Source organism: Microbacterium sp. bgisy203 (assembly GCF_057706945.1).
In genome coordinates, this window is the sequence record NZ_JBYIPF010000008.1 from 56,353 (window position 1) to 110,534 (window position 54,182).

The 54,182-nt window shown below is 70.8% G+C and carries 56 protein-coding genes (2 of these 56 only partly in view); 26 read left to right on the forward strand and 30 right to left on the reverse strand.

The annotated features are described in order from the left end of the window. Positions 1–666 carry the 5' portion of a metal ABC transporter ATP-binding protein gene (locus AC3ENQ_RS11825; protein WP_431804823.1) on the reverse strand. It extends 207 nt beyond the left edge of the window, so the window shows 666 of its 873 coding nt (coding positions 1–666); its start codon is at positions 664–666; its stop codon lies beyond the left edge, outside the window. Further along, positions 663–1,655: a metal ABC transporter solute-binding protein, Zn/Mn family gene (locus tag AC3ENQ_RS11830; RefSeq protein WP_431804825.1), complete on the reverse strand. Its 993-nt coding sequence runs from the start codon at positions 1,653–1,655 to the stop codon at positions 663–665. Before AC3ENQ_RS11830 ends, AC3ENQ_RS11825 begins: the two co-directional genes overlap by 4 nt. Positions 1,656–1,792: 137 nt before the next feature. Here AC3ENQ_RS11830 and AC3ENQ_RS11835 point away from each other — a divergent pair, with 137 nt between their 5' ends. The 3 genes from AC3ENQ_RS11835 (at position 1,793) to AC3ENQ_RS11845 (ending at position 5,463) form a co-directional block, all read left to right on the forward strand. After that, a complete protein-coding gene (locus AC3ENQ_RS11835; RefSeq protein WP_431804827.1) occupies positions 1,793–4,027 on the forward strand; it encodes a heavy metal translocating P-type ATPase in 2,235 nt (744 codons plus the stop codon). 103 nt (positions 4,028–4,130) lie between these two features. Beyond that, on the forward strand, positions 4,131–5,072 hold the full coding sequence (locus tag AC3ENQ_RS11840; RefSeq protein ID WP_431804829.1) for an Ltp family lipoprotein: 942 nt from the start codon (positions 4,131–4,133) through the stop codon (positions 5,070–5,072). Positions 5,073–5,091: 19 nt separating this feature from the next. Then, the gene (locus tag AC3ENQ_RS11845; protein ID WP_431804831.1) at positions 5,092–5,463 is read left to right on the forward strand and encodes a PH domain-containing protein; all 372 of its coding nucleotides are present in this window, start codon (positions 5,092–5,094) and stop codon (positions 5,461–5,463) included. A 74-nt stretch (positions 5,464–5,537) separates the two neighbouring features. Here AC3ENQ_RS11845 and AC3ENQ_RS11850 read toward each other — a convergent pair whose 3' ends face one another. The 4 genes from AC3ENQ_RS11850 to AC3ENQ_RS11865 all read right to left on the reverse strand — a co-directional run bounded on the left by AC3ENQ_RS11850 (position 5,538) and on the right by AC3ENQ_RS11865 (position 9,550). Beyond that, the gene (locus tag AC3ENQ_RS11850) at positions 5,538–5,786 is read right to left on the reverse strand and encodes a DUF4287 domain-containing protein (protein ID WP_431804833.1); all 249 of its coding nucleotides are present in this window, start codon (positions 5,784–5,786) and stop codon (positions 5,538–5,540) included. Positions 5,787–5,887: 101 nt separating this feature from the next. After that, positions 5,888–7,240: a dihydrolipoamide acetyltransferase family protein gene (locus tag AC3ENQ_RS11855; protein ID WP_431804835.1), complete on the reverse strand. Its 1,353-nt coding sequence runs from the start codon at positions 7,238–7,240 to the stop codon at positions 5,888–5,890. Between the two features lie 157 nt (positions 7,241–7,397). Continuing rightward, positions 7,398–8,423, reverse strand: coding sequence for an alpha-ketoacid dehydrogenase subunit beta (locus AC3ENQ_RS11860; RefSeq protein WP_431804837.1), 1,026 nt, complete (start codon positions 8,421–8,423; stop codon positions 7,398–7,400). Beyond that, positions 8,420–9,550 carry a thiamine pyrophosphate-dependent enzyme gene (locus AC3ENQ_RS11865; RefSeq protein ID WP_431804839.1) on the reverse strand — a complete coding sequence of 377 codons (1,131 nt, stop codon included), beginning with the start codon at positions 9,548–9,550 and terminating at the stop codon, positions 8,420–8,422. Before AC3ENQ_RS11865 ends, AC3ENQ_RS11860 begins: the two co-directional genes overlap by 4 nt. Positions 9,551–9,697: 147 nt before the next feature. On the opposite strand from AC3ENQ_RS11865, the gene AC3ENQ_RS11870 reads away from it, so the two are divergent. Together AC3ENQ_RS11870 and AC3ENQ_RS11875 are read left to right on the forward strand one after the other, a co-directional pair. Continuing rightward, positions 9,698–10,384 (forward strand): ATP-binding cassette domain-containing protein, encoded by a 687-nt coding sequence (locus AC3ENQ_RS11870; protein WP_431804841.1) that lies wholly within the window; start codon positions 9,698–9,700, stop codon positions 10,382–10,384. Beyond that, on the forward strand, positions 10,381–11,658 hold the full coding sequence (locus AC3ENQ_RS11875; RefSeq protein ID WP_431804843.1) for a glucoamylase family protein: 1,278 nt from the start codon (positions 10,381–10,383) through the stop codon (positions 11,656–11,658). Before AC3ENQ_RS11870 ends, AC3ENQ_RS11875 begins: the two co-directional genes overlap by 4 nt. Before the next feature lie 17 nt (positions 11,659–11,675). On the opposite strand, the gene AC3ENQ_RS11880 is transcribed toward AC3ENQ_RS11875, so the two are convergent. Continuing rightward, on the reverse strand, positions 11,676–11,936 hold the full coding sequence (locus tag AC3ENQ_RS11880; RefSeq protein WP_431804845.1) for a hypothetical protein: 261 nt from the start codon (positions 11,934–11,936) through the stop codon (positions 11,676–11,678). A 58-nt stretch (positions 11,937–11,994) separates the two neighbouring features. Further along, positions 11,995–13,083, reverse strand: a complete 1,089-nt coding sequence (locus AC3ENQ_RS11885; protein WP_431804847.1) for a histidinol-phosphate transaminase — start codon at positions 13,081–13,083, stop codon at positions 11,995–11,997. Positions 13,084–13,145: 62 nt separating this feature from the next. Between AC3ENQ_RS11885 and AC3ENQ_RS11890 the strand changes: the two genes are divergently transcribed. Next, a complete protein-coding gene (locus AC3ENQ_RS11890; protein ID WP_431804849.1) occupies positions 13,146–13,541 on the forward strand; it encodes a phage holin family protein in 396 nt (131 codons plus the stop codon). Here the strand turns inward: AC3ENQ_RS11890 and AC3ENQ_RS11895 are convergent. After that, the gene (locus AC3ENQ_RS11895; RefSeq protein WP_431804851.1) at positions 13,510–14,970 is read right to left on the reverse strand and encodes a hypothetical protein; all 1,461 of its coding nucleotides are present in this window, start codon (positions 14,968–14,970) and stop codon (positions 13,510–13,512) included. The two genes, AC3ENQ_RS11890 and AC3ENQ_RS11895, sit on opposite strands and share 32 nt — an antisense overlap. Positions 14,971–14,972: 2 nt before the next feature. Continuing rightward, on the reverse strand, positions 14,973–15,248 hold the full coding sequence (locus AC3ENQ_RS11900) for a hypothetical protein (protein WP_431804853.1): 276 nt from the start codon (positions 15,246–15,248) through the stop codon (positions 14,973–14,975). Between the two features lie 183 nt (positions 15,249–15,431). Here AC3ENQ_RS11900 and AC3ENQ_RS11905 point away from each other — a divergent pair, with 183 nt between their 5' ends. The 3 genes from AC3ENQ_RS11905 (at position 15,432) to phoA (ending at position 19,394) form a co-directional block, all read left to right on the forward strand. Beyond that, complete coding sequence (locus tag AC3ENQ_RS11905; protein WP_431804855.1) at positions 15,432–15,938, forward strand: low molecular weight protein-tyrosine-phosphatase; 507 nt, start codon at positions 15,432–15,434, stop codon at positions 15,936–15,938. 30 nt (positions 15,939–15,968) lie between these two features. Continuing rightward, on the forward strand, positions 15,969–17,351 hold the full coding sequence (gene purB / locus AC3ENQ_RS11910; RefSeq protein WP_431804857.1) for an adenylosuccinate lyase: 1,383 nt from the start codon (positions 15,969–15,971) through the stop codon (positions 17,349–17,351). A gap of 126 nt (positions 17,352–17,477) precedes the next feature. Continuing rightward, positions 17,478–19,394, forward strand: coding sequence for an alkaline phosphatase (gene phoA / locus AC3ENQ_RS11915; protein ID WP_431804859.1), 1,917 nt, complete (start codon positions 17,478–17,480; stop codon positions 19,392–19,394). 14 nt (positions 19,395–19,408) lie between these two features. Here the strand turns inward: phoA and AC3ENQ_RS11920 are convergent, their stop codons facing one another. The 9 genes from AC3ENQ_RS11920 to AC3ENQ_RS11960 all read right to left on the reverse strand — a co-directional run bounded on the left by AC3ENQ_RS11920 (position 19,409) and on the right by AC3ENQ_RS11960 (position 27,575). Continuing rightward, positions 19,409–19,780, reverse strand: coding sequence for an amino acid transporter (locus AC3ENQ_RS11920; protein WP_431804861.1), 372 nt, complete (start codon positions 19,778–19,780; stop codon positions 19,409–19,411). After that, on the reverse strand, positions 19,777–20,454 hold the full coding sequence (locus tag AC3ENQ_RS11925; protein WP_431804863.1) for an acyl-CoA synthetase: 678 nt from the start codon (positions 20,452–20,454) through the stop codon (positions 19,777–19,779). The genes AC3ENQ_RS11920 and AC3ENQ_RS11925 overlap by 4 nt, the downstream gene beginning before the upstream one ends. A gap of 76 nt (positions 20,455–20,530) precedes the next feature. Further along, positions 20,531–20,971, reverse strand: coding sequence for a hypothetical protein (locus AC3ENQ_RS11930; RefSeq protein WP_431804865.1), 441 nt, complete (start codon positions 20,969–20,971; stop codon positions 20,531–20,533). 1 nt (position 20,972) lies between these two features. Further along, positions 20,973–21,950, reverse strand: a complete 978-nt coding sequence (locus tag AC3ENQ_RS11935) for a Gfo/Idh/MocA family protein (protein ID WP_431804867.1) — start codon at positions 21,948–21,950, stop codon at positions 20,973–20,975. A 10-nt stretch (positions 21,951–21,960) separates the two neighbouring features. Then, positions 21,961–23,508: an LssY C-terminal domain-containing protein gene (locus tag AC3ENQ_RS11940; protein ID WP_431804869.1), complete on the reverse strand. Its 1,548-nt coding sequence runs from the start codon at positions 23,506–23,508 to the stop codon at positions 21,961–21,963. 5 nt (positions 23,509–23,513) lie between these two features. Continuing rightward, positions 23,514–24,284 (reverse strand): alpha/beta fold hydrolase, encoded by a 771-nt coding sequence (locus tag AC3ENQ_RS11945; protein ID WP_431804948.1) that lies wholly within the window; start codon positions 24,282–24,284, stop codon positions 23,514–23,516. Between the two features lie 34 nt (positions 24,285–24,318). Continuing rightward, positions 24,319–24,621 (reverse strand): DUF427 domain-containing protein, encoded by a 303-nt coding sequence (locus tag AC3ENQ_RS11950; RefSeq protein WP_431804870.1) that lies wholly within the window; start codon positions 24,619–24,621, stop codon positions 24,319–24,321. Between the two features lie 48 nt (positions 24,622–24,669). Next, positions 24,670–26,184 carry an MATE family efflux transporter gene (locus tag AC3ENQ_RS11955; RefSeq protein WP_431804872.1) on the reverse strand — a complete coding sequence of 505 codons (1,515 nt, stop codon included), beginning with the start codon at positions 26,182–26,184 and terminating at the stop codon, positions 24,670–24,672. A 173-nt stretch (positions 26,185–26,357) separates the two neighbouring features. Further along, entirely contained in the window at positions 26,358–27,575 is a 1,218-nt protein-coding gene (locus AC3ENQ_RS11960; RefSeq protein WP_431804874.1) for a mechanosensitive ion channel family protein, read from the reverse strand. Between the two features lie 114 nt (positions 27,576–27,689). Between AC3ENQ_RS11960 and AC3ENQ_RS11965 the strand changes: the two genes are divergently transcribed. Beyond that, positions 27,690–28,616 carry a DUF808 domain-containing protein gene (locus AC3ENQ_RS11965; RefSeq protein WP_431804876.1) on the forward strand — a complete coding sequence of 309 codons (927 nt, stop codon included), beginning with the start codon at positions 27,690–27,692 and terminating at the stop codon, positions 28,614–28,616. Positions 28,617–28,625: 9 nt separating this feature from the next. On the opposite strand, the gene AC3ENQ_RS11970 is transcribed toward AC3ENQ_RS11965, so the two are convergent. Beyond that, positions 28,626–30,779 carry an HAD-IA family hydrolase gene (locus tag AC3ENQ_RS11970; protein ID WP_431804878.1) on the reverse strand — a complete coding sequence of 718 codons (2,154 nt, stop codon included), beginning with the start codon at positions 30,777–30,779 and terminating at the stop codon, positions 28,626–28,628. A 69-nt stretch (positions 30,780–30,848) separates the two neighbouring features. On the opposite strand from AC3ENQ_RS11970, the gene AC3ENQ_RS11975 reads away from it, so the two are divergent. Further along, positions 30,849–31,439 (forward strand): DUF1349 domain-containing protein, encoded by a 591-nt coding sequence (locus AC3ENQ_RS11975; RefSeq protein WP_431804880.1) that lies wholly within the window; start codon positions 30,849–30,851, stop codon positions 31,437–31,439. Further along, positions 31,423–31,845 carry an NUDIX hydrolase gene (locus tag AC3ENQ_RS11980; protein ID WP_431804882.1) on the forward strand — a complete coding sequence of 141 codons (423 nt, stop codon included), beginning with the start codon at positions 31,423–31,425 and terminating at the stop codon, positions 31,843–31,845. The genes AC3ENQ_RS11975 and AC3ENQ_RS11980 overlap by 17 nt, the downstream gene beginning before the upstream one ends. A gap of 16 nt (positions 31,846–31,861) precedes the next feature. On the opposite strand, the gene AC3ENQ_RS11985 is transcribed toward AC3ENQ_RS11980, so the two are convergent. Continuing rightward, positions 31,862–33,382: an SDR family NAD(P)-dependent oxidoreductase gene (locus AC3ENQ_RS11985; RefSeq protein WP_431804884.1), complete on the reverse strand. Its 1,521-nt coding sequence runs from the start codon at positions 33,380–33,382 to the stop codon at positions 31,862–31,864. A 41-nt stretch (positions 33,383–33,423) separates the two neighbouring features. Between AC3ENQ_RS11985 and AC3ENQ_RS11990 the strand changes: the two genes are divergently transcribed. From AC3ENQ_RS11990 to AC3ENQ_RS12000, 3 genes are read left to right on the forward strand one after another with little or no spacing between them, the layout of a single operon-like run. Continuing rightward, positions 33,424–33,822: a barstar family protein gene (locus AC3ENQ_RS11990; protein WP_431804885.1), complete on the forward strand. Its 399-nt coding sequence runs from the start codon at positions 33,424–33,426 to the stop codon at positions 33,820–33,822. Positions 33,823–33,849: 27 nt separating this feature from the next. Then, on the forward strand, positions 33,850–34,896 hold the full coding sequence (locus AC3ENQ_RS11995; protein ID WP_431804887.1) for a zinc-binding dehydrogenase: 1,047 nt from the start codon (positions 33,850–33,852) through the stop codon (positions 34,894–34,896). Beyond that, positions 34,893–36,119: a low temperature requirement protein A gene (locus AC3ENQ_RS12000; RefSeq protein WP_431804889.1), complete on the forward strand. Its 1,227-nt coding sequence runs from the start codon at positions 34,893–34,895 to the stop codon at positions 36,117–36,119. The genes AC3ENQ_RS11995 and AC3ENQ_RS12000 overlap by 4 nt, the downstream gene beginning before the upstream one ends. Here the strand turns inward: AC3ENQ_RS12000 and AC3ENQ_RS12005 are convergent. Next, the gene (locus tag AC3ENQ_RS12005) at positions 36,068–36,328 is read right to left on the reverse strand and encodes a LysR substrate-binding domain-containing protein (protein ID WP_431804891.1); all 261 of its coding nucleotides are present in this window, start codon (positions 36,326–36,328) and stop codon (positions 36,068–36,070) included. The genes AC3ENQ_RS12000 and AC3ENQ_RS12005 overlap by 52 nt on opposite strands. Next, positions 36,289–36,960 carry a LysR family transcriptional regulator gene (locus AC3ENQ_RS12010; protein WP_431804893.1) on the reverse strand — a complete coding sequence of 224 codons (672 nt, stop codon included), beginning with the start codon at positions 36,958–36,960 and terminating at the stop codon, positions 36,289–36,291. The genes AC3ENQ_RS12005 and AC3ENQ_RS12010 overlap by 40 nt, the downstream gene beginning before the upstream one ends. Before the next feature lie 83 nt (positions 36,961–37,043). On the opposite strand from AC3ENQ_RS12010, the gene AC3ENQ_RS12015 reads away from it, so the two are divergent. After that, positions 37,044–38,288 (forward strand): MFS transporter, encoded by a 1,245-nt coding sequence (locus AC3ENQ_RS12015; RefSeq protein WP_431804895.1) that lies wholly within the window; start codon positions 37,044–37,046, stop codon positions 38,286–38,288. Here AC3ENQ_RS12015 and AC3ENQ_RS12020 read toward each other — a convergent pair. Both AC3ENQ_RS12020 and AC3ENQ_RS12025 read right to left on the reverse strand, forming a co-directional pair. Beyond that, positions 38,285–38,971, reverse strand: coding sequence for a Type 1 glutamine amidotransferase-like domain-containing protein (locus tag AC3ENQ_RS12020; RefSeq protein WP_431804896.1), 687 nt, complete (start codon positions 38,969–38,971; stop codon positions 38,285–38,287). The two genes, AC3ENQ_RS12015 and AC3ENQ_RS12020, sit on opposite strands and share 4 nt — an antisense overlap. Continuing rightward, complete coding sequence (locus AC3ENQ_RS12025) at positions 38,968–39,555, reverse strand: dihydrofolate reductase family protein (protein WP_431804898.1); 588 nt, start codon at positions 39,553–39,555, stop codon at positions 38,968–38,970. Before AC3ENQ_RS12025 ends, AC3ENQ_RS12020 begins: the two co-directional genes overlap by 4 nt. A gap of 108 nt (positions 39,556–39,663) precedes the next feature. Here AC3ENQ_RS12025 and AC3ENQ_RS12030 point away from each other — a divergent pair, with 108 nt between their 5' ends. The 4 genes from AC3ENQ_RS12030 to AC3ENQ_RS12045 are packed head-to-tail and all read left to right on the forward strand — an operon-like array spanning position 39,664 to position 43,509. Next, positions 39,664–41,505: a vWA domain-containing protein gene (locus AC3ENQ_RS12030; protein ID WP_431804899.1), complete on the forward strand. Its 1,842-nt coding sequence runs from the start codon at positions 39,664–39,666 to the stop codon at positions 41,503–41,505. Between the two features lie 13 nt (positions 41,506–41,518). Continuing rightward, the gene (locus AC3ENQ_RS12035) at positions 41,519–42,580 is read left to right on the forward strand and encodes a hypothetical protein (RefSeq protein WP_431804901.1); all 1,062 of its coding nucleotides are present in this window, start codon (positions 41,519–41,521) and stop codon (positions 42,578–42,580) included. Beyond that, complete coding sequence (locus AC3ENQ_RS12040) at positions 42,577–42,861, forward strand: cation efflux transmembrane domain-containing protein (RefSeq protein WP_431804903.1); 285 nt, start codon at positions 42,577–42,579, stop codon at positions 42,859–42,861. Before AC3ENQ_RS12035 ends, AC3ENQ_RS12040 begins: the two co-directional genes overlap by 4 nt. Positions 42,862–42,915: 54 nt before the next feature. Continuing rightward, positions 42,916–43,509: a cation efflux transmembrane domain-containing protein gene (locus tag AC3ENQ_RS12045; RefSeq protein ID WP_488185859.1), complete on the forward strand. Its 594-nt coding sequence runs from the start codon at positions 42,916–42,918 to the stop codon at positions 43,507–43,509. Here the strand turns inward: AC3ENQ_RS12045 and AC3ENQ_RS12050 are convergent. Beyond that, positions 43,481–44,701: an ROK family protein gene (locus AC3ENQ_RS12050; RefSeq protein WP_431804905.1), complete on the reverse strand. Its 1,221-nt coding sequence runs from the start codon at positions 44,699–44,701 to the stop codon at positions 43,481–43,483. The two genes, AC3ENQ_RS12045 and AC3ENQ_RS12050, sit on opposite strands and share 29 nt — an antisense overlap. A gap of 93 nt (positions 44,702–44,794) precedes the next feature. Here AC3ENQ_RS12050 and AC3ENQ_RS12055 point away from each other — a divergent pair, with 93 nt between their 5' ends. The 6 genes from AC3ENQ_RS12055 to AC3ENQ_RS12080 all read left to right on the forward strand — a co-directional run bounded on the left by AC3ENQ_RS12055 (position 44,795) and on the right by AC3ENQ_RS12080 (position 51,994). Beyond that, positions 44,795–46,135: an ABC transporter substrate-binding protein gene (locus tag AC3ENQ_RS12055; RefSeq protein WP_488185858.1), complete on the forward strand. Its 1,341-nt coding sequence runs from the start codon at positions 44,795–44,797 to the stop codon at positions 46,133–46,135. After that, positions 46,132–47,043, forward strand: coding sequence for a carbohydrate ABC transporter permease (locus AC3ENQ_RS12060; protein ID WP_431804909.1), 912 nt, complete (start codon positions 46,132–46,134; stop codon positions 47,041–47,043). The genes AC3ENQ_RS12055 and AC3ENQ_RS12060 overlap by 4 nt, the downstream gene beginning before the upstream one ends. Further along, positions 47,043–47,975 carry a carbohydrate ABC transporter permease gene (locus tag AC3ENQ_RS12065; RefSeq protein ID WP_431804911.1) on the forward strand — a complete coding sequence of 311 codons (933 nt, stop codon included), beginning with the start codon at positions 47,043–47,045 and terminating at the stop codon, positions 47,973–47,975. The genes AC3ENQ_RS12060 and AC3ENQ_RS12065 overlap by 1 nt, the downstream gene beginning before the upstream one ends. A gap of 99 nt (positions 47,976–48,074) precedes the next feature. Then, complete coding sequence (locus tag AC3ENQ_RS12070; protein WP_431804913.1) at positions 48,075–49,754, forward strand: glycoside hydrolase family 13 protein; 1,680 nt, start codon at positions 48,075–48,077, stop codon at positions 49,752–49,754. A 63-nt stretch (positions 49,755–49,817) separates the two neighbouring features. Then, the gene (locus tag AC3ENQ_RS12075; RefSeq protein ID WP_431804915.1) at positions 49,818–50,435 is read left to right on the forward strand and encodes a hypothetical protein; all 618 of its coding nucleotides are present in this window, start codon (positions 49,818–49,820) and stop codon (positions 50,433–50,435) included. A 248-nt stretch (positions 50,436–50,683) separates the two neighbouring features. Further along, a complete protein-coding gene (locus AC3ENQ_RS12080) occupies positions 50,684–51,994 on the forward strand; it encodes an HNH endonuclease signature motif containing protein (RefSeq protein WP_431804917.1) in 1,311 nt (436 codons plus the stop codon). A 29-nt stretch (positions 51,995–52,023) separates the two neighbouring features. Here AC3ENQ_RS12080 and AC3ENQ_RS12085 read toward each other — a convergent pair whose 3' ends face one another. The 4 genes in view from AC3ENQ_RS12085 to AC3ENQ_RS12100 are tightly spaced (at most 20 nt apart) and all read right to left on the reverse strand, a layout consistent with a single transcriptional unit that may run on beyond the window. Continuing rightward, a complete protein-coding gene (locus AC3ENQ_RS12085) occupies positions 52,024–52,488 on the reverse strand; it encodes a VOC family protein (protein WP_431804919.1) in 465 nt (154 codons plus the stop codon). Between the two features lie 20 nt (positions 52,489–52,508). Continuing rightward, positions 52,509–53,123, reverse strand: a complete 615-nt coding sequence (locus AC3ENQ_RS12090) for a hypothetical protein (RefSeq protein WP_431804920.1) — start codon at positions 53,121–53,123, stop codon at positions 52,509–52,511. Beyond that, positions 53,120–53,824, reverse strand: a complete 705-nt coding sequence (locus tag AC3ENQ_RS12095) for a GNAT family N-acetyltransferase (protein WP_431804922.1) — start codon at positions 53,822–53,824, stop codon at positions 53,120–53,122. Before AC3ENQ_RS12095 ends, AC3ENQ_RS12090 begins: the two co-directional genes overlap by 4 nt. Then, positions 53,821–54,182, reverse strand: partial view of a VOC family protein gene (locus AC3ENQ_RS12100; protein WP_431804952.1) — the 3' portion only. 34 nt of this gene lie beyond the right edge of the window; only the last 362 of its 396 coding nucleotides appear in the window; its start codon lies beyond the right edge, outside the window; it ends in the stop codon at positions 53,821–53,823. Before AC3ENQ_RS12100 ends, AC3ENQ_RS12095 begins: the two co-directional genes overlap by 4 nt.

Consider the following 54,182-nt stretch of genomic DNA (forward strand, 5'->3'; position numbering starts at 1 on the left):
GACGGCGCTCAGCACGGGATTGATGTCGTGGGTCACGAGGAGGACCCCGGCACCGGCGCCGCCCTCGCCTCTCCGACCTGTCTGCGCGCCGACGCGGTGCGCGTCGATCAGCCGCACGACAGCCTGCTGATTCGCGAGGTCGAGGCTCGTGAGGGGCTCGTCGCACAGGAGCAGACGCGGATCGTCGGCGAGCGCCTGCCCGACCCGCAGACGCTGCTGCTCACCGCCCGAGAGCACGCCGACCGGCTGGTCGGCGAACGCTCGCGCGTCGACCTCGTCGATCAGGCTCTCGACGCGCTCCCGGTCGCGCCGACTCGGCAGCGGCAGACCGAACCGGTGCCCGTTCACACCGAGCGCGACGAGGTCGCGGCCGCGCATCGGGGTCTCTGCGGTGAGGGGGCGCGACTGCGGGAGGTAGCCGACGTGCCGGTTGCCCTTGCGGTGCACGCGCTCGCCGAGCGTCTCGATGCTGCCCGAGCTGAGCGGCTCGAGCCCGAGGATCGCCCGCAGAAGCGTCGTCTTGCCCGAACCGCTCGGCCCGAGCACCGCGACGAGCTCGCCGGGGGCGACGTCGAGGTCGAGGCCGCTCCACAGCGTCCGGTCGCCGCGCCGGAGCGACGCGTTCCGGATGCGCAGGACCGGCGCCGGGGACTGCGAGGTGCTCACTCGGCGAGGCTAGCCGAGATCGCGTCGATGTTCGCCTGCATCCACGTGAGGTAGGTCTCGCCCTCGGGGAGAAGCTCGCTGACCTCGTTGACGGGGATGCTCTGCGCCTTCGCAACCGAGATCACCTGGTCGGTCTCGGGTCCGCCCGTCTGCGCGTTGACGAAGAGGATGCGGACGGTGCCGCCCTCGAGGATGCGCGTCGCCTCGAGCAGCGTCGCGGGGGGAACGTCCTGCCCCTCCTCGACGGCTTCGCTGAAGGCATCCGGCGTCGCGTTCTCCAGGCCCGCCGCGGCGGTGAGGTAGAGCGGCACGGGCTCGGTGACGAAGATCTGCTCCCCGCCGTGGGCCGCCGCGATCTTCTCGAGCGAGTCCTCGAGGCCCTCGATGCCCTGCGCGAACTCTTCGTAGTTCTTCTCGTACGTGTCGGCGTTCGCCGGGTCGAGCTCGCCGAGCTGGTGCGCGATCTCCTCCGCAACGTGCGCGATCGTGTGCGGGTCGTACCAGACGTGCTCGTTGAAGCCCTCGACGTGGCCGTGCCCGTCGTGGTCGTCGTCGGCGTGGGTCTCGTCGGCGTCGTCGGTGTGCTCGTGGCCGCCGTTGCCGGGCCAGTCGTGCGAGAACTCGACGGCCGTGACGACGGGAGCGTCGGTGCCGGAGGAGTCGATGAGGGTATCCATGAAGGCGTCGTAGCCGCCGCCGTTCTCGATGATCAGGTCGCCCTTCGAGACCGCCAGCTTGTCGGAGGCTGTCGCCTCGTATTCGTGCGGGTCGGCCGAGACCGAGTCGATGATCGAGGTGACCTCGATCGCGTCGCCGCCGATCGCCTCCGCGATGTCGCCGTAGACGTTCATCGAGGCGACGACCGTGATCACCCCGTCGTCCGATGCCCCCGAGCTGTCGGCGTCGGAGCCGGAACCCGCGCAGCAGGCGAGGGCGAGGACGGATGCCGCGCCGAGCGCGACGGTGCCGAGAAGTCTCCGTGAGGTCATGCGACGATCCTATGCCTACTGATAATCGTTCTCAAATTTAGGTGCTCCGCAGGCGCCACCCCCATCGCGCGGAATACCCCCCGGGGGTATCCTGTTGTTGCCGACAGCGGAGGATTCCCGCCGCGCGAGGAGAGCAGATGACCGACCCGATGCACCACCACCCGGATGTCGCCACCCCCGACACCGATACCGACGCGACGGTCGACGACGCGACGGTCGACCACGCCGCGCACCACGACATGGATGCGCACCACGATATGGACGGGCACGCGGGGCACGACATGCACGCCGGGCACGACATGCACGCGGGTCACGACATGCACGTCGGGCACGACATGCACGCGGGTCACGGCGGTCACGACATGGGCGGGCACGCGGGGCACGGCGGGCACGCGGGTCACGTCGCCCGCTTCCGGCGCCTCTTCTGGATCAACCTGATTCTCGCCGTCCCTGTCGTCCTCCTCTCGCCCATGTTCGCGATGCTCATCGGGTACGAGCTGCCCGACGTCCCGGGCATCTCGTGGGTCGCGCCGATCCTCGGCACCGTCATGTACTTCTGGGGCGGGTGGCCGTTCCTCACCGGCGCCGTCGAGGAGTTCCGCGCCCGGCGGCCCGGCATGATGATGCTCATCGCGCTCGCCATCACAGTCGCCTTCGTCGCGTCGTGGGGCGCACGTCTCGGCATCCTGCACCATGATCTCGAGTTCTGGTGGGAGCTGGCCCTGCTCATCGTCATCATGCTGCTGGGCCACTGGATCGAGATGCGATCGCTCGCCGCGACGACGTCCGCGCTCGATTCGCTCGCCGCGCTCCTGCCCGATGAGGCCGAACGCGTCGACGGCGACCGCATCGTCACCGTCTCGCCCTCCGAGCTGCGCGTCGGCGACGTCGTCGTCGTGCGCCCGGGCGGCAGCGTCCCCGCCGACGGCCGCGTCGTCGACGGCACCGCCGACATCGACGAATCGATGGTCACGGGCGAGTCGCGGCCCGTCACGCGCGGGGTCGGCGACACCGTCACGGCGGGCACCGTGGCGACCGATTCCGGGCTCCGCGTGGAGGTCACCGCGACGGGCGACGACACGACGCTCGCCGGCATCCGCCGCCTCGTCTCCGAAGCGCAGAGCTCGACCTCTCGTGCGCAGCTGCTCGCCGACCGCGCCGCCGCATGGCTCTTCTGGTTCGCGCTCGGCGCCGCGGTCGTCACCGCGATCGTCTGGACCGCGATCGGCGACCCCGACAGCGCCGTCGTCCGCACGATCACGGTGCTCGTCATCGCCTGCCCGCACGCGCTGGGACTCGCGATCCCCCTCGTCGTCTCGATCGCGACCGAGCGCGCCGCGCGCGGGGGCGTGCTCATCACCGATCGACGCGCGCTCGAGGCGATGCGGACGGTCGATGTCGTCGTCTTCGACAAGACCGGCACCCTCACGACCGGTCGCCCGACCGTCACCGACATCGCGGCGGAGTCCGGGCACGAGCGCGACGAGATCCTCGCCCTCGCCGCCGCGGCGGAGGCAGACAGCGAGCATCCCCTCGCGCGTGCGATCGTCGCCGCGGCCGACGAACGCGGACTCACCCGCTCCACGGCCACGGGCTTCCGCTCCGCGCCCGCGGTGGGCGTCACCGCGACGGTCGACGGTCACGAGGTGCGCGTCGGCGGCCCGCGCCTGCTCGACGAGGTCGGCGGGCGCGAGTCGGATGCCGCCGGCGCGTGGCGTCGCGAGGGCGCGATCATCCTGCACGTCGTCGTCGACGGTGCTGTCGTCGGAGCGCTCGCCCTCGCCGACCGGGTGCGTCCCGAGTCGCGCGAGGCGATCGACGCCCTCCACGCCCGCGGCATCGAGGTCGTCATGATCACAGGGGATGCCGAAGCGGTCGCGCAGTCCGTGGCATCCGAGCTCGGCATCGACCGGGTGTTTGCGGGCGTGCGCCCCGAAGACAAGGCGTCGCGGATCGCGGGCCTGCAGGCCGAGGGGAAGAAGGTCGCGATGGTCGGCGACGGCGTCAACGACGCCCCCGCGCTCGCGCAGGCCGACGTCGGCATCGCGATCGGCGCCGGCACCGACGTCGCGATCGCCTCGGCGGGCGTCGTCCTCGCGAGCGACGATCCTCGCTCGGTGCTCTCGGTCATCGAGCTGTCACGGGCGAGCTACCGCAAGATGCGGCAGAACCTGTGGTGGGCGGCGGGCTACAACCTGATCTCCGTGCCGCTCGCGGCGGGAGTGCTCGCCCCCATCGGCTTCGTGCTGCCGATGTCGGTCGGCGCCCTGCTCATGTCGGCGTCGACGGTCGTCGTCGCCCTCAACGCCCAGCTGCTGCGACGCCTCGACCTCTCGCCGGAAGCGAGCGTGCGTTCCGCCCGCACGCGCTGAGTGGGGATGCCGGGCGCGCACGCGATCTGCCGATGTCCTAGGCGGAACGTAGACTCAGATAAATGAGAACTTTCTCATAATCTAGTCACAGCCTGGAGTCAGCATGACCGACCCGTCCACGTCCCCCACGCCGCCGCCCGCACCCCCGGTCGGTCCTTACGCCCCGCCGACGAACCCGTACAGTGCGCCGGCCGGTCCTGCCCCTGTCGGGGCAGTCCCCCAGCCGACGAATCCCTACGCGGCGCCCACCGCTCCCGCGCAGCCGTACCTCGCCGGCGCGCCGACGGCTCTGTCCCGGCCGGGTGCGCAGCCGGGCGGCAAGAGCTTCATCGCGACCTGGCTCTTCGCTTATCTCCTCGGCTTCCTCGGCGTCGACCGGTTCTACCTGGGCAAGATCGGCACCGGCATCCTGAAGCTCGTGACGTTCGCCGGTCTCGGCATCTGGTGGCTCGTCGACGTCATCCTGGTGCTGAGTGGGTCGCAGAAGGACAAGTGGGGGCGTCCGCTCGTCGGGTATGAGCAGTACAAGAAGGTCGCTTGGATCGTGACAGCAGCCCTCGTCGTACTCGGAATGATCATCGGTGCCGTATCGCCGAAGCCTGCAGTCTCGGCTGTAGCCGACCGACCGGCCGCACTCGTCTCACCCGCCGTCGATGAGACCCCCGCGGAGGATGAGAGCCCCGCCGCCGAAACGCCCGTCGTCGAGGAGCCCGTCGCGTCCCCCACCGCTGAATCCGCGCCTGCGGCACCTGCTGCCACTCTCTCGCAGCAGAACGCCACGCGCTCCGCGGAGAGCTACCTCCGCTTCACCGCGTTCTCGCGCACGGGTCTGATCTCGCAGCTGGAGTACGAGGGATTCGAAACGGCCGACGCAGAATACGCCGTCGACCACGTCACCGTGGACTGGAACGAGCAGGCGGCCAAGTCCGCACAGTCCTACCTCGAGTTCACCTCCTTCTCTCGCCAAGGTCTCATCGACCAGCTCCTCTTCGAGGGGTTCACCGCTGAGCAGGCAGAGTACGGCGTCGCCGCCGTCGGCTACTGATACGGCGAGAGGACACATCATGGAACCTTCCGCGATCCTCACGTGGACCCTCCAGCGCGAGATCCCGATCCCCGCCGACATTGAACCTCTGCTCCTGCAGGGCGAGCAGGCCGTCGCTGCCTTTGCGACGTTCCGAGACTCGGCCGTCTTCACGACGAAACGTCTCATCGTGCGTGACGCGCAGGGCATGACGGGCAAGAAGGTCGAGATCTACTCCTTGCCCTACTCGGCCATCAATATGTGGTCGAGCGAGAACGCCGGCACGCTCGACTGGAACTCCGAGCTCGAGCTCTGGACCCGCGCGGGGCACATCAAGATCAAACTCGGCCGCGGTATGGATGTACGGCGTCTCGATGCACTCATCGGCTGGGCGGCGTTGCAGAGTTCCTGATCCGCGCACGGCGTCGACGCGTCCGCCGCCTGAGGACCGGGCGAGGCGGCGACGCGTCGACATACCGCGACGCGTCAGCTCTGGTGCGCCCTCACGTAGGCGACGACGGCGTTCGCGTGGCCGTGTCCGAGGCCGTGGTCTTCTTTGAGAACGCGGACGACCTCCATGTGGCCGTCGCCTTCGGTCAGCCTGTCGGCGGCGATGTCGAGCCACTCCTGCACCGGACGCCCGTACTGCCTCTCGATACCCGGGAAGTAGCTCGCCGGTCCCTTCGGCTTCGCCCCCTCCGGGATCACCGGTGCGATCACTCGCCCTGTCGTCATGGCGTCACCCTATCCGCAAGCCGCCTGCCGATCCACCGGTCGAGCCACCGGTCGAGCCCGACTGCACGGAACCGGGGAGCGCGGGCGCCTGAGCGCGACCCTCAGTCCAGCAACAGCGCCGGCTCTTCGAGGATCGACGCGACGTCGGCGATGAAGCGGCTCATGCCGTCGCCGTCGATGACGCGATGGTCGAACGAGCCCGACACCGTCGTCACGAAGCGGGGTCGCACCTCGCCCTCGACGACCCACGGCTTCTGACGGATCGTCCCCATCGCGACGATGCCCGACTCCCCCGGGTTGATGATCGGCGTTCCGGCATCCATCCCGAAGACGCCGATGTTCGTGATCGTGATCGTTCCGCCCTGCTGGTCGGCGGGGCTCGTGCGGCCCTCGCGCGCCGTGAGCGTGAGCTTCTCGAGCGCCGCGGCGAGCTCGCGCAGGCTCAGGTCCTGCGCGTCCTTGATGTTCGGGACGAGGAGCCCCCGCGGGGTCGCCGCGGCGATGCCGAGGTTCACGTAGTTCCGGACGTGGATCTCGGCCGACCCGTCCTCGTTGTCGATCCACGCGGCGTTGACCGTCGGCGTCCGGCGGCACGCCCAGATGACGGCGCGCGCCATGATCAGCAGCGGCGACACCTTGATGTCGGCGAAGTCGGGCGACGCCTTCAGGCGCTTGACGAGCTCCATCGTGCGCGTCGCGTCGACGTCGGTCCAGACGGTCACGTGCGGCGCGGTGTACGCGGAGCGGACCATGCCGGATGCCGTGGCCTTCCGCACCCCCTTGACGGGGATGGTCTCCTCGCGGCCGGGGAGGGAAGCGGCGGATGCCGGAGGCACCGGCGCCATGCCTGAGACGGGGATCGTGCGCTCGCGCTCGACAGGAGCGGCGGGGGTTGCGAGGTTCCGGAAGACGCTCGCCTGCTCGGCGTGGGCGACGACGTCGTCGCGCGTCACCTCGCCGGCCGGGCCGCTCGGAGTCACTTGCGCGAGCTCGACGCCCAGGTCGCGCGCGAGCTTGCGCACCGGAGGCTTCGCGACGACGCCGACCGACGCCTTGACGGCGGCTGTCCGCTCGGCGGGCCGGGCGCTGCGCCGCGAGGCGACCGCGCCGCCCGTGCCGTAGCCGACGAGCACGGCGCCTTCACCTTCGTCCTCCGCGGGGGCCGCCGGCTCGCCGTGCGCCGACAGGCCGGCGGCGGCATCCGGCTCTGCGGCACCGCCCGCGATCGTGATGATGGGGGCGCCGACCGTGACGGTCTCGCCCTCGGGCGCCAGGAGCTCGCCGACGGTCCCCGAGAACGGCGACGGCAGCTCGACGAGCGACTTCGCGGTCTCGATCTCGACGAGGACGTCGTTCACCTCGACGGTGTCGCCCGGCGCGACGCGCCACTGGACGATCTCGGCCTCGGTGAGTCCTTCGCCGACGTCCGGCAGGTGGAAGGTCTGCGTGCTCATGGTTTCTTCCTCTTCCTCTTCTCCCTCTCCCTCGCCCCCGCCCCCTGACCGCGAAACTGCTTCTGCGCCTCGAGACTGCGGCTACTGACCACTGTCTCGACCTACAGATGCAGTCTCGCGGTCATGGGGGGGGTGGCGGGAGGGTAGGCGTGGGTGGTCAGTAGGCGAGGGCGCGGTCGACGGCCTCGAGAATGCGATCGGGGTCGGGCAGGTATACGCCCTCGAGCTTCGCGGGCGGGAACGGCACGTCGAAGCCCGACACCCGCAGCACCGGCGACTCGAGCGCGAAGAACGCCCGCTCCATGACGGTCGCCGCGACCTCGGAGCCGACCGACGCGAAGCCGGGCGCCTCCTGCGCGTAGACCATCCGCCCGGTCCGGCGCACCGAGTCGAGGATCGGTCCATAGTCGATCGGCGAGATCGAGCGCAGGTCGATCACCTCGCACGACGTGCCCTCGCTCTCGGCGAGCGCCGCAGCCTGCAGCAGGGTCGTCACCATCGCGCCGTGACCGACGAGGGTCACGTCGGTGCCGCGCCGGACGATCCGCGACGCGTGCAGCGGCAGGGCGCGCTCGGTGGTGTCGACCTCGCCCTTCATCCAGTACTTCGCCTTCGGCTCGAGGAAGATCACCGGGTCGGGCGAGGTGATGGCATCCTGGATCATCCAGTACGCGTCGTTGGGCGTCGAGGGCGACACGACCCGCAGGCCCGCGGTGTGCGCGAAGTACGCCTCGGGACTCTCCTGGTGGTGCTCGACGGCACCGATGTGCCCGCCGTAGGGGATGCGGATGACGACCGGCATCGAGATCGCGCCCTCAAGCCGGTTGGTGAGCTTCGCGAGCTGCGTCGTGATCTGATCGAACGCGGGGAAGACGAACCCGTCGAACTGGATCTCGACCACCGGACGGAACCCCGCCATCGCGAGCCCGATCGCCGTGCCGACGAGACCCGACTCCGCAAGCGGCGAATCGAGCACGCGCCGATCACCGAACTCGGCCTGCAGCCCCTCGGTCACGCGGAAGACTCCGCCGAGCTTGCCGATGTCCTCGCCCATGAGCAGGACGTGGTCGTCAGCGGTCATCGCCGCGCGCATGCCGGCGTTCAGCGCCTTCGCGAAGGGCATCGTCGTCGTCGCGGCCGCCGCGGACGCCGCCGCGGTGTCGGTTCCGGTCACCGCGGTCATGCCGCACCTCCCTCGAAGGATGCCTCGTAGTCCGCCAGCCACTGCGACTGCTGCGCCATCAGCGGATGCGGCTCGCTGTACACGTGCGCGAACATCGACGACGGTTCGAGGCCGCCGAGCTCGTTCGTGCGCACCCGCACGTCGTCGGCGTAGGCGGCGGCTGCGGCATCCACCTCGCTGAAGAAGGATGCCGCCGCGCCGCGCCCCTCCAGGAACGCGCGCATGCGGGCGATCGGGTCGCGCCGCGCCCACGACTCCTCCTCGTCGGAGGCGCGGTACTTCGTCGGGTCGTCGCTCGTCGTGTGGGCGCCCATGCGGTAGGTCATCGCCTCGATCGCCTGCGGGCCGCCGCCGGCGCGCGCCTCGTCGAGGGCGAGCTTCGAGACCGCGTAGCTCGCGAGCACGTCGTTGCCGTCGACGAGCGTCGAGGGCATGCCGTACCCCGCCGCCCGCGCGTGGAGCGGCGCACGCGACTGCGTGGCGACGGGCACCGAGATCGCCCACTGGTTGTTCTGCAGGAAGAAGACCTGGGGCGTCCGATAGGTGTTCGCGAACACCATCGCCTCGTGCACGTCGCCCTGGCTGGACGCGCCATCGCCGTAGTAGACGACGACCGCGGCATCGCGCTCGGGGTCGCCGGAGCCGCAGCGCCCGTCGAACACGAGACCCATGCCGTACCCCGTCGCGTGCAGGGTCTGCGACCCGAGGACGAGCGTATAGATGTGCGCGTTGCCGTTCTTCGGGTCGGTCGGGTCCCATCCGCCGTGCGTGAGCCCGCGCATGACGCGGATGATGTCGATGGGGTCGACGCCGCGGATCGTCACGACGGCGTGCTCGCGATAGCTCGGGAAGAGGTGGTCCTGCGGCCGCGCCGCCCTCACCGACCCGACCTGCGCCGCCTCCTGGCCGTACGACGGCGGCCACAGCGCGAGCTGCCCCTGGCGCTGCAGGTTCGTCGCCTGCCGGTCGAACGCGCGGACGAGCACCATGTCGCGGTAGAACGTCTCGAGCTCGGCATCCGTCAGCGCATCGATGAGCGGCAGGAAGCGTTCGGCTTCGGGCGTCGGGGCGAACGTTCCGTCGGCCGCGAGGACGCGCACGAGTGCCGGGTCGTCAGACGGGGTCATGTTTCCACGGTAGACCCGGACGCATGCGCCGTTCTGCATGACGCCCATAACGGATGCCGCGGTTCGCCGTCCGCGCGAGACAAGGATGTCGGTCGCCGCTCGCTCGCGACCGAGCCGACCTCGGGGACGGTGCGCTACCACGCGAAGATGCGCGGCGATGCGGGCGGAGGAGAGCACGACATCACGAAGCTGCGCGGCGCTCTCGCCCGCGAGTACAGACGGAACGTGCAATACGTCTTCCAGGACCCGTACGCCGCCCTGAACCCGTCGCTCACCGTCGGCTACGCCCTCGCCCGGCCCCTGCAGAACTACCTCCACGTCCGCTCCCGCGAAGCCGTCGAACGGGCCGCCGGCCTCCTCGAGGATGTGGGACTCACCCCTGCCGGTCGCTTTCTGGGGCGGCTGCCGCACGAGCTCAGCGGAGGTCAGCGTCAGCGCGTCGTCATCGCCCGCGCACTTGCCGCCGAGCCGCGCCTCGTCATCGCCGACGAGCCCATCGCGAGTCTCGACGTGTCGATCCGCGCCGAGATCCTCGAGGTGCTCCAGTCGCTCGTGAAAGACCACGGCGTCGGCATGCTCTACATCACGCACGACCTCTTGAGCGCCCAGAGCCTGGCGAACCACGCCATCGTGCTGCGCGAGGGCGTCGTCGTCGAGCAGGGTCCCGCGTCCGAGGTCATCGATCATCCTCGCGAGGAGTACACCCGGCAGCTGCTCGACGCCATCCCGAACCCGTTCGAGTCCCGCTCGGCATCCGCCGCGCAACGTGTCCCCTCACCCGCAGAGACCTCGCCCGCAGAGACCTCACCCGCAGAGAAGGAGTCCGTCGCATGACGACCGCCGCACCGCAGACCATCGCCCTCGACGACGACATCCGGGAGCTGACGGCGGAGGAGGTGGATGCCTCGATCCGCTGGCTGTGGGAGCACGCGAACGGCGACCTCGACAGTCCCGGATGCGGGCTCGTCCTCGACCGCGACGACCTGCCCGATGTCGCGACCGTGGCGGCGACCGGGTTCGCACTCGCCGCGTGGTGCGTCGGTGTCGAACGGGGCGTCCTCACCCGCGCGGCCGTCCACGACCGCGTGCGGGCGACCCTGCGCACCCTGGAGGAGTCGGTTCCGCACCGCAACGGCTTCCTCGCGCACTTCGTCGACCCGCAGACCGGCGAGCGCCGCGGACGCTCGGAGTACTCGACGATCGACACGACACTCGCTCTGTGCGGGGCCGTGGCGGCGGCATCCTTCTTCGCGGACGACGACCTGAGCGCCCGCGTCGACCGCCTGCTCGCGCGCATCGACTGGCACTGGCTGGTGGACGAGACCGACGGGCGCACCGTCCTGCGGATGGCCTGGGTCGGCAGTGCGGGCGACGACTACGCCGACGGTGCCGACGACGCCGGCTTCGTCAGCGCGTGGACGATGACGGCCGAACAGCTGCCGATGTATCTGCTCGCGGCCGGGCATCCGGCGGTTCCGCAGGAGCTGGCGCAGGCGCTGTGGCGCGGGGTCGACAAGCCGGTCGGGGCGTACGGCGGGCACGAGTGCGTGTACGAGCCCGGCGGCACGCTCTTCACCTACCACTTCCCGCTCGCGTTCTACCCGTTCCAGCGTGTGCGCGACCTCGATGGGCGCAACTGGTGGGCGAACGCGCGCGAGGCTTCGCTCGCCTCGAAGGCGTGGTGCGCCGATCAGGCCGGCACCTGGCGGACATTCGCGGCGGGGCTGTGGGGTCCGGCCGCGGGGTTCGGTCCGCACGGGTACGTCGTCAATGGAGCCCGACCGTCGGCCCACGAGCCGCGCTGCGACGGCACGGTACCGCCGGTGTCGCTGTTCGGCGCGCTCCCGTTGGCACCCGACGAAGTCTCTCCGGCATTGCGGCGCCTGCGCGACGAGCACCCGGGGGCGTGGAACCGCTGGGGCGCGACCGACGGCGTCAACCTCGAGCGCGACGAACCCTGGTACGCCGCGCCGCGCTACGGCCTCAACAAGGGGGCGACCGCGCTCCTGGGGGCGACGGCGCTCGGTTCGACGCTCGTGTGGGATGCCTTCGCCGGCCACCCCTGGATCGCTCGCGGCGCCGAGAAGCTGGGATTCACAGCCACCTGAGCACGCGCCCGCGGACGTCAGGGCCGGATCGAGCGGATCGCCGCGATGAGGATGCCGAACGCGAAGATCGGGATCGACGAGATCACCGACGTCCAGGTGCCGGTGATAAGCGGCAGGCCGAGCGCCACGATGACTCCGAAGGCGAAGATCGCGATGATGATCCCGCGCCACAGGGCGTCGGTTCGCAGGGCGTCGGTCCGCTGGGCGTCCGTCCGCCGGGCGTCCGAACTCCGGGCGTCCGTGCTCGCGTGGTCGGTGGTCTTCGTCGTCTCACTCATGGGCGCCTTCCCGTCGGTGGGTGGCACACACGCTATCGGGGCGACGGAGAAAGCGCCATCACGGCGACGACGACGAAGAGGTGTGCGCCGCAGTGCGCTGCGCGACCGCGACGACCTCGGCGATCGACTCGTGCTCGCCGATCGAGATGCGCACACCGTCACCGGCGAACGGGCGGACGATGAGGCCCGCCTCCTCGAACGCGGCGGCGACCTCGAGAGCGCGATCTCCCGCCGGCAGCCACACGAAGTTGCCCTGGGCGTCGGGCACGTCCCACCCTGTCTCACGCAGACGCGCGACGAGGGCGTCGCGGCGCTCGGCGATCTCGGCGACGCGCACGCGCAGCTCGTCCTCGGCGTCGAGGCTCGCGAGCGCGGCCTCCTCGGCCTGCGCCGTCACCGACAGGGGGATGCCGGTCGTCCGCGCGATCGCGAGCACCCGCGGGTCGCCGACGGCGTAGCCGATGCGGAGGCCCGCAAGCCCGTACGCCTTCGAGAACGTGCGGAGCACGACGACGTTCGGGTGCCCGGACGTAACGACCAGGGCACCGTCGACGGCGTCGGGATCGGTGACGAACTCGGCGTACGCCTCGTCGAGGATGACGAGCACGTCCTGCGGCACCCGTGCGAGAAACGCCTCGAACCCGTCCTGGGTCACGACGGGCCCGGTCGGGTTGTTCGGGCTGCAGACGATCACGAGCCGGGTGCGCTCGGTCACGGCATCCGCCATCGCGTCGAGGTCGTGGCCGCCGTCGGCGTCGTTCGGCACCGTCACCGCGGTCGCCCCGGCCACCACCGCGAGCCCCGGGTACGCCTCGAACGAGCGCCAGGAGAAGAGGATCTCGTCGCCCGGCCCGCTCGTCGCCTGCGCGAGCTGGTACAGGATCGACACCGACCCGGCCGCGACGTGCACCGCGTCGTCGGCCACGCCGAACCGCTCGGCGAGGCGGGCGCGCAGGCGCGGGGTCGTCGCGTCGGGGTAGCGGTTGAACGACACCGCCGCCTGCACCGCCTGCACGACACCGGGCAGGGGCTCGAACGGGTTCTCGTTGCTCGACAGCTTGAAGGCCTCGGCCCCGGCCTGCTTCCCCTGCCGGTAGGGCGGGAGCGCGGCGATCTCGGGACGGACACGGACGGGAAGATCGGTCACGCGACGAGTCTACGAGGACGCGCCGTGACAGCGTCGGCGGGGCATGACACACTGAGCGCACCATGCGCTTTCTCATCCGCGTCGTCGTCAACGCTTTCGCCATCTGGGTCGTCACCCTCATCCCCGCGCTCGGCACGACGGTGATCCCGTTCGCCCCCGGCGAGACGGCGCAGCTCGTCATCAGCCTGCTGGTGGTCGCGGCCGTGTTCGCCCTCGTCAACACGATCATCGGCACGGTCATCAAGGTCGTCGCGTTCCCGCTCTACATCCTGACGCTCGGCCTCATCTCCCTCCTGATCAACGGCTTGCTTTTGGTCATCACGGCGTGGTTCACGCAGTGGTGGGGTTGGGGGCTGCGGGTCGAGGACCTGTGGCACGGCATCCTCGCCGCCCTCGTGATCTCCCTCATCAACTGGATCTTCAGCGTCATCCTGCGCCCTCAGTCGAAGCGGAACTAGGGGTCGACGACGTACCGAGCGGGAAGCTCGGCACGCCCGGTACCCGCGGCACACCCGGCACACCGAGCCCGTCCGGGTGAGGGGCCGGCGGATCCGGCAGAACCCGTTCGGCGCTGTACTCGAACACCTCGACGCCGACCGCGGTGTCGAGCTCGTCGAACTTCTCGTAGACGGCATCCATGCGAGGGTCGCCCGACGCGTCGAGCATCTCGGCGGTCTCCCGATACTTCTCCAGCATGTGCGGCGCCGCGAAACCGTCGCCGAACATCTCCGTGAACACGGTGCCGGGCGTCTCGCGCGACACGACGATGCTGCCGGGTGCGCCCGATCCCGCGGCGAAACCGCCGTTGGAGAGCGCCGAGAAGGGATCGTCGCCGTGGCGCAGCGCGACGTTCAGCGTGTCGGGACCGACATCGGCCTGCACCGGGCCGCCGATCGTGACCATGACGTCGGATTCGTACGGGCCGGACACGACGAGGTGCGACACACCCGCGCCGCCCTGCGAATACCCCACCGGGTTCACGACGTCACCCGGCTGCGCCCCGGCATCTTCGAGGGCCGCGCGGATCGCGGCCTGCGACGCCGACTGCCGCCCGAACTGGTTGTCGAGGTTCGACTGCCAGTCCCACGCCTCCTTCTCGTCGTCACCCCCCACCGTGCCCGAGACGTAGACCACGAACTGTCGCGACCCGTCGGGCATCGCGTACCGTTCGACCCGCACGCGCGTGTCGCTGCCGGAGGGCACCCGGTCGACGAGGTCGGTCATCTTGGTCGGCGCGGTGCCGCTCGTCGTCGAGGTGCGCGTCACCGTCACCGGCACGGGCGGCCCCTGCAGCTTGTCGTCGCGCGTGATCACCCCGAGGCCGGTGAGCTTCGTGCCCGTGATCCCGCCGACGAGGCCGAGAAGACCCGCCGCCATCGCCGCGGACCACTGCTCGTCGGGGAGCGCTCCATCGAGCACCTGCAGGCCCGGCAGGATCGATTCCAGGCCGTACTGGCGCCCCAAGGCATCCACGTCGTGCTCCCAACTGCGCTTCGCCTCCTTCGCCACGCGCCCTGCGAGCTCGGGGTTCGACGCCAGGAGATCGCCGATCTGGGCGCGGATGCGCTGCGCACTGATCTCGTCGCCGGATGCCGCGGCCACGAGCGCCTGCGCGCGCAGCTCGACGATCTCGTACGTGTCGGCCATCGTGTCGAGGTCGGTGGCGAGCCGGCTCGCGCGCTCACCCGCCTCGGCTGCCGCGCCCGTGGGAGGTGCCGACCACACCTCCCGCTGCCGGAGGATCGCACCCGCACGCGCGAGGTCTGCGGCCACCCCCTCGCACCCCGTCATGAGCGCGCGGAGGTCTGTGGCCGCAGCGCGGAGCGTCACGGTGTCGACGGCGACGATTCCGCCGCTGCGGATGTCGAGTTCGTCCTCGTTGCCCATGATCACACCCGCGCCTTCGTACGCCAGGCCAGCTCGTCCTGCGCGAGCGCCACATCACCGTCGACGACGGAGATGAGCCGCCCGAGCGCGCGCAGACGCTCGACGAGCTCCGCGACGCCGACGCGATAGGCGTCGGTCGCGCGTGACTGCCAGTTGGTCGCGTCGGCGAGGGCATCGGCCCGGTTGCCCAGCGCGAGCGTGTCGGAGGCCGCGTCGCGCAGCAGCCGCCGGGCCGTCGCGAACGCCTCGAGGGCGAGGGAGTCGGTGTAGGGGTCCATGCGTCGACCCTGCACACTGTCGGCCGCGCGTGGAGCGGCGGATGCCGGATCGGTGGACAACCTCGCGAAACGGTCACCTGGGGAGGAGCCGATGACGGGCGCGGCACCGCGGCATCCCTTCGCCTGTTCCGCCGTCTTCCGCCCGCTCTTCCGTGCGGCCGCCGTCCTCGCCACAATGAGGGGATGCCCGATCGTGTCGCGCCGTTCCGCGTCGCCTTCGTGTGCACGGGGAACATCTGCCGGTCGCCGATGGCCGAGGTCGTCTTCCGCGGCTTCGCGGAGCGCGCGGGCCTCTCCGACCACGTCGCCGTGACGAGCTCGGGAACGGGCGACTGGCACGTCGGCGAGCGCGCCGACGCGCGCACCGTCGAGGCGCTCCGCCGCCGCGGCTACGACGGCACCGCCCACCGCGCGCGGCAGTTCTCCCTCGACGACTTCGATCGCAACGACCTGATCGTGCCGCTCGACCGGTCGCACGAGCGGATCCTCTCCAGCTGGGCGCGCACGCCCGACGACGCCGACAAGCTCGCGCTGCTGCTGTCGTTCGACGAATCCGCCGGCGGCGTCCTCGACGTGCCCGACCCCTACTACGCGGGCCCCGAAATGTTCGACGACGTGCTCGGTATGATCGAAAGCGCGAGCCGGGCGCTCTTCCGGCAGCTGGAACCCGCGATCCGTCCCACGTCCTGAGCGCCCGATGTCCCCGATCGGAGCATCCCCGTGCCTTCCTCCCTGCCCCCGCAGCCCCTGAGCCCCCTCGACGGACGGTACCGCGCCGCCGTCTCGGGGCTCGCCGACTACCTCTCCGAGGCGGGCCTGAACCGCGCCCGCGTCGAGGTGGAGGTCGAGTGGATCATCACGCTCACCGATCGCGGCCTCTTCGGCGCGACACCGCTGACGGATGCCGAGAAGGACAGCCTCCGCGCTCTCTACCGCGACTTCGGCCAGGCCGAGATCGACTGGCTCGCCGAGAAGGAGGCGGTCACCCGCCACGACGTGAAGGCCGTCGAGTACCTCGTCCGCGACCGGCTGTCGTCGCTGGGACTGGATGCCGTCGCCGAGCTCACCCACTTCGCGTGCACGAGCGAGGACATCAACTCCGCCTCGTACGCCCTGACCGTCAAGCGCGCCGTCGAGAACGTCTGGCTGCCGAAGTTCCGCTCGGTCATCTCGGCGATCGCGGACCTGGCCCGCGAGCACCGCGACGCCGCGATGCTCTCGCGCACCCACGGCCAGCCCGCGACCCCGTCGACGATGGGCAAGGAGCTCGCCGTCTTCGCGTGGCGTCTCGACCGCGTCGCGCAGCAGATCGAGAGCGGCGACTACTTCGCGAAGTTCTCGGGCGCCACCGGAACCTGGTCGGCACACCTCGCCGCCGCGCCCGACGTCGACTGGCCGGAGCTCTCCCGGGAGTTCATCGAAGGTCTCGGCATCCACTTCAACGTCCTGACGACCCAGATCGAGTCGCACGACTGGCAGGTGGAGCTCTACGACCGCGTGAAGCACGCGGGCGGCATCCTGCACAATCTCGCGACGGATGTCTGGACGTACATCTCGCTCGGGTTCTTCGCCCAGATCCCCGTCGCCGGCGCGACCGGCTCGTCGACGATGCCACACAAGATCAACCCGATCCGGTTCGAGAACGCCGAGGCGAACTTCGAGATCTCAGCCGGGCTGTTCACGACGCTCGCGGCGACCCTGGTCACCAGCCGCATGCAGCGCGACCTCACCGACTCGACGACCCAGCGGAACATCGGCGTCGCGTTCGGGCATTCGCTCCTCGCCCTCGACAACCTGGGGCGCGGCCTGCAGGAGATCCTCCTCGCCCGCGACGTGCTGCTGGCCGACCTCGACGCCAACTGGGAGGTGCTCGCCGAGGCGATCCAGACCGTCGTCCGCGCCGAGATCGTCGCGGGGCGCTCGCAGATCACCGACCCGTACGCGCTCCTCAAGGACCTCACGCGCGGACGCCGCGTCGGGCAGGCGGAGCTCGTGGAGTTCGTCGAGGGGCTCGACATCGGTGCGGATGCCAAGGCGCGGCTCGTCGCGTTGACACCCGCGACCTACACGGGTCTCGCCGACCCGCTCGTCGACGAGGTGTAGTCCCGCCCGGAGTCGTCACCTGCCGGCAACCCGCGGTCCACTCGCCGTTGCGCAGGCGCCGGTTGCCTGGTCCGGAGGCGTTCGACACCCCGTCGACGCCGCTTCGGACAGAGGAGACCTCCACTCATGGCACTTCACCCCCCGCGCCGCCGACGCACGGTCGTCGCCGCCGCCGCCGGTGCGGCCGCACTCACCCTGTCGTTCGCCGTCGGCGCCGTGCCTGCGCTCGCGGCCGACACGACGGACGACATCACCCAGAACGGTGGCGCCACCCGCAACGACGGCGACATGACCCAGGCGCTGCGCGACTCGATCGTCGACGGACCGGCCAAGAACGTCATCCTGCTCATCGGCGACGGCATGGGCGACTCGGAGATCACGGTCGCCCGCAACTACGCCGAGGGCGCGGCGGGCCGCTTCGCCGGCATCGACGCCCTGCCCCTCACCGGTCAGTACACGACGTTCTCGGTGCACGAGGACGGCACTCCCGACTACGCATCGGAGTCGGCGTCGACCGCGAGCGCCTGGTCGACGGGCACCAAGACGGTCGATGGGCGGCTCAGCGTCGATGTGAACAAGAAGCCTCAGGCCACGCTGCTGGAGATCGCCAAGGCGAACGGACTGAAGACCGGGAACGTCTCGACGGCCGAGATCCAGGACGCGACGCCCGGCGCGCAGATCTCGCACATCTCCAAGCGCGGCTGCTACGGCCCCGACAAGACCTCGACCGACTGCGCGTCGGAGGCGCTGGAGAACGGCGGCCTCGGCTCGATCAGCGAGCAGCTGCTCAACGTGCGCCCCGACGTCGTCCTCGGCGGCGGCTCGGCGAGCTTCACCCAGAAGGCGAAGGCGGGGCCCTGGAAGGATCAGACCCTGTTCCAGCAGGCGAGCGCCCGCGGGTACCAGGTGGTCTCCGACCTCGCGGGTCTCGACGCGGTCACCCGCGCCGACGCCGACGCCCCCGTCCTGGGTCTGTTCACGCCCGGCAACTTCCCCACCCGCTGGGTGGGCCCCGCCGCGACCGACCTGCCCGCGGGCGGCGCGCTTCCGGCCGCCGCGCCGTGCACCGAGAACCCCGAGCGCCTCGCGAGCGGTCTGTCGCTCGCCGCGCTGACCGAAAAGGCGATCGGCCTGCTCGATGGCGACCGCGGATTCTTCCTGCAGGTCGAGGGTGCGAGCATCGACAAGCGCGACCACGCCGCCGATGCGTGCGGTCAGATCGGTGAGACGGTCGACCTCGACGAAGCGGTGCAGGTCGCGCTCGCTTTCGCGAAGGCGGACAAGAACACGCTGGTCGTCGTGACCGCCGACCACGCGCACACGAGCCAGATCGTGGGCGAGGCGATTCCCGGGCTGAACACCCACCTCCTCACCCTCGAGGGACAGGAGATGATCGTCGCGTACGGCACGTCACCCGCGGGCGGCTCGCAGCAGCACACCGGAGCGCAGGTGCGCATCGCCGGGTACGGCCCGGGAGCTGCGAACGTCGTGGGCCTGACCGACCAGACCGACCTGTTCTTCACCGCCTCGCGCGGGTGGAACCGCGACCTCGCGGCGCTGTCGCGCGGCGCCACCGGCTCGGCGCCCGCCGCCGTGAAGCCGGGTGCGCAGTTCGACGTCACGGTCTCGGGTCTCGCCGCCGACTGGCAGGCGACGGGCGTGGTCGCCTCCGACCCCGTCGACCTCGGTCAGACCGACGTGCGCTCGGGCGTCGCGACCTACCGGGTGACCGCACCCGAAGAACCCGGCGACCACACCGTGACGGTCACGGGCGTGCAGACCGGCACCCGCGTCGTGGTCCCGTTCCGGGTCGACGCGGCGGCTCCGGTCGACCCGGCGCCGTCTCCGTCGGCGTCCGAGTCGGCGGGTGCGGTCCCCGGCGCGGGCGGTGGCTCAGACGCTGCGGGGACCTCGGGCGGCGGCCCGCTCGCGGTCACCGGCGGCACCGTGCCCGTGACGCTCGCGGGCCTCGCGCTCGCGCTCGTCGCCGTCGGCGGCTACCTGGTGCTGCGCCGACGGCGCCTGCAGCTGCTCGGCAGCTGACCCCGACGCGCAGCTCAGGAGCGAGAGTCGTCGGATGCCGCGGCATCCGGCGACTCTCCGCCGTTTTCCGACTCGGGCAACAGCACGGCCCGGTCGACGGGCTTCGCGACCTGAGCGGGATCTACGGCGAGCATGAGGAGCGCGATGATGACGAGCGTCGCGATGAACGCGATACCGGCGACGATGAGCGACACGATGACGACCTGCATACGCTGATCGCCGCTCAGGTCTTGGAAGAATCCCATCGACACGAGGGTGATGATGCCCGCGAACAGCGCGGCGGCGAATGCGAAGCCGAGCAGCTGCACGGGCTTCATGAGGTCGCGGCGGGTGGGCGCGCGACCGGCATCCTCGCTCTGCGGGTCGGACGGGTGGTGCTCGGTCATGCGGCCTCTCCTGCGCGCGGTGCGTCGGCCGCGTGCTCGTCGATCGGTGCTCCGCCGCGTGCCGTCACATCGGTCGACGTCACCTCGCGCCGCGGTGAGAAGCCGGCGATGCCGAGGAACACGGCGACGATCGCGGCGTACCCGCCGAACAGGCCCACTCCGATCGTGATGCCGGTGAGCGTGAAGGGCTCGGGTCCCGCCTCGCGGATGACGTACTCGAGGCTGTAGGCGGGGTTCACGACGAGCAGCGCGACGGCGAGCGCGAGCGTGATCGCACCGATGAGGATCGCGTCGCGTGCGGCGGGGTCGCCGGTGCGGCGCGCGCGGATGCCGGCGATCAGCTCGATCAGGCCGGTGACCGCCGCCCAGGCGATGACGAGCACGAAGAACGTCGTCGTGGTGCGCAGCGGCGGGATGCCGGATATCATGCCCGCGACGAGGTTCACGACGCCGAGAAGGATCACGACGCCGCGCGAGTCCGCCGGGTAGACGAGCCAGGCCGCGGCGAAGAAGACGATCGCGCTGGCGATGGCGTAGCCGCTGAAGACCGCGAGCCCGACCGCCGCGGAGTGATCGGCGGTGAACGTGATCATGATCGCCGCGACCGCCGCGAGGAAGGCGCGCGCGAGCTGCACATGCCGCACCTCGAAGGTGCGCGACGTCGCATCGGTCACGTGGGGGCTCATCCGGTCAGACGGAACGGGAACCCCTCCAGTCTAGGCGCCATCGCGGAGGGTGCCCTGCGGTACGTCAGCCGGCGGCGCGGGCGACGAGGGTGCGGAGCTCTGCCTTCACGGCATCCGTCACCTCGACGACGGCGAAGGAGGTCGCCCACATCGCCCCGTCGTCGAGGTGCGCCTCCTCCTGGAAGCCCACCGTGCCGTAGCGCGTGTCGAACTTGGATGCCGGCTGGTAGAACACCACGACCTTGCCGTCGCCGTCGGCGTACGACGGGAAGCCGTACCAGGTCTTGGGCGCGAGCTGCGGGGCGACCTCGGTCACGATCTGGTGGAGCGCGACCGCGACCTCCTTGTCGACGCCGTCGAGCGCATCGATCGCCGCGATGCACGCCTCGAGCTCCTTCGCGGTCTTCGCCGCGCCCTTCAGCCCCTTGCTCGCGCGCAGCTCGTCGGCGCGCTGGCGCATCGCGGCGCGTTCGTCGTCGCTGAACCCGCTCTTCGTGTCGGCCATGTCAGTCCTCTCCCTCGACCTCTTCACCGCCCGCGGCGCGGATCGCCGCCACGGCGCGCAGGACCGCCACAGACCGCTCCTGGTCGGGCGCCGCGTCCTCGCCGCCCGAGACAAGCGCCGCGAAACGCGCCACCTCGTAGATCATGTTGTTTTCGGCTGCGACCACCGGATGCTCGGTACGCGTGCCGTCGCGCAGCGTGACGACGATCATCCGGGGCGCCGTGATCTCGTCGATCTCGATCGTGCCCCGCTCGCCCTGGATCTCGTTCGGCCGGTGCGAGAAACCGATCTTCGAGAACGACACCTGCACGACGTGACCCGGGTAGCGGAGCACCGCGGCTCCTGCGCCGTCGACGCCGGTCGCCACGCCGACGAGCTCGCCCGTCACCGCGTCCGGCGCGCCGAAGAGCTCCACGGCGGCGCTCAGCGGGTACACCCCGAGGTCGTACAGGGCACCGCCCGCGAGTGCCGGGTCGAAGATGTTCGGCGTCTCCCCGCGCAGCACGAGGTCGTAGCGTGCCGAGTACTGCGCCTGACCGAACGACGCGAGCCGTACCGGCGCGATCTCGGGCAGGAGCTCCGCGACGGTCGCGAGCCCGGGGTCGTACGCGTTCCGCATCGCCTCGAGCACCACCACGCCGCGCTCCTGCGCCGCCGCGACGAGCTCCTCGAACTCCGCCGCCGTCGGCGTGGCGGGCTTCTCGATCAGCACGTGCACACCGGCCGCGATCGCCGCCCGCGCCTGCGCCGCGTGCGCGCCGTTCGGAGACCCGACGTAGACGGCGTCGATGTCGCCCGAGGCGAGCAGGGCGTCGAGGTCGTCGGCGGAGCTCGGGATGCCGAGGCGCTCCGCGAACGCCCGCCCGCGCTCCGCGTCGCGGGAGAAGACGACGTCGATGCGGATGCCGGGCACGTGCGCCACGGCATCCGCGAACCGCTCGGTGATGGTGCTGGTGCCGATCGTCGCGAGTCTGATCACGCGGCTCAGCCTAGGCCGCGGCCGTGCCGCGCGGGGCCTGCTCGTCCGTGCGCTGCCCGGTGCGTTCGGTGCGTTCGGTGCGCTCGGTGCGCTCGGTGCGCCGCGCGTAGGCGGCGGCGCTGCGGCTCGAGAGCGCGAGCAGGATGAGCGTGTCGACGGCGACCGCGACCATCGCCCCCTCGGAGTCGAACGATCCGCCGTTCGCGAGCCACACCCCGAACGCGACCGCGATGTCGACGACCGCGATCACCATCACGAGGACCCGGGCCGCGTTCCGCCCCCCGAAGATCAACACGGCGAGAATCAGCTCGACGGCGGCCACGACGACCGTCGCGGTGACGAGGCCGCCGTTCGAGGACGACGCCGCGCCGCCGAACGTCGATCCCAACGCTCCGGTGATCGCGTCGATCACCGTGCCGGCGTCGCCGAGAGTGCCGTCCCAGCCACGGAAGACGCCGAGCGCCGCGAGCACCCCGACGAGCGCGCGCGTGAGGAGCAGGGCCGCGCCGGCCACGATCGTCACCGGTCGGTGCATTCCGGGGTCGTACGGCGTCGGCGCGAGAAGGGTCTCGGCCCCTTCGGCCGCGGACCGTTTCTCGGGGAGCCGGTCAGGATCGGCGGGGGCACCGCCCGACAGGACGGATGCCGCGGAGACGGATGCCCCGGCGGCCTGCGCGGAGCCGGCGGCCTGCGCGGTCCCGGCATCCTGCGCGGTCCCGGCATCCCGGCCCGCCACCCCTTCACCCAGGTGCACGATCGGGAGCGCCCCGTCGGTGCGTACGGAGTCGCCGCCGCCGTTGCGCGTGTGGTAGCCCGTCGAGAAGTTCTCGACGACCTCGACGCGCGGCGGCGTGCTCGAGGAGGCGAGCGTCGCGAGCACGTGGTCGCGCTCGATGTCGATGTCGGCGTCGATCTTGTGCGTCACCTGCAGCGTGAACAGCGACAGTCCGACCGAGCGGTCGAAGCTCGCCGTCGCCACCCAGTCGACCTGCGCGCCGCCGGGGAGGAACCATCCGTCCGGGCACCGCCAGAAGCGCACGTGGTGGCGCTGCGAGGGGTTGCCGTCGACCTGCTGCTCGAACGCGATGTCCTGCTCGCGCCCGAAGAGGAAGAGCGAACTCACCGGCGCCGTCGGGTATGACCGGCGGCGCACGGCGGCGTTCACGATCCGAACGCTCGAGCGGAAGCTCACGGGGTCGGCGATGCTCCACCCGGCATCCGTCATCGCGCGCTCGAGCGCGGGCCGGTCGCCGATCGCGGCGAGGTTCACCGGGTCGCCGAGCAGTCCGTCGCTCGTCCGCGCCCGGCCGATGAAGTAGTCGGGCACATAGATCGCGGTCAGGATGCGGTGCAGCCGCGGGAGCGTCAGATACGCGAGCGCCAGCCAGAACAGGATCGCGATGGCGATGCCCCACCAGCCGACGTCGAACGTCTGCGTGAACCCGATGACCGCGAGCCACACGGAGGCGGCTCCGGCGAAGACGAAGAAGAAGCCGTCGAAGGCCGCGCCCACCGAGTCGCGCCGGGTCTCCCCGGCCGCACGACTGGGGGCCGCCACGGGATTCAGCCCTCGGCGAGGAACGCGAGGGCCGCCTCGCGGAAGACGCGCGATCCGGGGGCGTTGAAGTGGTGTCGCCCGGGGATCTCGACGAACCGGCCCTCGGGGCACGCGGCGGCGAGCGCCCTGGAGCCTTCGATCACGGCATCCTCCGTACCGGTCGCGAACATCACGGGCTGGGTGGGAGCGTGTGCGGGGTCGGGATCCATCGTCTCGGAGGCCCGCATGCCGAGCGCGATCGCGAGGAGCGCGCGCAGGTCGTTGCCCGGCACGCGTTCGGTGAGCGCGATGTAGTTCTGCGTCACCGGATCGGTCACGGGCGTCCCGTCCTCGACGTAGGCGCGCACCTGATCGATGTCGAGGCGCGCGAGCGGGATGCCGTCGGGCACACCGCCGAGCACGGCGCGCGGGATCCGGTCGGAGATGTCCTGAACGACCTCCCAGCCGACGCGCGCACCCAGCGAATAGCCGACGTAGAACGCCTCGTCGACGAGGTACGTGTCGAGCACCGTTTCGACGTCGGCGGCGAGCTGGCGTAGGTCGTAGTCGCCCGGTTCGTGCGGCTTGTCGCTCGCACCGTGGCCGCGCTGATCGAGGCCGATCACGCGATAGCCGGCGCGAAGGAGGTCGCGCACCCAGCCGGTCGCCACCCAGTTGTCCTTCGTGCTCGAGGCGAACCCGTGGACGACCACCACGACGGGCGCGTCGAGTTCTCCCCAGGAGTAGGTGGCGATGCGGAGCCCGTCGCCGACCATGATGAACTGCGGCGCGGGCATCTCGGTGAGCTGCGGGATGGCGCCGGGAGCGTGCTCAATCGATGACACGGATCTCCTTCCAGAAAGCGACGTACCCGGAGAAGTCCTTTCCGACGCGCTCTATTCCCGACGCGTACGGGTGCGGGTAGCTCCATGCGCGGTCGGGCAGCTCCGTGCCGTCGATCTGCAGGGTGAAGTACTGGCACTCGCCCTTCCACGGGCAGGTGTAGGGCGTGGGGCTCTCGGTGAGGTACGCGGTGTTCACGCTCGACGGCGGGAAGTACCAGTTGCCCTCGATGGAGATGAGGTCCTCGCGCGGCGCCTCGGCGATCACGGTGTCCTCGAACACGGCCTTCATGTCGACCTCCTCGCTCCGGCGCACGGGCGGCGCGGGGCGAGGCCCACGCTACTCTGCGCGGGTGAGCTTGCGGGCGCTCTTCCGCGCCGCGCGCTCTCCCCTCCGCGCGGCGCGCCCCTTCCGGCGTACGACCGGAATGGGCGCGGTGACGACGGCATCCACCACCATCGATCCGTCGGTCGGCCCGATCACGGGGATCGCCATCGTCGGGGTCGCCTGCACCGGATCGACCGGAAGGCGCGCGAGGCGACGGTCGGCGGCGACGTATGCCGGAATGAGAATGAGACACGCGCCGACCCACGCGAGGGGATTCGACCACACCACGCCCTCGAACCCGAACAGGTGGCCGAGGAGGATCGCCGCGGTCACGCGCATGACGAGCTCGACGACGCCCGTGACGGTCGGGATGACGGCGTTGCCGAGCCCCTGCAGCGTGCCGCGGAGGACGAAGAGGACAGCGAGCGCTGGGTAGGTGACGCCGTTCACCAGCAGCATGAGCGCGGCGAGCGCGACCACCCGATCGGACCCGTCGCCGACGAACAGCCGCACCAGCGACGAGCCGAACGCGATGAGCAGGGCGCCGAGGACCAGCGCCGCGATGATGGCCATCCCGAGCGCCTGGCGCACGCCGCGGCGGATGCGGTCGGGGCGGCGCCCGCCGAGGTTCTGCGCCGCGTACATCGACGCGGCGAGGCCGATCGACTGGAGCAGCGCGACCGCGAGACCGTCGACCCGCGACGCCGTCGTGTAGGCGGCGACCGCGTCGGCGCCGAGGTTGTTGAGGGCGACCTGCACCGTGAGGGTGCCGATCGCGATGATGGATGCCTGGAACCCCATCGGCAGACCGAGACGCAGATGCGCCGCCAGGTCGGCACGGGTCACCCGCCAGTCGAAGCGCCCGACGTGCAGCACCGGCACGCGGCGACGGACGAACTCGAGGCACAGGATGACCGAGATCGCCTGCGAGACGACGGTCGCGAGCGCGGCGCCGGCGACGCCCCATCCGAGGGGTCCGACCATGATGATGACGAGCGCGACGTTGATGCCGCAGGCGATCGTGAGGAAGACGAGGGGCGTCCGCGAATCGCCGATCGCGCGGATGATCGCCGCGAGGTAGTTGAACGCGACCATCGCGCCCGCGCCGAGGAAGCTGATCTGTGCGAACACGGTCGCATTCTCGAGAAGCTCGGGCGGCGTCTGCAGGAGCATGAGCGCGGCACCGGCGAGCGGCGGGGCGAGCACCGTGAGGACGACGGTCGTCGCGGCCGAGAGGATCGTGCCCGATGCCACCGAGCGGCGCACCGCGGTGAAGTCCTGCGCACCGAACGCCTGCGCCGTCGGGATCGCGAATCCGCTCGTCATGCCCCACGTGAAGCCGAGGAGCAGGAACAGCAGCGCGCCGGTCGCGCCGACCGCGGCGAGCGCGTCGACGCCGAGGTGGCGCCCGACGACGATCGCGTCGACCACCTGGTACAGCTGCTGGACGACGTTGCCGATCAGCAGCGGCACCGAGAACGCAAGGATGACGCGCCACGGGCTGCCGGTGGTGAGGATGCGGGTCATGACGGAGCGACCGGATTTCGAGACGGGAGCGAGGGGGCGAGCGGCGGAGAATGCCGAAGGACGCCTCGACGAGGCGCCCGGACTCCTAGATTATCGAATCGATTCGAGGACGGCAAGTCCGAATCAGCCCGAATACCGGCCCCGATTGCGCAGGGGGTCGCCCGCGCGACGGGTCAGCGACTCCCGGCGGCGGGTCGGGCGGCGTCGGCATCCGCGTCGGCATGCGTGTCCGTGTCGACGATGGGGATGGACTGCGTGAAGGCGGCGGCGCGCTCCTCCGCTTCGGCGCTGCCGGTGAACAGACCCACCGGCTCGGTGATGGGCTCGTCCGGAAGGATGTCGTCGACCGCGGCATCCGCCGACTCCGTCATCATCACGCGCTGCGTCGGGATCGCGTCCGGCGCCACCCGCTGCACCCACGCGACCATCGCCTCGCGCACCACGCACCGCAGGTCGAAGAGGGTCGGCGCGTCCTTCGCCGTCACGAGGATGCGGATGCGGACGTACCCACCCACCGCGTCGGTCACCTGCAGCACGTTCGCGCGGCCGTCGTAGAGGTCGGTCGATGCGAGCACCTCTTCGAGGTGTGCGCGCATCCGCGCCGGCGACACCCGCCAGTCGACGTCGAGTTCGACCGATCCGAGCAGTTCGCTGCCCCGCCGGGTCCAGTTCTGGAAGGGCTGCGTCGTGAAGTACGTGCACGGCAGCACGAGGCGGCGGTCGTCCCACAGATCGACGACGACATAGCTGAGGGTGATCTCGCCGATCCGGCCCCACTCGCCTTCGACGACCACGACATCGTCGACGCGCAGCGCATCGCTGAAGGCGATCTGCACGCCCGCGAACACGTTCGCGAGCACCGACTGCGCCGCGAGGCCCGCCACGATCGAGGCGATGCCCGCCGAGGCGAGCAGGCTCGCCCCGAACGTCCGCACCGCGGGGAAGGTCAGTAGGATCGCGCCGATCGCGATGACCACGATCACGGCGATCGCGAGGCGGCGGACGATGAGGGTCTGCGTGCGCACCTTCCGCGCCACCCGATTGTCGGGGACGTCGATGCGGTAGCGCCCGAGGGTGAGATCGGTCGCGAAGGCCACGAGGCCGCTCAGCAGCCACGCCGATCCGAGGATCAGCAGGATCGTGAAGACATGGTCGAGGACATCCCGGTCGCCCTCCCCGGCGAACGGGAAGGCGATCGCGAACGACATCCACAGGGCGATCACGAGCACGACGACACGGAACGGTCGTCGCACGTTCCGTACGAGCGACTGCGGCCAGGCCTGCCGACGCGCCAGGAGGCGCACGGCCAGGGCGACGAGCGCGGTGAGTGCGACCGCGGCGACGACCGCGACAGCGAAGGCGATGGCGAAGCGGATCCAGGTGTCCTGCATGTTCCTCCTCGGGCGGTGGGGGTGGGTGGGGCGAGTGCTCCACGTTAGGCGGTGCACCTGTGACGCCAGCGACCGCGCCCGGTGCGCGGGTGGACGGGCGGTACTGTTGGACGCATGTCCGTGGGTCTTCTCGCCGTCGTCGACGACATCCTCAGCGCCGCTCTCAAGGCCTCGGCCAAGTCGGCCGGTGTCGTCATCGACGACGCCGCCGTCACGCCGCAGTACGTGCAGGGCCTCAGCCCGGCGCGGGAGCTGCCGGTGGTCGGGCGCATCGCGCTCGGGTCGCTCGCGAACAAGTTCCTCGTCATCATCCCGATCGCGATGCTGCTGACCGCCTTCGCCCCGTGGGTGCTGCCGTGGCTCCTGATCGTCGGCGGCTCGTACCTGTGCTTCGAGGGCGCCGAGAAGGTGCTCGAGTGGTTCGGCTTCCACCACGGCGGCCACGACGAGGGGGCGCGCGACGAGAAGCGCCTCGTCGCGGGAGCCGTCCGCACCGACCTCATCCTCTCGACCGAGATCATGCTGATCGGTCTGTCGAACATCGACGCCGATCTCAACTTCTGGACGCGCCTGGCCGTCCTCGCCCTCATCGCCCTCGCGATGACCGCGCTCGTGTACGGCGCCGTGGCGCTGCTCGTCAAGCTCGACGACATCGGGCTGAAGATGGCGAAGAGCTCGTCGGAGCGCGTCCGGCACACGGGCACCCGCATCGTCCGGTCGATGCCCGCGGTCTTCCGCACCATCTCGATCATCGGAACCATCGCGATGCTCTGGGTCGGAGGCCATCTCGTCATCGCCAACCTCGCCGAGGTCGGCTGGCACGCGCCCCTCGATGTGCTGCACGCCGTGGAGCACGTCCTCGAGCCCGCCGGCCCCGTCGTCGTCTGGCTGGGTGACACGCTCCTCTCCGCGATCGCGGGCCTGGCCATCGGCCTCGTGATCGTCGGGATCGTGCTCGTCATCGGCAAGGCCTTCGGCAAGAACCTGAGCTTCAGCGAGGGCCACGCCGCGGTGGATGCCGCGGCCACGAGCGAGCGTTGACGGCGCGCCTCAGGGCGCGATCGTGACCTCGAGGCCGCCGTCGGCGGCAGGCGAGACGCGGATGCCGGAGGCATCCGGCACGACCCAGGTCGCTCCGTCGGGGGCATCCGCCGCGGCCTCCGCCGCAGCACCGACGCCGATCACGCGCATGCCCGCCGCAAGCCCCGCCGCGATGCCGTTCGGCGAGTCCTCGACGACGATGCAGTCCGCCGGATCGACGCCGAGCAGGCCCGCCGCGGCGACGAAGCCCTCCGGGTCGGGCTTGGAGCGGGCGACGTCCTCGGCGGTGACGGTGGTCTGAGGCATCCGCAGCCCCGCCGCGCCCATGCGTGCGGCCGCCAGCTCGCGCGTCGCGGAGGTGACGAGCGCATGTGGGAGATGCTCGAGGTCCTCGAGCAGGGCGGACGCGCCGTCGATCGCGACGACGCCCTCGGTCTGGGCGGTCTCGGCGGCGAGGAGCTCGCGGTTCTCGGCGACGTTCACCTCGTGCGGGCGGTCGGGGAGCAGCATCGCCATCGAGTCCTGACCCTGCCGCCCGTGAATGATCGCGAGCGTGCGCTCCGGGTCGACGTCGTGCGCGAGCGACCACTCGGTCCAGAGGCGCTCGACGACGGCGTGCGAGTCGACGAGGGTGCCGTCCATGTCGAGGAGGAGAGCGGCGGCGTGCGTCGTGACGCCTTCCGCGGCGGCCGTCGTCGGAACGGCGGTGCCGGTGACGGATGCCGGTACGCGCAGCGCCGCCCACCCGCCGCCGAGCGGCGGCACGTGCCAGCCGGCGCGGAGCGCGCCGTCCGGCTCGCCGCCGTCCGGCTCGCGGACGACGATGACACGGTGCGGTGACGTCGTGTCGACGACGTGGACGAGCACCGACCCGTCGGAGCGTTCCTCGCCGCGCGTCGCGAGGGTCAGGTGGGTCGCGGCGTTCGTGTCGCAGGAGTTTTCGCTCGCGGGGCGGCCGCCATGGCCGTCTGAGGCCTCCGGAGCCCGATTCTCCTGCGAGCCGAACACCGTCTCGCGCCACTCGCTGCCGACGGCGAACTCCCCGACGCCGGGAAGGGTCAGCACCCACCCGTCGCTGTCGTCGACCAGGACGAGACCCTCCGTGTCGAGCGGGACGCCGTCGTAGATCACGAGCGTCTCGCGGGCGTCCCACGTGTCGCGCGGTTCCCCCAGCGACGCGGGGCTCTCCGGGCCGGCGCCGCCGGCGGCATCGGCGATCTCGACCGCCTCGACGAACGCCCAGAACGCGCGGAGCGTCGCCTGCGTGTCGAAGGTCGCGCCCTGGTAGGCGATGACGAGGCCCTGCTCGGGAAGTACGAGGCCGAACTGCCCCGCCGCGCCGTCGAGGCGGAAGCCGTGCCGGCCGCGCCACACCTGGTAGCCGTAGCCGAGCGACCAGTCGCCCACCTCGCCCTCGGCCGCGGCCGGGCCGTCGAACACCGCGGTGTCTGACCAGGGGCGGCTGAGCTCCTCGACGTACCACGCGGGCACGACCCCTGCGCCGTCGACGACACCGCCGTCGCCGAGCATGATCGCGGTGCGCGCGAGGTCCTCGACCGTGAGGTGGAACCCCGAGGCGCCGTGCTCGATGCCGCCGAAGGGACGCATCCACCGGTCGCCGATCCCGAGCGGGTCGAGCAGGCGCGGGCGGAGATACACCGTCAGCGGGTCGCCGGTGAGGGCGGTCACGATCGCCGAGAGGGCGTGCGTCGCCGGGGAGTTGTACGCGAAGTGCGTCCCCGGCGCGTGCTCGGGTGCGACCGAGAAGAGACGCCGCGGGTCGTCGCCGATCGCGTCGATCTGGGGGCCGCTGTGCCCCGTATTCATCGTGAGGAGGTGCCGCACCGTGATGCCGGCCGGGTCCTCGACCCCGAGAATCGCACCCGCATCGCCGTCGAGCGAGAGCCGCCCCTCGTCGGCGAGGAAGCCGATCGCGAGCGAGGTGAAGGTCTTGGATGCCGAGTACACGAGCGCGGGCCGGTCGAGCCGGTACGGCGCCCACGCCGTCTCGAACGCGACCTCGCCGTGTCGGGCGACGAGCAGGGCGTGGGGGTCGAGCCCCTCCTCCTCGAGGCGGTCGGCAAGGGCGAGGAAGGCCGGGGCCGGGATGCCGAGGTCTTCCGGATCGCGGCGGACGAGCGGACGCGAGGCGAGGCGAGGCATGGATCCACCCTACGGCGAGGGGTCGGGGACGGCGCTCGCGTCGCCCCCGACCCGTGCCACGATGGGACGATGGCAGACGCATCGACCCGGCGGGCCTGGGCGGACGGAACCTGGACGCACCCGCCCGTCTCGGCCCGGGAGGACGGCGACGACCTCGTCGTCGCGGCGGCCGCGTCGAGCGACGCCTGGCGTCACACCGCGTACGGCTTCGTCCACGACAGCGAGCACGCACTCGTCGCACCGTTGGCTGCGGGAACAGCGGCGGAGGTGGAGTTCACCGCCGACTTCTCCGCCCAGTTCGACCAGGCGGGCGTGTTCGTACGCGTCGACGCGCAGCGCTGGGTGAAGGCGGGACTCGAGTATGCGGACGGCGTGCTGGGGGCGGGAGCGGTCGTCACCGACGGGTTCTCCGACTGGTCGGTGGGGGCGGTGCCCGAGTGGCTCGGGGAGCGTGTGCGCGTCCGCGTGAGCCGGACGGGAGACGCCCTCATCGTCCGGGCAGCGGTCGTCGGCGAGCCGCTTCGACTCCTCCGGGTCGCACCGTTCCCGGCATCCCTCACCGCGGCGGCGGGACCGTTCGTCGCCGCACCGACGCGCGGGGGCCTCACCGTGCGCTTCCACGCGTGGCGGACGGGAGCGGCCGATGCCTCCATCCACTAACCGACCGTCGCCGCCGGCCCGCGAGATCCGCGTCTCGGCGGCGGTGATCACCGATGCGGACGGACGGCGTCTGCTCGTGCGCAAGCGCGGGACGACCGCGTTCATGCAGCCGGGCGGTAAGCCCGAGCCGGGCGAGACGGCGGCGCAGACCCTGGTGCGCGAACTGGGCGAAGAGCTCGGTCTGCGCCTCGACGAGAACGACCTCGAGCCGCTCGGCGAGTTCACCGCGTCGGCGGCGAACGAGCCCGGGTTCCTGGTGGTCGCGGACGTCTTCCGCGTCGACATCGGCGCGCAGACGCCCGTGCCGGATGCCGAGATCGCCGAGCTCCGCTGGATCACGCGCGCCGAGGCATCCGAGCTCGAGGTCGCGCCGCTCGCGCGCACCTACTTCCTGCCGGAAGCCTGACCCCGACGGTCGCCGGTCACCACGAGCTCTTGCGGTAATCCTTCAAGAAGACGCCGAACAGGTCCTCGCCTGCCTCGCCGCGGACGATCGGGTCGTAGACGCGCGCCGCGCCGTCCACCAGGTCGAGCGGCGCGTGGAAGCCCTCCTCCGCGAGGCGCACCTTCGTGAAGTGCGGGCGCTCGTCGGTGATCCAGCCCGTGTCGACGGCCGTCATCAGGATGCCGTCGGTCTCGAACATCTCGCGCGCGCTCGTGCGGGTCAGCATGTTGAGCGCCGCCTTCGCCATGTTCGTGTGCGGGTGGCCGGGACCCTTGTAGCCGCGGCCGAAGACGCCCTCCATCGCCGAGACGTTCACGACGTAGGTCCGCCGGGCCGTCGAGGCGGCCATCGCGGGGCGCAGGCGCGAGACGAGCAGGAACGGCGCCGTCATGTTCGCGAGCTGCACCTCGAGCATCTCGAGCGGTTCGACCTGATCGACCGACTGAGTCCAGCTGTTGACGTGGTGCTCGTCGGGAACGAGCCCGCCCGCGTCGATCGCGGTGCCGGCCGCGAGCCGCTCGAGGGACGACGATCCGGCGGCCAGTGCCTCCGAGGTCAGGGCCTCGGCGGTGAGCTGATCCGCGTCGCGCGCCGCCGCCGCGAGGATCGGGTGCGAAGACACCGACTGGGCGAGCGCGAGGGGATGCGCGTCGTTGGTGTGCCCGAAGGTGAGGAGCTCGGGAAGCGGCCCGGTCGGCAGCGGCGCCAGCTCGGCATCCACGAGCGGCTTGTACGCGCCGGCGGAGCGGCGGACGGTCTGGGCGGCGTTGTTGATGAGGATGTCGAGAGGCCCGGCGGCGGCGACCGCGTCGGCGAGGCCGATGACCTGCGCGGGGTCGCGCAGGTCGATGCCGACGACCTTCAGCCGGTGGATCCAGTCGCCCGAGTCGGGCAGTGCCGAGAAGCGCCGTACGGCGTCGCGGGGGAAGCGGGTCGTGATCGTCGTGTGCGCTCCGTCGCGCAGGAGCCGCAGCGCGATGTACATGCCGATCTTCGCGCGGCCGCCGGTCAGCAGCGCCCGGCGCCCGGTGAGGTCGGTGCGCGCGTCGCGCTTCTGGTGGCTCATCGCCGCGCAGTCGGGGCAGAGCTGGTGGTAGAAGGCATCCACCGTCGTGTACAGCTCTTTGCAGATGTAGCACGCGCGCGGCTTGATGAGCTCGCCCGCCGTCGGAGCGGCCGTGCGGGCGGCGAGCGGGATGCCGCGGGTCTCGTCGTCGATCCGGTCGGGCGCCCCGGTCGCGGTCGCGGCGACGACGGCGCGGTCGGCGTCGGCGATGCGCTGGCGCTTGTCCTTGCGGGCCTGGCGCTTGACGTCTTTGTAGAGCTTGCCGGTCGCGCGCCGGAGGGCGATGTAGTCGGGGTCTTCCGGGTCGAGGTCGGCGGCGGCGGCGATGACGCGCAGGGCGATCTCGAGCTCAGCGGGGTCGACGGATCCGGGAGCCGCGGCGGAGGCCTCGGAAGGCGCCTCGGGCGCGGGCGCGGACGGGTTTTCGGGCACAGGAGAGTGTATCGAGGCCACCTGAACGGTAGCCTCGCCGCGTGAGCGATCCCACGACGTTCGTGCTCGATGGCACCCGCATCCAGAGCATCGCGACCTTCTACGATGAGGTGAACCGCGTACTGATGTCGGGGGAGGACTGGACGCTCGGCCCGAGCCTCGACGCCCTCGACGACCTCCTCTACGGCGGATTCGGCGCTCTCGCGGACGTCGAGCACCCCGTCATCGTCGTGCGCGAGTCCGCGCGGGTCCGTGCGGCGCTGGGCGCGACCGCGACGCGGGAGTACTACGCGGAAAAGCTCGCCCACCCGGAGACGTTCCACGTGGAACGCTTCACCACCGCCCTCGCCGAGCTGGATGCCGGGAACGGCCAGACCTACTTCGACCTCGTGCTCGACGTGTTCGCCGGCCACCCCGACGTGCGACTCGTTCTCGACTGAACGCCGCGCACGCGGTTGACTGAGCGCATGCTCGCAGCCTTCATGTATGGTGCCGGCGACGTCCGCGTCGAGACTGCACCCGACCCCGTCATCCAGCACCCGACCGACGCGATCGTGCGGACCGTCCGCTCCTGCATCTGCGGATCCGACCTGCACCCCTACCACTCGCAGAAGGAGGGGACTCGGGGACGCCCGGTCGGGCACGAGCTGATCGCGGTCGTCGAGGAGGTCGGCGCCGACGTGCGGACGCTCCGCCCGGGCGACTTCGTCATCGCGACCTTCGCCTTCCAGGACAACACGTGCGTGTACTGCCGCGAGGGCCTGCAGACCTCCTGCGTCCACGGCGGCTACTACGGGCGCCCCGACACGGGCGGGCTCCAGGCATCCCTCGCCCGCATCCCGTGGGCCGACGGCTCGCTCGTGAAAGTGCCGGACGTCGATCCGGATGCCGCGGATCCCGGGCTTCTCGCGTCGCTTCTGACCCTCTCGGACGTGTACCTCACCGGGTACCACGCCGCGCACGTCGGCGACGTGGGCCCGGGGCGGACCGTCGCGGTGATCGGCGACGGCGCGGTCGGACTGTCGGGGGTGCTCGCGGCGCGCGAGCTCGGCGCGGAGCGGGTGATCCTCATGGGGCGGCACCCCGACCGGACCGCGCTCGGCGTGCACTTCGGGGCGACGGAGGTGGTCGCGGCGCGCGGCGACGAGGGCGTCGCCGAGGTGCGTGACCTCACCGGCGGCGAGGGAGCGCACGTCGTGATCGAGGCGGTGGGACTCCTCCCCGCGTTCGAACAGGCGGCCGGGATCGTCCGGGCGGGCGGTGTCATCTCGCGCGTCGGACTGCCGCAGTTCTCGCAGATGCCTCTCGTGCGCGAGCTCTTCTACAAGAACGTCCGGATCGCCGGCGGACCGGCGCCCGTCCGCGCCTACATCGACGCCGCACTCCCGCGGGTGCTCGACGGGGCGATCGATCCGGGGCGCGTCTTCGACCGCACGCTTCCCCTCGCCGACGCTCCGGAGGGCTACGTCGCGATGGACGCGCGAGAGGCGCTGAAGGTGATGCTGACACCATGACACGGGACCTCACGCGCTTCCGGCTCGTGCCGATGCGCCCGCGCGACGCGCGAGAGTCGCACCGGGCGGCATCGTCGCTCGAGCTGTTCTTCGACCTCGTGTTCGTCGTCGCGGTGAGCATCGCGTCGTACGAACTGCACCATGCGCTGACCGCCGGGCACATCGCCGACGGCATCGCGAACTACCTCATCGTCTTCTTCGGCATCTGGTGGGCGTGGATGAACTTCACCTGGTTCGCCACGTCGTTCGACACCGACGACTGGCTCTACCGGGTGTGCACGATCGTGCAGATGGGCGGGGTGCTGGTGCTCGCCGCCGGTATCAAACCGGCCTTCGAGCACCAGGACTTCCGGGTGCTGATCTTCTCGTACGTCGTCATGCGCCTCGCCCTCGTCGCCCAGTGGCTGCGCGCCGCCCACGGATCGAAGAGGCTCCGGAAGACGGCGCTCACGTACGCGATCGGCATCACCGTGGTGCAGGCGCTGTGGCTGCTGTCGCTCCTCCTGCCGCACGAGGTGTTCCCGTTCGCCCTCGTGTTCCTCATCGCCGCCGAGCTCGCCGTGCCGGTGGTCGCCGAGCGCCGGGGAACGACGCCCTGGCATCCGCACCACATCACCGAGCGTTACGGACTGTTCACCCTCATCGTCCTGGGTGAGAGCCTCCTCGCCTCGGCGAACGCGATCATCGAGGCGCTCGATGAGACCGACGACATCCTGCCGCTCGTCGAGATCTCGGTGCTGACCCTCGTCGTGACGGCGGCGCTGTGGTGGATCTACTTCTGGCCGCCGCACCACGAGGCGATCGGCACACTCCGCCAATCGATCCGCTACGGGTACGGGCACTACTTCATCCTCGCGGCGGCGGCGGCGCTGTCGGCGGGCATCGAGGTGGAGATCGACGTCATCACCGGCGAGAGCCACCTCACCATGCCGTGGGCGTCGTTCGCCTACACGATTCCGATCGCGATCTTCATCCTGGGCGTCTGGATCCTCGCGATCCGCCCGCACGGCGACCGCATCGTCAACACGGTCGTGCCGGCAGGCGCCGTGCTCGTGCTGATCGACCCGATCATCCCCGTGCCGATCGCGCTGACCGCCGTCATCCTCGTCGGGATCGTGGTCGTGCTCGTTTGGCGCACCCCGGTCTCACGCGGAGGTCACGGCGGCGGTACTCACGGCGGTGACGTCGCCGACACGAGCGCACGGGCGTCGTCGACGCCCTGAGACGAGTCGCTCCACGCGATGCCGAGCACGCGCGCCCGAGCCGGGTCGAGCGGCAGGTAGACCACACCGGGGTCGGCACGGCCGGGTGTCCGCGGCAGGATCGACACCCCGAGCCCTCCGGCGACGAGGCTGCGCATCGTGTCGATCTCGCTGGACTCGAAGGTCGTCGTCACGCGCACCCCGGCATCCGCGAGGACGTCGGCGACCACCGTCCGCAGCTCCGCGATGCGCGAGAATCCGATGAAGTCCTGCCCTCGAGGGCGGCGAGCGCCGCGGGCCCGGCGCGGCGGGACGCGGCGAGCGGATGGCCGGTCGGAACGGCGATGCACAGCGGCTCCTCCACCCGCGGCTCCCAGTGCACGCCCGCCGCGGTGAGACGAGGTTCGGCCGCGGGGAGCGGGCCCGTGCACAGCGCCACATCGATCGCGTCGACCTCGAGCCAGCCGTAGAGGTCGCGCGCGAAACCCTGTCGCAGCGTCACGCGGACGTCGGGCCGCAGGCGCCGGAACTCCTGGACGTACGCGGGCACCATCCACCGCGCCACGGAGTGGAGGAAGCCGACCCGCAGGAGTCGCCCGTCTTCGGCGATCGTGTCGGCGTGGCGGCGCGCGGCGTCGAAGGCATCCAGCACCGCCGCCGCGTCGGCCCGGAACGCGACGCCGCGCGCGTTCACCTCGAGCCGTTTGCCGATGCGGGCGAACAGGCGCGTGCCGACGGATGCCTCCAGCCGCGCCAGCGCCCGCGACACCGTCGACTGGTCGACGCGCAGTTCGGCCGCCGTGCTGCGGGTGTTCTCCGTCTCGGTCAGGGAGAGGAAGATCCGCAGCGCCTGCTCGTCCATGGAGCGATCGTACGACGCTGATGTACGGAACGCATTGAAACGGCATCCTGCGTCATTTCGCTCATCACGCGGGGAGGAGGATCGTGGATGCCGTGGCCGCCGCACTCGATTTCACCCGCACCGGGTCGATCGCGCGCGTCTCGCGCCGCACGCCGCAGTACCGGAGGATCCTGCTGCTCCTCGCGGCGGGCGGGCTGGCGAACTTCGCGGCCGTGTACTTCCCGCAGCCGCTCCTGCCGCAGCTCGCGGAGTCGTTCGGCGTCTCGGTGGGGTCGACGGGACTCGCGCTCTCGGTCGCGACCGCCGCCATGATGCTGGGGCTCCTCATCGCGGCGCCCGTCTCGGATCGGCTCGGCCGCGTGCCGACGATGGGCGGGTCGCTCGTCATCGCCGGCATCCTCACCGCGGCAAGCGCTCTGTCGCCGACCTGGGAGGTGTTCCTCCTCCTCCGCGCCGGGGCGGGCGTCGCGCTCGCGGCCCTACCCGCCGTCGCGATCGCCTACCTCCGCGATGTCGTCCACGACGACGCGCAGCTCGAGGCCAACGCCACCTACATCACCGGCACCGCGATCGGCGGCGCGCTCGGGCGGCTCGCGCCCCTGCCGCTCGCCGCACTCGGTGGGTGGCAGCTCGTCACGATCGTGCTGGGCGCGCTGAGCGTCGCGATCGGCGTCGTGGTGTGGGCGCTGCTGCCGGGCGACCGCGCGCCGGCGCAGTCGCTGACGGTGCGCGACCTGCTCGGCGGCGCGCTCTCGTCGCTGCGCGACCCCGTGATCCTCGTGCTGTGCCTCATCGGCGCGCTCAACATGGCGGTGTTCGTCGGCCTGTACAACGCCGTCTCGTTCCGTCTCGACGCGCCGCCGTTCTCCCTCGGCGCCGCGGAGGCTCTCGTGTACCTCGCGTATCCGCTCGGTATCGCCGCGCCGACGTTGTTCCGCCGCGTGGCCGCGCGCCGCGGACGCGCCACGGCCACCCTCGTCGGTGTCGGGGCGATGCTCGTCGCGATCGGCGTGCTCCTCGTGCCGAGTGCGATCACCGTCTTCGCGGGCCTCGGCATCCTCACCTTCGCGTTCCTCGGCACGCACTCGATCCTGACGGGCTGGGTCGTGGGTCGCGCGCACGCGGTCGGGCGTTCCACGGCTCGCGCCTCGAGCGCGTACCTCCTCGTCTACTACCTCGGCAGCACCCTGTCGGGCACGGCGTCGACGCACCTGTGGGAGAGCGGCGGCTGGAGTGCCGTGACCGTGCTCGCGGTCGTGGCGATCGCCGCCGCGGGAGCGCTGTGCCTGCTCGTGTCGCGGCGCGCACGGCGCCCCGCCGGCGCTTAGACCCCCGGCCCGAACACCGCCCACTCGCCCTCCGACACGACCTCGACACGGTCACCGTCGACGACGATCGCCGACGCGTCGTCGAGCGCGTATGCCGTGGACGGCATGCCGGGTTCGGACAGCAGATCGTGCGCCCACTGCGCCGCGACGTCGCGGGTGTTCTCGCTCCAGCCGGGGTACTCGAGGTGCGGGAAGATCGAGAAGTCAACGACGCCGAGGGTCGCGTCACCCTCTCCGGGCCTGCGTTCGACGAAGTGTTCGCCGATCCGCGGTGTGAGCGCCATGCTCCCGGCGCTCACCCCCACCCAGACGCTGTCGAGCTCGGGCAGCAGGTCGGCGAGCCCCGATTCCCGCATCCAGTCCGCGAGGTAGACGGCCTCGCCTCCGTCGACGAAGAGGACGTCGGCATCCCGCACCCACGGCTCCCACCGCTCGCGGCCGATCGACGGCAGCGCCGTCAGCTCCAGCACCCCGAGCGAGCGCCAGCCGAGATTCGTCAGCCAGTCCTCGCCCCGCCCCACGATCGATCGGTACACGGAAGCCGGAGAGCACATCGGATGCCCCCACTGGGCGGTCGGGATGAACAGCGCGTCGGCCTCGTCGATCGGCTTTCCGAGCAGACCCTCGAGCGCGGCGCGGATGCTGTCGTTGGTGACGCCGCCCGAGGTCAGGAGAAGCTTCACGCGAGCCCCGCCTTCCCCTTCACCGGCCGGTAGCGCACGAGGAACGCCCCCGACGCGAAGTCCTGGCGATCGACCAGTTCGAGGTCGACGCGGTCGCGCAGCCCCGCGAGGAGAGTGGGCCCGTGGCCGGCGATCACGGGGTTCACCATGAAGGCGTACTCGTCGATGAGGCCCGCGTCGGCGAGCGCGAGCGGCAGCGTCACACCCCCGACCGAAAGACCTTCGCCCGGCTCGGCTCTGAGACGGCGGATCTGCTCGACGACGGCGCCCGTGTCGCCGGAGAGGAGCTGGGCGTTCCAGTCGACGGAGGCGAGCGTGTTCGACGCGACGTACTTCTTCGCGCGGTCGAGCGCGTCGGCGAAGGGGTGCTCCCACTCCTCCATCCAGTCCGGCCACACGCCGGACGGCGGCCGTCGCCAGGCATCCTGCATCATCTCGTACGTCACTCGGCCGAAGATCTGCGCGTCCGCGCGCTCCATCTCCCGCGTCCAGTAGGCCATCGACTCCGCATCGGGGGCGACGCCGGCTTCATGGTGGACGCATCCGTCGAGCGTGATGTTGATCGAGTATCGAAGCGGCCTCACCGTGAGCCTCCCGCGTGGATCGGGTCGATCGGGTGCGTTCCGTCGACTGCCGCCGACGCTACCTTCTGCCACCGACGCCCGCCACGGCCCGACCCCTAAGCTGACTGCATGAAAGCGACGCCACACCTCGCAGAAGCGGACGTGCGAGCCGGAGCGCGCCGCGGCTGGCGAGCGGGTCTCGCCCTGCTCGTGGCCGGATCGCTCGTGACGCTCGCCGCGTGCTCCCCGCGGGCCGACGATGGCGGCGGTGACGACGGTGACTTCGCCGACGACGGGTGCACGAGCGTGGTCATCGCGACCTCGTCCGAGAAGGTCAACATGCTCGACGCGCTCGCCGACGCGTTCAAGGACTCCCCCGAGCACGAGGCGCTCGACGAGTGCGCCACCGTCCGCCCGATCAACGTGTCGAGCGGCGAGGCCGCGCGCATCCTGTCCGCGGGCGGCGACTGGCCCGCGGCCGACGAACGCCGCTGGCCGACGATGTGGTCGCCGGCATCCACCGTGTGGACCGAGCGCGTCGCCGCCGCGGCATCCCCCTCACTCCGGGGCGAGCCGGCGTCGTTCACGCACACGCCGGTCGTGTTCGGCATGCCCGAGACGATGGCGCGGGCGCTCGGCTGGCCGGATGCCGAGATCGGCATCCCCGACCTCGAGAAGCTCTGCACCGATCCCGACGGCTGGGGGAGCGTCGGGAAGTCGGTGTGGGGGTCGTTCAAGATCTCGAAGACGAACCCGAACACGTCGACGACGGGACTGTCGGCGATCCTCATGCAGTCGTACGCCGCCTCGGGCAAGACGAGCGACCTCACCGCCGACGACGTCGCCGCCTCGGCCGACTTCTCGCGCGCGTTCGAGGAGTGCGTGATCCACTACGGCGACACGACCGGCAAGGTCCTGACGACCCTCTACGACGACACGCAGAACGGGTCGGGCGGGTCGGGCTACGTCTCGGCGATCGCGCTCGAAGAGACCTCTCTCCTCAACTACAACCAGGGCAACGCCGATTCGCACACCGTCGAGCCGGGCGAGAAGCTCGTTCCCCCGAAGGAGAAGCTCGTCGCGGTGTACCCGTCGGGTGGGTCGATGTGGTCCGATAACCCAGTGACGGTGCTCGGCGCCTCGTGGGTGACCGACGAGCAGCGCACGGCCGGCGAGGCGTTCGCGGCGTTCCTGCAGACGAAGCCGGCGCAGGAGATCCTGCCGGAGTACGGCTTCCGTCCGCTGGACGAGAGCGTGCCGCTCGGAAAGCTGTTCACGGCGGAGTACGGGGTGGATGCCGACAAGCCCGCCGTCACGCTCCCGCGCCCGGGCGTCGATGTGGTGTCGGCCGCGATCGACCAGTGGGCGCAGATCCGCAAGCCCTCGTCGGTGCTCGAACTCATCGACATCTCCGGGTCGATGGACGATCCGATCGGCGACGGCCGCTCGAAGCTCGACGGAGCGATCGAGGGTGCGCAGTCGACGCTCGACCACTTCCGTTCGAGCGACGAGGTGGGGGTCTGGGCGTTCACGACGGGGCCGGCGAACGGCATCGTCGAACTCCGAGACGTCACGGCGCTCGGCTCCGACCGCGAGCTGCTCGGCGACTCGCTCAACGACCTCCGCTACGCCGACCGCGAGGGGACGCCGCTCTACGACGCGATCGCGGCGGCGTACGACGAGATGTCCGCGCGCGCCCAGCCGGGCAGGATCAACGCGATCGTCGTCCTCTCCGACGGGCAGGACACCGATTCGGCGATCTCGCTCGACTCGCTGCTCGCCAAGATCGGCAAGAGCTCCCGTGAAGGCGGCGACGACGCTCCCGTCCGCATCTTCCCGATCGCCTACGGCGAGGGGGCCGACACGAGCGTGCTCGCCCGCATCGCCGACGCGACCGGCGGGCAGTGGTTCGACGCCTCCGACCCCGAGAAGATCGACCTCGTGTTCGCCTCGGTGATCAACAACTTCTGACGGGTTCGGCGCGATGTCCTCTGAGATCCACGCGAACGTCGACTCCGGCGGGTACATCGACGACGCCGTCGCCGGCCTGAAGACCTCGCACGTCTGGGTGTCGTCCGAGGTGGCCGACGCGGGTGCGATCGCGCAGGCGGTGCAGGATCAGATCGGGGATGCCTCGGTGGGCGTCGCCGTCTTCTCCGACAACGCCGCACTCGAAGCGTCGGGCCGCGAGATCGTCTCGCAGCTGGCGGCGCAGACCGACTACGACACGATCATCGTCGCGGTCGGCGACGACCTCTCGGCCGGGTCGCGCGCCCTTCCGAGCGGCGAGGCGATGCGGATCGCGAACGAGGCCGAGGCCCAGGCCGGATCGACGCAGCAGGCGCTCGTCGAGACGGTGCAGCAGGTCGAGGATGCCTCACGCACCTCCCCGGCGACCGGTGGGGTCGACGGGGGCCTGGTCGTCGGGATCGCGCTCGCCGTCGCCGCGCTGCTCGCCGTGGGCGGGGGGATCGTCGCGCTGCGGCGGCGCTCTCGGTCACAGCGGCGCGGCCGTCCGGCATCCGGTGCCCTTCCGGCCGAGGTGCGCCCGCACGTCGCGACGCTGCGCGAACTCTCACGCGAGTACGCGACGGTCGGAGCCCAGGGAAACCCCGTCGCGACGGAGACCGCGCAGCAGCTCACGGCGATCGCGACGAACACCGAGGAGCTCTTCGCCCGCATCGATCGGCGGAGCGGGTCGCGGGGTGGCTCGCGGGGCAGGTCACCAGACGGGGGCGGCGACCGCTCCCTGGCCGAAGTCGAATACGCGGCGAAGCTCGGCAAGCTCTCGGCAGCCGTGAGCCGCGACTATCTGCTCGACATCCTCGCCCACCCCGACCTCTGGGACGATCCGGGCGAGCGCACCCGCGAGGTGCAGGGCGCCGTCGAGGCGGTCTCGACCGAGCTGCTGGAGAACATCCGCCAGGTCAACGCGAGCCGCGGGCTGCACTTCCAGGTGTCGCTCGACGGGCTGATCGGGCGTCGCAAGGAGCTGCAGGACTGGGACCGGGCCTTCGGGTCCGCGAGCGGAGGCGAGACGCCGTGACCGACATGCCGCCCGCCCCTGCCGCGCTGGCCGAGCGGCGACACCGCGAACGGCGCGCGCTGCTCGTCTCACTCATCGCGTCGATGGTCATGGCCGCCGGTGCGCTCGTGCTCGGCGTCGTCAGCGGCATCCGCATCATCCTGTTCGACGGAACCTACATGGCCATCGGCCTGATCCTCTCGTGGGCGTCGCTGCAGGCGGCGCGCGCCGCGGCATCCGGTCCGACCCGACGCTATCCGTGCGGGCGGGATGCGCTCGCCCCCCTCGTCGTCGTGATCTAGGGGCTGGCGCTCGCCGGAACACTCATCCTCGCCTTCGGCGATGCGCTCGTCGTCATCCGCGACGGCGGCAGCGAGGTGAACGTCGTCGTCATCTCGATCTACGGTCTCGCCACGGCCCTCATCGGTTTCGGCGTGGCGTGGTGGCTGCAGCGCGCGGCACGCGGCTCCGACCTCGTCGTCGCCGAAGCCGCCCAGTGGCGCGCGGGCACGGTGCTCAGCGTCATCATGTTCGTCGGGGCGCTGGTCGTGCTGGTGCTCGAGCGCACTTCCGCGCGCGACCTCGCAAGATACGCCGACCCGGCCCTCGTGATCATCGCGTGCCTCGTGCTCGCCGTCATCCCGATTCGCCTCGTCCGCACGGGGGTAAACGAACTCCTCGAGGGCGCGCCCTCGCCCGAGCTCGCGAGGCGGATCGCGGCGGCGGTCGACGAGGTGCGCGCGCGGTTCGCTCTGCCCGAACCCGTCCTGCGGGCCGGCAAGGTCGGCCACAAGGTGTACGTCGAGGTCGACTTCGTCGTGCCTCCGGGCTCGTGGAGCATCGCGCAGGAGGACGACGTGCGCCGCGCCATCATCGCCTCCCTCGCGCCCACCGAGCTCGATGTCTGGGCCTACGTCGCCGTCACCTCAGACCCGGCGCTCGCGGAGTAGACCCCCAGTAGACGCCGAGCAGCCGCTCACGGGTCAGCGAGGCGGCGGCCGCGACCGCGCCGATGACCACGACGCCCGCGCCGAGCGTCGACGCCACGATCTCGGGCGCCGGCATGTGCAGATCGGTCGGGAGGTGCGCGCGCGCCGCGGTCACGACGAGTCCCGCCCCCTCCGCGACGGCACCGGAGATCACGATGCGGCTCGGGTCGAAGACGCTCCCCAGCACGACGACGATACGCGCGAGTCGCGCCCCGAGCCGGTCGACGATGCGTGCGGCATCCGCATCGCCCGCCTCGGCGAGCGCGAGGACGTGCTTGCCGTCGAGGTCGTCACCCAGCCGACCGATCGACGAGTCGTGTGCGATCGTGCCGCCGGCGATCTCGTCGCGCGCCCACTGGGCCGCGACATGACCCAGGCCGTACGCGCTCCCGACCCCTTCGACGTGGTCGAGGGCGATCATCTCCCCGACGCCGCCGTGCGCTCCGCGGAGGATGCGCGCATCGACGACGACCCCCGCGCCCAGGCGCTCGCCGGCGAGCAGGGTGACGTAGTCCCGGCATCCGATCGCCGCGCCCACCGCACCCTCGGCCTCGGCCGCGAGGGACGCGTCGTTGTCGATGCGGACGAGCGGCGCCCACCCGAAGAGGTCGACGAGGCCGGGGTTCATGAGGTCCCAGAAGCCGTCGGGATGCCGCGGCGACGCGCCCCGGGCATCGACCGGCGCCGGCACGCCGACCGCGATCGCGAGCACGTCGGCGCGCCCGCGGTCGGCGGCGGCGAGCGTGTCGTCGACGGCGTCGGTGAGGAGCCGGCGGCGCACGTCGACGTCTTCGCTGAGGGCGTCCGCGTCGACGCGGCGCGCGACGATCTCCCGCGAGCGGAGGTCCGTCATGACGACCGTGACGTGCGCGCGTCCGGCGTCGACGCCGATGAGGACGCCGACATCGTCGCGCAGCTCGAATCGCCGGGCGGGGCGGCCCTTGCGATACTCCCCCGCGTTCCGGGCATTGGGAAGCTCGCGCAGCAGACCCCGGGCGACGAGCCCGTCGAGGGCCTCGATGACGGTCGAGCGCGTGAGACCGGTTGCGGCGATCGCGTCGCTCGCGGTGAACTCGCGCACCGTCCAGGCGTACCGCCACATCGCCTCGGCGCTGGTCGGGAGCGGGGCGGACGCGGGAGCGGCGGACGACAAGGGGTTGACCTTTCCTCGGAGACACAGCAATATTGCCCGTAGCAAGTTGATTTGGCGACTAAATCTATTCGCCGGATGATCATTCTCTCGAGGATGCGACGGAGGACGATGGTGTCTGGAAGATCTCGGCGGGTCTGGCGGATCGTCGCCGCGGCCGCATCGGTGGCGCTCGCGGGGACGTTCCTCGCCGGGTGTTCGTCGGACGGCCGTGAGACGATCCGCTTCACGTTCAGCAAGCGCGAGGCGCTCGACTTCATGAACAAGACCGTTGCCGACTACAACGCCTCGCAGGACAAGGTGACCGTCGTCATGGACACCTCCGGCGTCGACGTCGTCTCGGCGAGCTTCGTGCGCGGCAACCCGCCCGACATCATGCTGGCCAACTACAACTTCGAAGTAGCCCGTTTCGTGCAGCGGTGCGCGCTCTCCGACCTCTCCGGAACGGACGCCGCCGGCACGATCCGCGACGACCTCGAGCCGCTCCTCGCCCAGTACGGCACGTGCGAAGGACGCACGAGCGCGCTGCCGTACTCCGTCATGGCCGCCTCGGTCATTTACAACCCGCAGATCTTCGCCGACAACGGCCTCGAGGTGCCCACCACGTGGGACGAGCTGATCGCGGTCTGCGATGCGCTCCAGGCCGCCGGGATCACGCCGTTCTACGCGACGTTCAAGGATGACTGGACGATCGCGCAGGGCTGGTACGACTACTCGATCGGCGGTTCGATCGACGTGCTCGACTTCTTCACCCGCCTGAACGCCGAGGGGGCCGACGTCGGTCCCGACTCGGAGGTGTCGTTCCAGAAGGACTTCGCCGCACCGATGGACAAGATGCTGCAGCTCACGTCGACCTACGTGAACAGCGACGCCGAGAGCCGCGGCTACGGCGACGGCAACCTCGCCTTCGGGCGGGGTGAGGCCGCGATGTACCTTCAGGGACCCTGGGCATTCAGCGAGATCGCGAAGACCGCGCCCGACCTCGAGCTCGGCACCTTCCCGCTGCCGATGACCGACGACCCCGACGACAACGCGGTGCGCGTCAACATGGACCTCGCCGCGATGATCCCGGAGGGCTCGCACCACAAAGAGGCGGCGCGCGACTTCCTCGAGTACCTCTACGAGCCCGACCGCATCCAGGCGTACAACGAGTCGCAGCTCGGCTTCTCACCGCTGAAGGATGCCGAGCCGCCGACCGACCCCCGCGTGGCCGGGATGATCCCCTACTACGACGCCGGAAAGGTCTACCAGGGTCCCTCGGTGCTCGTCCCCAAGACGATCCCCGTCTCGAACTACGCGCAGGCGATGGTGTTCGGGGCGAACCCGGCATCCACCCTGCGGACGATGGACCAGGACTGGGCGCGCCTCGCGTTCCGCCAACCGAACCCTCAGGCCAGCTCGCAGCCGACCTCTCAGCCGAAGGAGTCGTCGCAATGACCGCGACCAGCACCGTCACGACGGGGTCCCAGGCCCCGATCCGCCACAAGCGGCGACGCGTCGAGCCGATCTACTACTTCTTCCTGTTCCCGACGCTCATCCTGTTCACCCTCGCGATCACCGTGCCGGGCGTCATCGGGATCTTCTTCAGCTTCACCGACTCGATCGGCATCGGCGACTGGAACTTCATCGGCCTGACGAACTACATCGCCCTCTTCAACGACCCGGCGATCCTGCAGAGCTATCTGTTCACATTCGGCTTCGCGATCGCGACCGTGATCGTCGTGAACGTGACGGCGTTCCTCCTCGCCGTCGGACTCACGTCGAAGATCCGCTTCAAGACGGGCCTGCGGACGGTGTTCGTCATCCCGATGGTGATCTCGGGCATCATCATCGCCTACGTCTTCAACTTCCTGTTCTCGAACTCGCTCCCCGCCGCCGGCTCCGCCCTCGGCATCCCGTGGCTCGAATCGAGCATCCTCGCGAACCCTGACCTCGCGTGGGTCGCGATCGTGATCGTGACCGCGTGGCAGGCGATCCCGGGGGCTCTCCTCATCTACATCGCGGGGCTCCTGTCGGTGCCGGCGGATGTTTACGAGGCGGCCGATCTCGACGGGGCGAGCAAGCGCCAGCAGCTCTTCCGCATCACGCTGCCGCTGGTCGCGGGATACGTCGTGATCAACATGATCCTCGGCTTCAAGGGCTTCCTGAACGCCTACGACATCATCGTCGGCCTCACGAACGGCGGCCCGGGCACGGCGACCCGGAGCATCGCGATGACGATCATCGCCGGGTTCAACGGCGGCGACTACGCCTACCAGATGGCCAATGCGACGATCTTCTTCATCGTCGCCGTGCTCATCTCGATCCTCCAACTCTCGCTCACGCGCGGAAGGAACCAGGTCTGATGACCACTTCGCAACCGGCCCTCGCCTTCGAGCAGGCCGACACGGAACTGACCACCGGCGGCGTCGCGACCCAGGGCGGCAAGAAGCGGCGCGACACGGCATCCGGCCGCCCCGAGCGGGTCAACTGGTCGACGACGATCATCCTGATCCTCTGCTCGGTGACCGTGCTGCTGCCGCTGTACGTGACGATCTCGATGGCGTTCAAGACGACCGGTCAGGCCGTCGACGGCAACGCGTTCTCGCTGCCGATGCCTCTCTCGATCGAGGGCTTCGTGCAGGCGTGGAACCTGACGAAGTTCCCCGTGGGCGCCGCGATCTCGCTGCTCGTGACCGCCGGCACCGTCGTCGCGACGATCCTCCTCGCCGCGTTCGCGTCGTACGCGATCGTGCGCAACTGGGACCGGCGACTGTTCCGCTACTCGTTCTTCTACCTGCTCGCGGCGATGTTCATCCCGTTCCCCGTCGTCGCACTGCCGCAGATCCAGCTGACCGGTCGGGTCGGGCTCGACAACCCGTTCGGCGTGATCCTGCTGGCGACGATGTTCCAGCTGAGCTTCAGCGTGCTGCTGTTCACCGCGTTCCTCCGCTCGATCCCGATCGAGCTCGAGGAGAGCGCCCGCGTCGACGGGGCGAGCACGTGGCAGACGTTCTGGCGGCTGATCTTCCCGCTTCTGGCACCCATGAGCGCGACGGTCGGGATCTTCGCCTTCCTGTACGCCTGGAACGACTTCATGATGCCCTCGCTCATCATCGCCGATCCGGCGCTGCAGACGCTTCCGGTGCGGCAGAACCTCTTCCAGACGCAGTTCAGCAACAACTACAACGTCGCCTTCGCGTCGTACCTCATGGCGATGGCGCCCGCCATCATCGCCTACCTGTTCACGCAGCGCTGGGTGATGGAGGGCGTCACGCAGGGCGCCGTCAAGGGCTGACGCCCGGTCGCGGATCCGTCTCGCCGATCTGCCGATTCCACCGATCCAACCGATCCACCGATTCCACCGATCCACCCCGACCCGAAAGGACTCCTCTCCGTGACTCTCCCCGATGAGCTCATCCGCGACGACAGCACCGCCGACACCGCACCGTGGTGGCGCCAGGCGGTCGTCTACCAGATCTATCCGCGCAGCTTCGCGGATGCCTCGGGCGACGGGATCGGCGACATCCCCGGCATCCTCTCGCGTGCGGACTATCTCGGATCGCTCGGGATCGACGCGGTCTGGCTGAGCCCGTTCTACCCGTCGGCGCTCGCGGACGGCGGATACGACGTCGCCGATTACCGCGACGTCGACCCGCGCCTCGGGACGCTCGACGACTTCGATGCGATGGTCACGGCGCTCCATGAACGGGGGCTGAAGGTCGTCGTTGACATCGTGCCGAACCACACCTCGAATCTGCACGCCTGGTTCCAGGAGGCGCTCGCGGCAGGCCGCGGGTCGGCGGCCCGCGACCGGTACATCTTCCGCGAGGGGTCGGGCCCCGATGGAGCAGAGCCGCCGACCGACTGGACCGCCGCATTCGGGGGCAGCGCGTGGGAGCGGGTCGAAGACGGGCAATGGTACCTGCACAGTTTCGCGATCGAACAGCCCGACCTGAACTGGGCGAACCCGGAGGTGCGGGCCGACTTCGTGAAGACGCTGCGCTTCTGGTCGGATCGCGGCGTCGACGGGTTCCGCATCGACGTCGCCCACATGCTCACGAAGGACCTGACCGAGCCGCTGCCCTCGGCCGCCGAGCTCGCCGACATGCCGGTCGACGGGTCGCACCCGCTGCTCGATCGCGACGACGTACACGGGGTGTACGCCGAGTGGCGCGAGGTCTTCGACTCGTACGACCCGCCGCGCACCGCCGTCGCCGAGGCGTGGGTCGCCTCCGATCGGGTGCCGCTGTATGCGAGCCCGACGAGTCTCGGCCAGTCGTTCAACTTCGATCTGCTCGTGGCCGACTTCGACGCCGCGCAATTCCGCGACATCGTCACCCGCAACATCGCCCTCGCCGCCCGATCGGGCTCGTCGAGCACCTGGGTGCTGTCGAACCACGACGTGTTCCGGCATGCGACGCGATACGGGCTGCCGGTTCCACCCGAAGACAGCGCCGTGCCCAAGCGCCACGGCGGCGGATGGCTCGAGGCCGGCGCCGACCAGGGCGTGCTCGACCGTGCGGCGGGCGAGCGCCGCGCCCGCGCGGCGACATTGTTCGTGCTGGGGCTTCCGGGGTCGGCGTACCTGTATCAGGGAGAGGAACTGGGGCTGCACGAGGTCGCGGAGATCCCCGCCGACCAGCGTCAGGATCCGACTTTCTTCCGCACGCATCAGGAGCAGTTCGGTCGCGACGGCGCACGCGTGCCGCTGCCCTGGACGGCGTCCGGTCCCTCGTTCGGATTCGGCGACGACGGCGCGCACCTGCCGCAGCCGGCGTGGTTCGCGGAGTACGCGGTGTCGGTGGAGGACGGCGATCCCGACTCGACGCTGTCGCTCTATCGGCGCGCGCTCGCGCTGCGGCATGAGCTGCAGACCGCGGAGGACCTCGAGTGGATCGAGACCGGTCGTGCCGACGTGCTGCACTTCCGCCGCCCGAACGGGTGGGAGGTCGTCACGAACTTCGGTACGGAGCCGTTCGCGCTGGATGCCGGAGAGGTGCTGGTGTCGAGTGGCCGCTCGGGGTCGGCGGGTGCGGTGCCGGGCGAGACGACGGTCTGGCTCTCCGGCCACTGAGGGTTCCGGGGGGCTGTGGCTGCTCGGGGCTGAGGGTTCCGGGGGGCTGAGTAGGCTCGCGGCATGAAGAGCGAGCAGGTCGATGAGCGCGACTCGGCGTGGGAGGACGACCAGCCTCGGTTTCGCTTCTCCCTCTTCACGGGGGCGGGAAGCGCGGTTCGAACGATGGACCTCTGGGACTGCACGGTGACTCAGGCGCTGGTTGCCGCGAGCGAGTCGGACGACGAGGGGCTGTGGTCGCTCGCGCTCGTCGGTGAACGCGACGGGGTGCGCGGCCTCACGTGGCTGTCGGGCTACGACTACAACGATGCGCCCACCACGCCGACGCAGTGGCGAGCGCGGGCGGAGATGCAGAATCGCTACCTCTCGCGCCGCGCGATCCGCGGGGACCCGATCGTGCTCCCGAACGGGCTGCGGGTGGTCAGGATGTTCCCGGAATGGGTGGGCGGCCCGCTGTGGGAGAGCTCCACCGACAACTACCCGGCCGACTCGCTTCTCTTGGGGCTGTCCCCCGCCCTCAGCGCAGACGTGGCTGAATGGAACGAGCAGTGGGGCCGGCGTGACGTCGATGAAGCGCTTCCGAACGAGGCCGCATGGCTGGCGCGCGGCTGGGAACTCTGGGCGCGCGTCCGAGACGAGCTGGCGGGCGTCGCCGAGGTGCACCCCGAGTTCGCATACTGAGAGTTCGCATACTGAGCGTCTCGTAGATATATCGCTCATTCTCCTCCGGTGCTCTTGCATATGGTCGCAGTTCTGTTCTATGCTGGTGGTGGCGGTCATCCTCTCATGTGGCCGCAAGGGTAGAGCCGGCGGTGCCACCGGACGTTGAGATATCGACGTCAGGAGTGCGTATGGACCGGCTACAGCGAGACCCCCACTGGGCGGAGTTGTCCGCGCTGGTGTCGCGGGCGGAGGCGAACCGGGTCGAGATGTCGCGGTTGCAGGCTGAGCGCGCCGAAGTGTGTGCCGAGGCTCTGGACCTGGTCGCACTGCGGGTGGCGCAGCTTCAGGCGGCGCGGGGCGCCGGACGTGGGGGCGGCCGGGGTGAGATCGGTGACACGATCCCGTTGCGGGAGGTGATGGCCGAGCTGTCCGCGGCGCTGCGGGTCGGGGAGCGGACCGTGTCGTCCTGGCTGGGTGATGGGGCGGCGCTCGTGTCGACGTATCCCGCGACCCTCGACGCGCTGCGTGAGGGGCGGATCGATGACCGGCATGCGTCGGCGATCATCGACGGCGGCATGCCGCTAGACCCCGAGCGGCGGGCCGAGTACGAAAGCCTCGTCCTCCCCCTGGCCGAGACGGAGACCGCGGCATCCGTCCGGGAGAGCGCCCGCACGATCGCAGCGCGTCTGCAGCCCGACATCGTCGACACCCGCCACCAGGAAGCCCTCGCGGCACGTCAGGTGAAGACCTACGCCCTGCAGGACGGACTCGCCCGTCTTCTCCTCGACGCTCCCGCCGTGCTCGTCCAGGGCATCTTCGAGCGGATCACCGACATGGCGGCCGCCCTCGACACCCCCACGCCCGGCGACGGGGATGTCGGCGGTGCGGATGCCGCAGCATCCGGCGACCCCGACGGTGAGCCGGACGACGACGACCGGACCCTCGACCAACGCCGCGCCGACGTCGCCTGCGATCTGCTCCTCTCCGGCGCGCCCACCGCGCACGGCGACGGCGGACTCGGTGCGATCCGCGCGACCGTGCACGTCACGGTGCCCCTCCTCACCCTCGCCGGACTCGACAACGCTCCCGCGACCCTCGACGGGCACGGCCCCATCGACCCCGGCACCGCCCGCATCCTCGCCGCCGGAGCATCGTGCTGGGAACGCGTCATGACCCACCCGATCACCCACGAACCCCTCCGCATCGACACCTACCGGCCCAGCACCCGGCTCCGCCGCCTCCTGAACGCCCGCGACCGCCACTGCCGGTGGCCCGGATGCCGCAGACCCGCCCCCCGCTGCGACGCCGACCACACCATCCCCTTCTCCGAAGGCGGCCCCACCCGCACCGACAACCTCGCACTGCTCTGCCGACGCCACCACCGCCTCAAGCACGCGTCACCGTGGCACATTCAACAGCTGGGCGGGGGAACACTCGCGTTCACCTCGCCGACCGGGCGGCGCTACCGCAGCAACGCACCACCAGTCGCCCAAGCCGCCCCCTCAACGACCACCGATCCCCCATGGCGACGCCTCCTCAACACCGCCTACGACCCAGCCGACCCCGCCGGGTCCTGAGCCGCTCGCTAGCCGCATGGCGGTGCGCGTCAGCGCGGCCGCGCGTCATCCGTCGTGAAGCCGTCGCGCTCGGCCCGTTCTTCGAGCGTCTCGAGTTCCTGGAAGAACGTCACCTGCCAGTTGCCCGGCCCCTGCACGCGCGCGTTGATCGTGCGGAACGGCGTCTCGATCGGCGGCGCGATCTCGGCGGCCCCGGCATCCTGCGCCGCCTTCGTGGCGGCCACGGTGTCGGCGACTTCGAGCGCGATACGGAGGGTCCCCGGCGCGCTGCGCGGAGCGCCCTCGACGTCGTCGATGTTGTGCACGTGCGTCGGTGTGGCCAGCTCGATCGTCGCGACGCCGGCGTGCAGGATCGACACCCGGTCGTCACCCTCGGTCGCGAAAGCGGGCTGTTCCGGCATCCCCAGCACATCGCGGAAGAAGCGGACGGCATCGTCGAACTCGGTCGTCTCGATGATGAGGCGGAGCTGGCGAGGCGGGTCGGGATGGGTCATGTCGCCATTTTCCGCGCCTCTCAACGCCGCTGCCATCCTCGGCGGGTGAGGAAGCGGTCCAGGATCGCGGAATGCCGTTTCGCGGTGACGGGATTCAGCGCCAGGCCGCCGACGTGGACGAGGAGGATCACCGCGACGGTGAGGTAGTACGCGATCATCACGTCGCCGATCCCCGCCACCAGCATGTCGGGCCCGGCGCCGAGCGGTACGCGCGAGAGATAGCGCTCGTCCCACGCCCTCGCGAGGAGCGTGGGCCGCACCGCGAGCTCGCCCCACGCGATCATCGCGACCCCCGCCGCGCAGACGACCGACGCGTCTCGGCCTCGCGACCACATCGGGCGCATCCCGCGCACCGGCCACACGTACCGCTCCCCGTCGTTCACTCGCGTCATGACGAGAAGGCTCGCGCCCACGAGCCCCGCCGCCACGTGCACGGCTCCGGGGAGTCCGCCCCATCCGCCGAGGCGGCGGGCGCGCAGGTGAAGTCCCGCCTCGGCCGCGACGTGCACCTGGACGAACAGGCCGACGAGGGCGAGAACGAGGATCGCCACGCTGAGCCACGCCTGCACGCGCGCGTTGCGTGAGCGTTGCGCTGCATCGTCCGGCCGACGGGCGAGCGGCGGCATTGCGGTCATTCCGCGTTCCCTGCGTCCGTGGCGAGATCGTCGAGGAGGCGATCGACTCCGGCGACCACCACGTCGGCGCCGAGGAGCTCCTGGTTGGCGGCGCGCACAGCGTCCCACCGCGACCGATCCATGCGGTAGCGCACCTGAGTCGCGGCCTTCCCGTCCCGCACCGCGCGCCATATACCGTCGCGGACATATCCCGTGCGCAGCGATACCGCATTGGACGCCGCATTGTCCTCGAACGCCGACGACGTGACGGACTCGGCGCCGAGGGCCTCGAAACAGAAATGCAGCATGAGCGCCCTCATCCGCGTGCCGATGCCACGACCCTGGTACGCGCGACCGAGCCACGAACCGGTCTCCACCTCACGGAGTTCCGCCCAGCGATCACCGGAGGCGCTCTGGATGCCGACCGGTTGGCCATCGACCCGAACGCCCAGCTCGAGTACGAGTCGCTTCGGCGTCACCAGCGAGCGCGCGGACCACTGAAAGGCGAGAACACTCCGCGCGACCTCGCGGGGCGTCCCGCGCGTCCACGGGTAGTTGAACGGCATCGCGTCGTCATCGTGCACGCCCCGTCCCGCGAGGAGGGCGAGATCCACGGCGAGGGCATCGTCGATCCAGCGCATCTCGAGATCACCGGCGCGGACGCGCGCCCCGGCTGCGGGCCAGAGATCGATGAGAGCGGCGGGGTTCCCTGAGGATGTCATCTTTCGATTCTGGCGGGTGTCAGCACCTCTACGCGGTTACCGAAGCCGTCGCGCGCGTGAAACCTGGTGAAGTACTCCAGCGTGTCGCGCTCGACCCACGACACCTCGAACCCGGCTGCGTCAATCTGCGCGGCGATCGCCTCCAGCGCATCGACATCATCAACGACGAGCGCCGGATGCGCCTTCTTGGCCGGGACGAAGGGATCATCCACTCCGAGGTGCAGCTCGGCCGTCACGACGTCACCGTCGAACGCGCGGAACCAGCACCCGCCGCGGCCCGCCAGCGACGGCGGCTTCTCGACTTCCGTCAGCCCCAGCGCGTCGCGGTAGAACTCGCGCGCCCGATCCTCTTCGCCCT

Excerpts from the sequence above, each read along its gene's own strand:
- AC3ENQ_RS12080 (WP_431804917.1), top strand. The coding sequence starts at position 50,684 with ATGTCGCGGTTGCAGGCTGAGCGCGCCGAAGTGTGTGCCGAGGCTCTG.
- AC3ENQ_RS11850 (WP_431804833.1), bottom strand. The coding sequence starts at position 5,786 with ATGACGACAGGGCGAGTGATCGCACCGGTGATCCCGGAGGGGGCGAAG.
- AC3ENQ_RS11955 (WP_431804872.1), bottom strand. The coding sequence starts at position 26,184 with ATGACCCGCATCCTCACCACCGGCAGCCCGTGGCGCGTCATCCTTGCG.
- AC3ENQ_RS11835 (WP_431804827.1), top strand. The coding sequence starts at position 1,793 with ATGACCGACCCGATGCACCACCACCCGGATGTCGCCACCCCCGACACC.
- AC3ENQ_RS11945 (WP_431804948.1), bottom strand. The coding sequence starts at position 24,284 with ATGCCCGCGCCGCAGTTCATCATGGTCGGCGACGGGCTCCGCATCGCC.
- AC3ENQ_RS11950 (WP_431804870.1), bottom strand. The coding sequence starts at position 24,621 with ATGAAGGCCGTGTTCGAGGACACCGTGATCGCCGAGGCGCCGCGCGAG.
- AC3ENQ_RS12075 (WP_431804915.1), top strand. The coding sequence starts at position 49,818 with ATGAAGAGCGAGCAGGTCGATGAGCGCGACTCGGCGTGGGAGGACGAC.
- AC3ENQ_RS11895 (WP_431804851.1), bottom strand. The coding sequence starts at position 14,970 with ATGGGCAACGAGGACGAACTCGACATCCGCAGCGGCGGAATCGTCGCC.
- AC3ENQ_RS11965 (WP_431804876.1), top strand. The coding sequence starts at position 27,690 with ATGTCCGTGGGTCTTCTCGCCGTCGTCGACGACATCCTCAGCGCCGCT.
- AC3ENQ_RS11970 (WP_431804878.1), bottom strand. The coding sequence starts at position 30,779 with ATGCCTCGCCTCGCCTCGCGTCCGCTCGTCCGCCGCGATCCGGAAGAC.
- AC3ENQ_RS11995 (WP_431804887.1), top strand. The coding sequence starts at position 33,850 with ATGCTCGCAGCCTTCATGTATGGTGCCGGCGACGTCCGCGTCGAGACT.
- AC3ENQ_RS11870 (WP_431804841.1), top strand. The coding sequence starts at position 9,698 with ATGCGCGGCGATGCGGGCGGAGGAGAGCACGACATCACGAAGCTGCGC.
- AC3ENQ_RS11930 (WP_431804865.1), bottom strand. The coding sequence starts at position 20,971 with ATGGCCGACACGAAGAGCGGGTTCAGCGACGACGAACGCGCCGCGATG.
- AC3ENQ_RS12095 (WP_431804922.1), bottom strand. The coding sequence starts at position 53,824 with ATGACATCCTCAGGGAACCCCGCCGCTCTCATCGATCTCTGGCCCGCA.
- AC3ENQ_RS12010 (WP_431804893.1), bottom strand. The coding sequence starts at position 36,960 with ATGGACGAGCAGGCGCTGCGGATCTTCCTCTCCCTGACCGAGACGGAG.
- AC3ENQ_RS11855 (WP_431804835.1), bottom strand. The coding sequence starts at position 7,240 with ATGAGCACGCAGACCTTCCACCTGCCGGACGTCGGCGAAGGACTCACC.
- AC3ENQ_RS11920 (WP_431804861.1), bottom strand. The coding sequence starts at position 19,780 with ATGACCGAGCACCACCCGTCCGACCCGCAGAGCGAGGATGCCGGTCGC.
- AC3ENQ_RS12065 (WP_431804911.1), top strand. The coding sequence starts at position 47,043 with ATGACCACTTCGCAACCGGCCCTCGCCTTCGAGCAGGCCGACACGGAA.
- AC3ENQ_RS11845 (WP_431804831.1), top strand. The coding sequence starts at position 5,092 with ATGGAACCTTCCGCGATCCTCACGTGGACCCTCCAGCGCGAGATCCCG.
- AC3ENQ_RS12085 (WP_431804919.1), bottom strand. The coding sequence starts at position 52,488 with ATGACCCATCCCGACCCGCCTCGCCAGCTCCGCCTCATCATCGAGACG.
- AC3ENQ_RS12030 (WP_431804899.1), top strand. The coding sequence starts at position 39,664 with ATGAAAGCGACGCCACACCTCGCAGAAGCGGACGTGCGAGCCGGAGCG.
- AC3ENQ_RS11980 (WP_431804882.1), top strand. The coding sequence starts at position 31,423 with ATGCCTCCATCCACTAACCGACCGTCGCCGCCGGCCCGCGAGATCCGC.
- AC3ENQ_RS11900 (WP_431804853.1), bottom strand. The coding sequence starts at position 15,248 with ATGGACCCCTACACCGACTCCCTCGCCCTCGAGGCGTTCGCGACGGCC.
- AC3ENQ_RS11960 (WP_431804874.1), bottom strand. The coding sequence starts at position 27,575 with ATGCAGGACACCTGGATCCGCTTCGCCATCGCCTTCGCTGTCGCGGTC.
- AC3ENQ_RS12035 (WP_431804901.1), top strand. The coding sequence starts at position 41,519 with ATGTCCTCTGAGATCCACGCGAACGTCGACTCCGGCGGGTACATCGAC.
- AC3ENQ_RS11905 (WP_431804855.1), top strand. The coding sequence starts at position 15,432 with ATGCCCGATCGTGTCGCGCCGTTCCGCGTCGCCTTCGTGTGCACGGGG.
- phoA (WP_431804859.1), top strand. The coding sequence starts at position 17,478 with ATGGCACTTCACCCCCCGCGCCGCCGACGCACGGTCGTCGCCGCCGCC.
- AC3ENQ_RS11875 (WP_431804843.1), top strand. The coding sequence starts at position 10,381 with ATGACGACCGCCGCACCGCAGACCATCGCCCTCGACGACGACATCCGG.
- AC3ENQ_RS11865 (WP_431804839.1), bottom strand. The coding sequence starts at position 9,550 with ATGACCCCGTCTGACGACCCGGCACTCGTGCGCGTCCTCGCGGCCGAC.
- AC3ENQ_RS11890 (WP_431804849.1), top strand. The coding sequence starts at position 13,146 with ATGCGCTTTCTCATCCGCGTCGTCGTCAACGCTTTCGCCATCTGGGTC.
- AC3ENQ_RS12000 (WP_431804889.1), top strand. The coding sequence starts at position 34,893 with ATGACACGGGACCTCACGCGCTTCCGGCTCGTGCCGATGCGCCCGCGC.
- AC3ENQ_RS12060 (WP_431804909.1), top strand. The coding sequence starts at position 46,132 with ATGACCGCGACCAGCACCGTCACGACGGGGTCCCAGGCCCCGATCCGC.
- AC3ENQ_RS11860 (WP_431804837.1), bottom strand. The coding sequence starts at position 8,423 with ATGACCGCGGTGACCGGAACCGACACCGCGGCGGCGTCCGCGGCGGCC.
- AC3ENQ_RS11830 (WP_431804825.1), bottom strand. The coding sequence starts at position 1,655 with ATGACCTCACGGAGACTTCTCGGCACCGTCGCGCTCGGCGCGGCATCC.
- AC3ENQ_RS11880 (WP_431804845.1), bottom strand. The coding sequence starts at position 11,936 with ATGAGTGAGACGACGAAGACCACCGACCACGCGAGCACGGACGCCCGG.
- AC3ENQ_RS12090 (WP_431804920.1), bottom strand. The coding sequence starts at position 53,123 with ATGACCGCAATGCCGCCGCTCGCCCGTCGGCCGGACGATGCAGCGCAA.
- AC3ENQ_RS11975 (WP_431804880.1), top strand. The coding sequence starts at position 30,849 with ATGGCAGACGCATCGACCCGGCGGGCCTGGGCGGACGGAACCTGGACG.
- AC3ENQ_RS12055 (WP_488185858.1), top strand. The coding sequence starts at position 44,795 with ATGCGACGGAGGACGATGGTGTCTGGAAGATCTCGGCGGGTCTGGCGG.
- AC3ENQ_RS11840 (WP_431804829.1), top strand. The coding sequence starts at position 4,131 with ATGACCGACCCGTCCACGTCCCCCACGCCGCCGCCCGCACCCCCGGTC.